This window comes from Sphingobium phenoxybenzoativorans, assembly GCF_018286635.1.
Classification (GTDB): Bacteria; Pseudomonadota; Alphaproteobacteria; order Sphingomonadales; family Sphingomonadaceae; genus Sphingobium; species Sphingobium phenoxybenzoativorans.
The window spans coordinates 4,209,121-4,266,791 of the sequence record NZ_CP073910.1 but is presented as its reverse complement, the minus strand read 5'-3'; the positions used below and the strand labels follow the sequence as shown (position 1 = coordinate 4,266,791).

51 protein-coding genes (2 of these 51 only partly in view) are annotated in these 57,671 nt (G+C 63.4%); 44 read left to right on the top strand and 7 right to left on the bottom strand.

The features are described from left to right. The 16 genes from KFK14_RS21185 to KFK14_RS21110 form a co-directional block, all read left to right on the top strand. Positions 1 to 408: the 3' portion of a type-F conjugative transfer system secretin TraK gene (locus KFK14_RS21185; RefSeq protein WP_212608997.1), read on the top strand. It extends 399 nt beyond the left edge of the window; the window shows 408 of its 807 coding nt (coding positions 400-807); its start codon lies off the left edge, out of view; the stop codon is at positions 406 to 408. Continuing rightward, on the top strand, positions 408 to 1,751 hold the full coding sequence (locus KFK14_RS21180; protein WP_212608996.1) for a TraB/VirB10 family protein: 1,344 nt from the start codon (positions 408 to 410) through the stop codon (positions 1,749 to 1,751). Before KFK14_RS21185 ends, KFK14_RS21180 begins: the two co-directional genes overlap by 1 nt. Further along, the gene (locus KFK14_RS21175) at positions 1,748 to 2,617 is read left to right on the top strand and encodes a DsbC family protein (RefSeq protein WP_212608995.1); all 870 of its coding nucleotides are present in this window, start codon (positions 1,748 to 1,750) and stop codon (positions 2,615 to 2,617) included. The genes KFK14_RS21180 and KFK14_RS21175 overlap by 4 nt, the downstream gene beginning before the upstream one ends. Then, entirely contained in the window at positions 2,617 to 3,240 is a 624-nt protein-coding gene (locus tag KFK14_RS21170) for a hypothetical protein (protein ID WP_212611252.1), read from the top strand. The genes KFK14_RS21175 and KFK14_RS21170 overlap by 1 nt, the downstream gene beginning before the upstream one ends. Next, positions 3,237 to 5,789, top strand: a complete 2,553-nt coding sequence (traC, locus tag KFK14_RS21165) for a type IV secretion system protein TraC (protein ID WP_212608994.1) — start codon at positions 3,237 to 3,239, stop codon at positions 5,787 to 5,789. Before KFK14_RS21170 ends, traC begins: the two co-directional genes overlap by 4 nt. Further along, positions 5,789 to 6,172 (top strand): hypothetical protein, encoded by a 384-nt coding sequence (locus tag KFK14_RS21160; RefSeq protein WP_212608993.1) that lies wholly within the window; start codon positions 5,789 to 5,791, stop codon positions 6,170 to 6,172. The genes traC and KFK14_RS21160 overlap by 1 nt, the downstream gene beginning before the upstream one ends. Beyond that, positions 6,165 to 6,551: a TrbI F-type domain-containing protein gene (locus KFK14_RS21155; RefSeq protein ID WP_212608992.1), complete on the top strand. Its 387-nt coding sequence runs from the start codon at positions 6,165 to 6,167 to the stop codon at positions 6,549 to 6,551. The genes KFK14_RS21160 and KFK14_RS21155 overlap by 8 nt, the downstream gene beginning before the upstream one ends. After that, a complete protein-coding gene (locus tag KFK14_RS21150) occupies positions 6,548 to 7,069 on the top strand; it encodes a S26 family signal peptidase (protein WP_212608991.1) in 522 nt (173 codons plus the stop codon). The genes KFK14_RS21155 and KFK14_RS21150 overlap by 4 nt, the downstream gene beginning before the upstream one ends. Then, positions 7,066 to 7,695: a type-F conjugative transfer system protein TraW gene (gene traW / locus KFK14_RS21145; protein ID WP_212608990.1), complete on the top strand. Its 630-nt coding sequence runs from the start codon at positions 7,066 to 7,068 to the stop codon at positions 7,693 to 7,695. Before KFK14_RS21150 ends, traW begins: the two co-directional genes overlap by 4 nt. Then, positions 7,692 to 8,705 (top strand): conjugal transfer pilus assembly protein TraU, encoded by a 1,014-nt coding sequence (gene traU, locus KFK14_RS21140; RefSeq protein WP_030538253.1) that lies wholly within the window; start codon positions 7,692 to 7,694, stop codon positions 8,703 to 8,705. The genes traW and traU overlap by 4 nt, the downstream gene beginning before the upstream one ends. Further along, positions 8,702 to 9,457, top strand: a complete 756-nt coding sequence (locus KFK14_RS21135) for a type-F conjugative transfer system pilin assembly protein TrbC (RefSeq protein WP_212608989.1) — start codon at positions 8,702 to 8,704, stop codon at positions 9,455 to 9,457. The genes traU and KFK14_RS21135 overlap by 4 nt, the downstream gene beginning before the upstream one ends. Next, entirely contained in the window at positions 9,454 to 10,137 is a 684-nt protein-coding gene (locus KFK14_RS21130) for a hypothetical protein (protein ID WP_212608988.1), read from the top strand. The genes KFK14_RS21135 and KFK14_RS21130 overlap by 4 nt, the downstream gene beginning before the upstream one ends. Before the next feature lie 54 nt (positions 10,138 to 10,191). Beyond that, a protein-coding gene (locus KFK14_RS21125) for an IS3 family transposase (RefSeq protein WP_115288562.1) occupies positions 10,192 to 11,318 on the top strand; the annotation gives its coding sequence in 2 pieces (ribosomal slippage) (positions 10,192 to 10,423 and positions 10,423 to 11,318; 1,128 coding nt in all). A 43-nt stretch (positions 11,319 to 11,361) separates the two neighbouring features. After that, positions 11,362 to 12,447: a hypothetical protein gene (locus KFK14_RS21120; protein ID WP_021244102.1), complete on the top strand. Its 1,086-nt coding sequence runs from the start codon at positions 11,362 to 11,364 to the stop codon at positions 12,445 to 12,447. A 136-nt stretch (positions 12,448 to 12,583) separates the two neighbouring features. Next, positions 12,584 to 12,784, top strand: a complete 201-nt coding sequence (locus KFK14_RS21115; protein ID WP_021244103.1) for a hypothetical protein — start codon at positions 12,584 to 12,586, stop codon at positions 12,782 to 12,784. Between the two features lie 91 nt (positions 12,785 to 12,875). After that, on the top strand, positions 12,876 to 13,880 hold the full coding sequence (locus tag KFK14_RS21110; RefSeq protein WP_013846873.1) for a deazapurine DNA modification protein DpdA family protein: 1,005 nt from the start codon (positions 12,876 to 12,878) through the stop codon (positions 13,878 to 13,880). A gap of 111 nt (positions 13,881 to 13,991) precedes the next feature. Here KFK14_RS21110 and KFK14_RS21105 read toward each other — a convergent pair whose 3' ends face one another. Then, positions 13,992 to 14,168, bottom strand: a complete 177-nt coding sequence (locus KFK14_RS21105; protein WP_013846872.1) for a hypothetical protein — start codon at positions 14,166 to 14,168, stop codon at positions 13,992 to 13,994. 24 nt (positions 14,169 to 14,192) lie between these two features. Here KFK14_RS21105 and KFK14_RS21100 point away from each other — a divergent pair, with 24 nt between their 5' ends. The 3 genes from KFK14_RS21100 to KFK14_RS21090 all read left to right on the top strand — a co-directional run bounded on the left by KFK14_RS21100 (position 14,193) and on the right by KFK14_RS21090 (position 15,856). Further along, the gene (locus KFK14_RS21100; protein ID WP_246524722.1) at positions 14,193 to 15,005 is read left to right on the top strand and encodes a hypothetical protein; all 813 of its coding nucleotides are present in this window, start codon (positions 14,193 to 14,195) and stop codon (positions 15,003 to 15,005) included. A gap of 87 nt (positions 15,006 to 15,092) precedes the next feature. Continuing rightward, complete coding sequence (locus KFK14_RS21095) at positions 15,093 to 15,407, top strand: type II toxin-antitoxin system Phd/YefM family antitoxin (RefSeq protein ID WP_021244107.1); 315 nt, start codon at positions 15,093 to 15,095, stop codon at positions 15,405 to 15,407. Then, entirely contained in the window at positions 15,404 to 15,856 is a 453-nt protein-coding gene (locus tag KFK14_RS21090; RefSeq protein WP_021244108.1) for a type II toxin-antitoxin system VapC family toxin, read from the top strand. The genes KFK14_RS21095 and KFK14_RS21090 overlap by 4 nt, the downstream gene beginning before the upstream one ends. A gap of 24 nt (positions 15,857 to 15,880) precedes the next feature. Here the strand turns inward: KFK14_RS21090 and KFK14_RS21085 are convergent, their stop codons facing one another. Continuing rightward, positions 15,881 to 16,030 (bottom strand): hypothetical protein, encoded by a 150-nt coding sequence (locus tag KFK14_RS21085; RefSeq protein ID WP_021244109.1) that lies wholly within the window; start codon positions 16,028 to 16,030, stop codon positions 15,881 to 15,883. Positions 16,031 to 16,321: 291 nt separating this feature from the next. Beyond that, positions 16,322 to 16,717: a hypothetical protein gene (locus tag KFK14_RS21080; RefSeq protein ID WP_021244110.1), complete on the bottom strand. Its 396-nt coding sequence runs from the start codon at positions 16,715 to 16,717 to the stop codon at positions 16,322 to 16,324. 98 nt (positions 16,718 to 16,815) lie between these two features. Between KFK14_RS21080 and KFK14_RS21075 the strand changes: the two genes are divergently transcribed. The 3 genes from KFK14_RS21075 to KFK14_RS21065 all read left to right on the top strand — a co-directional run bounded on the left by KFK14_RS21075 (position 16,816) and on the right by KFK14_RS21065 (position 19,209). Then, complete coding sequence (locus KFK14_RS21075; RefSeq protein ID WP_021244111.1) at positions 16,816 to 17,052, top strand: DUF5818 domain-containing protein; 237 nt, start codon at positions 16,816 to 16,818, stop codon at positions 17,050 to 17,052. 574 nt (positions 17,053 to 17,626) lie between these two features. Next, positions 17,627 to 18,100: a DUF736 domain-containing protein gene (locus tag KFK14_RS21070; protein ID WP_021243077.1), complete on the top strand. Its 474-nt coding sequence runs from the start codon at positions 17,627 to 17,629 to the stop codon at positions 18,098 to 18,100. Between the two features lie 83 nt (positions 18,101 to 18,183). Continuing rightward, positions 18,184 to 19,209, top strand: a complete 1,026-nt coding sequence (locus KFK14_RS21065; RefSeq protein WP_062066095.1) for an SLOG family protein — start codon at positions 18,184 to 18,186, stop codon at positions 19,207 to 19,209. Between the two features lie 164 nt (positions 19,210 to 19,373). On the opposite strand, the gene KFK14_RS21060 is transcribed toward KFK14_RS21065, so the two are convergent. Then, positions 19,374 to 19,697 carry a hypothetical protein gene (locus tag KFK14_RS21060; protein WP_013846863.1) on the bottom strand — a complete coding sequence of 108 codons (324 nt, stop codon included), beginning with the start codon at positions 19,695 to 19,697 and terminating at the stop codon, positions 19,374 to 19,376. A 464-nt stretch (positions 19,698 to 20,161) separates the two neighbouring features. Between KFK14_RS21060 and KFK14_RS21055 the strand changes: the two genes are divergently transcribed. The 10 genes from KFK14_RS21055 to KFK14_RS21010 all read left to right on the top strand — a co-directional run bounded on the left by KFK14_RS21055 (position 20,162) and on the right by KFK14_RS21010 (position 40,329). Continuing rightward, positions 20,162 to 20,461 (top strand): ribbon-helix-helix domain-containing protein, encoded by a 300-nt coding sequence (locus KFK14_RS21055; protein ID WP_013846862.1) that lies wholly within the window; start codon positions 20,162 to 20,164, stop codon positions 20,459 to 20,461. A 172-nt stretch (positions 20,462 to 20,633) separates the two neighbouring features. After that, positions 20,634 to 22,784 (top strand): type IV secretion system DNA-binding domain-containing protein, encoded by a 2,151-nt coding sequence (locus KFK14_RS21050; RefSeq protein WP_013846861.1) that lies wholly within the window; start codon positions 20,634 to 20,636, stop codon positions 22,782 to 22,784. Continuing rightward, positions 22,781 to 25,774: a MobF family relaxase gene (gene mobF, locus KFK14_RS21045; protein WP_013846860.1), complete on the top strand. Its 2,994-nt coding sequence runs from the start codon at positions 22,781 to 22,783 to the stop codon at positions 25,772 to 25,774. Before KFK14_RS21050 ends, mobF begins: the two co-directional genes overlap by 4 nt. A gap of 6 nt (positions 25,775 to 25,780) precedes the next feature. Continuing rightward, entirely contained in the window at positions 25,781 to 26,374 is a 594-nt protein-coding gene (locus KFK14_RS21040) for a restriction endonuclease (RefSeq protein ID WP_231746298.1), read from the top strand. 14 nt (positions 26,375 to 26,388) lie between these two features. Further along, positions 26,389 to 26,928, top strand: coding sequence for a lytic transglycosylase domain-containing protein (locus KFK14_RS21035; protein ID WP_013846858.1), 540 nt, complete (start codon positions 26,389 to 26,391; stop codon positions 26,926 to 26,928). Between the two features lie 565 nt (positions 26,929 to 27,493). Beyond that, entirely contained in the window at positions 27,494 to 29,875 is a 2,382-nt protein-coding gene (gene ppsA, locus KFK14_RS21030) for a phosphoenolpyruvate synthase (RefSeq protein WP_030090317.1), read from the top strand. A 296-nt stretch (positions 29,876 to 30,171) separates the two neighbouring features. Continuing rightward, positions 30,172 to 31,185 carry a universal stress protein gene (locus KFK14_RS21025; protein ID WP_013846856.1) on the top strand — a complete coding sequence of 338 codons (1,014 nt, stop codon included), beginning with the start codon at positions 30,172 to 30,174 and terminating at the stop codon, positions 31,183 to 31,185. Between the two features lie 3 nt (positions 31,186 to 31,188). Continuing rightward, on the top strand, positions 31,189 to 39,600 hold the full coding sequence (locus KFK14_RS21020) for a GH36-type glycosyl hydrolase domain-containing protein (protein ID WP_030090319.1): 8,412 nt from the start codon (positions 31,189 to 31,191) through the stop codon (positions 39,598 to 39,600). A gap of 111 nt (positions 39,601 to 39,711) precedes the next feature. Continuing rightward, positions 39,712 to 39,948 carry a hypothetical protein gene (locus KFK14_RS21015; protein ID WP_013846854.1) on the top strand — a complete coding sequence of 79 codons (237 nt, stop codon included), beginning with the start codon at positions 39,712 to 39,714 and terminating at the stop codon, positions 39,946 to 39,948. A 54-nt stretch (positions 39,949 to 40,002) separates the two neighbouring features. Further along, positions 40,003 to 40,329 (top strand): TraR/DksA family transcriptional regulator, encoded by a 327-nt coding sequence (locus tag KFK14_RS21010; protein WP_013846853.1) that lies wholly within the window; start codon positions 40,003 to 40,005, stop codon positions 40,327 to 40,329. A gap of 72 nt (positions 40,330 to 40,401) precedes the next feature. Here the strand turns inward: KFK14_RS21010 and KFK14_RS21005 are convergent, their stop codons facing one another. Next, positions 40,402 to 41,862, bottom strand: coding sequence for a bifunctional aminoglycoside phosphotransferase/ATP-binding protein (locus tag KFK14_RS21005; protein ID WP_119034650.1), 1,461 nt, complete (start codon positions 41,860 to 41,862; stop codon positions 40,402 to 40,404). Positions 41,863 to 41,962: 100 nt separating this feature from the next. Then, positions 41,963 to 42,457, bottom strand: coding sequence for an Hsp20/alpha crystallin family protein (locus KFK14_RS21000; protein ID WP_013846851.1), 495 nt, complete (start codon positions 42,455 to 42,457; stop codon positions 41,963 to 41,965). Between the two features lie 540 nt (positions 42,458 to 42,997). Here KFK14_RS21000 and KFK14_RS20995 point away from each other — a divergent pair. Continuing rightward, entirely contained in the window at positions 42,998 to 44,821 is a 1,824-nt protein-coding gene (locus KFK14_RS20995) for a PAS domain-containing sensor histidine kinase (protein ID WP_013846850.1), read from the top strand. Then, a complete protein-coding gene (locus KFK14_RS20990) occupies positions 44,811 to 45,470 on the top strand; it encodes a response regulator transcription factor (protein WP_212611251.1) in 660 nt (219 codons plus the stop codon). Before KFK14_RS20995 ends, KFK14_RS20990 begins: the two co-directional genes overlap by 11 nt. A 31-nt stretch (positions 45,471 to 45,501) precedes the next feature. Here the strand turns inward: KFK14_RS20990 and KFK14_RS20985 are convergent, their stop codons facing one another. Further along, positions 45,502 to 46,581: a transposase gene (locus tag KFK14_RS20985; RefSeq protein ID WP_099186151.1), complete on the bottom strand. Its 1,080-nt coding sequence runs from the start codon at positions 46,579 to 46,581 to the stop codon at positions 45,502 to 45,504. Between the two features lie 201 nt (positions 46,582 to 46,782). Here KFK14_RS20985 and KFK14_RS20980 point away from each other — a divergent pair, with 201 nt between their 5' ends. From KFK14_RS20980 to KFK14_RS20935, 10 genes are all read left to right on the top strand, one after another. Beyond that, the gene (locus KFK14_RS20980) at positions 46,783 to 47,214 is read left to right on the top strand and encodes a response regulator transcription factor (RefSeq protein ID WP_013846848.1); all 432 of its coding nucleotides are present in this window, start codon (positions 46,783 to 46,785) and stop codon (positions 47,212 to 47,214) included. Between the two features lie 47 nt (positions 47,215 to 47,261). After that, a complete protein-coding gene (locus KFK14_RS20975; protein ID WP_013846847.1) occupies positions 47,262 to 47,672 on the top strand; it encodes a group II truncated hemoglobin in 411 nt (136 codons plus the stop codon). 31 nt (positions 47,673 to 47,703) lie between these two features. Continuing rightward, positions 47,704 to 48,711, top strand: a complete 1,008-nt coding sequence (locus tag KFK14_RS20970; RefSeq protein ID WP_013846846.1) for a zinc-dependent alcohol dehydrogenase family protein — start codon at positions 47,704 to 47,706, stop codon at positions 48,709 to 48,711. Between the two features lie 115 nt (positions 48,712 to 48,826). Next, positions 48,827 to 49,660, top strand: coding sequence for a universal stress protein (locus KFK14_RS20965; RefSeq protein ID WP_013846845.1), 834 nt, complete (start codon positions 48,827 to 48,829; stop codon positions 49,658 to 49,660). Between the two features lie 36 nt (positions 49,661 to 49,696). Beyond that, positions 49,697 to 50,734: a zinc-dependent alcohol dehydrogenase family protein gene (locus KFK14_RS20960; protein ID WP_013846844.1), complete on the top strand. Its 1,038-nt coding sequence runs from the start codon at positions 49,697 to 49,699 to the stop codon at positions 50,732 to 50,734. Further along, complete coding sequence (locus KFK14_RS20955) at positions 50,731 to 52,302, top strand: thymidine phosphorylase family protein (RefSeq protein WP_425454911.1); 1,572 nt, start codon at positions 50,731 to 50,733, stop codon at positions 52,300 to 52,302. Before KFK14_RS20960 ends, KFK14_RS20955 begins: the two co-directional genes overlap by 4 nt. Beyond that, on the top strand, positions 52,299 to 53,216 hold the full coding sequence (locus tag KFK14_RS20950) for a ribose-phosphate diphosphokinase (RefSeq protein ID WP_030090325.1): 918 nt from the start codon (positions 52,299 to 52,301) through the stop codon (positions 53,214 to 53,216). The genes KFK14_RS20955 and KFK14_RS20950 overlap by 4 nt, the downstream gene beginning before the upstream one ends. Before the next feature lie 557 nt (positions 53,217 to 53,773). Further along, positions 53,774 to 54,088 (top strand): universal stress protein, encoded by a 315-nt coding sequence (locus KFK14_RS24400; RefSeq protein ID WP_374411714.1) that lies wholly within the window; start codon positions 53,774 to 53,776, stop codon positions 54,086 to 54,088. Between the two features lie 120 nt (positions 54,089 to 54,208). Then, a complete protein-coding gene (locus KFK14_RS20940; protein WP_030090327.1) occupies positions 54,209 to 56,914 on the top strand; it encodes an HAD-IC family P-type ATPase in 2,706 nt (901 codons plus the stop codon). Next, positions 56,911 to 57,671, top strand: the 5' portion of a protein-coding gene (locus KFK14_RS20935) for a universal stress protein (protein ID WP_021246219.1). It continues 151 nt past the right edge of the window; only the first 761 of its 912 coding nucleotides appear in the window; its start codon is at positions 56,911 to 56,913; its stop codon lies off the right edge, out of view. The genes KFK14_RS20940 and KFK14_RS20935 overlap by 4 nt, the downstream gene beginning before the upstream one ends.

The window sequence follows — 57,671 nt, the reverse complement described above, 5'->3', positions numbered from 1 at the left end:
TGCCGGACGGCCGCCCAAGAGGCGAGCCAGATCTTCGTCACCAACCCGGCGCTGAAGACCCATGACGCCGAAGACTGGGAGCAGGCGGCAGGTCCCGATGAGACCGCGATCCGCCTGATCGAAGCCATGGCGGGGGATGCGGTGCTCCCCGGCTTTACGGCCCGCGCCGAACTGGGGCTCCCCCGCAAGACTGGCGGGATCGAGGTCCAGCTGGTCGCGGAATATTCCGGCGCCGAGCTCGTCGGTCAGCGCCTTGTCCTGCGCAACCTTGGCAAGGAGCCGCTCGACCTCGCGGCCGACCGTGAGGGCCCGGCCGGAACAATCGCCTTTGCCTATGGCCGCGATGCGCTGCGTCCCGGCGAGACGACCAGCGCCTTCCTTGTCTTCCGCAAGGGAGGGCTCGAGTAATGGCACACGAAACCGAACGGTCAGGCGGTGAACCCGCAGCCGACAACGGCCAAGTGGCCGCCACCCCTGAGAGCCGGCGCGAAGTTGGACGCCGTAACCTCAATCGCCAGATTGCCCAGCGGCAGAAGGCTTTGCTCATTGGTGTCGGCGCCATCGCCCTCGTCTGCGGCGCGACGTTCCTGTTCAGCGGCGACAAGGACAAAGGCTCGGGAGCTTCCGGCGAAGCGGTGACGATCGACACCGGTGGCCTCGTCAACCGCAACCTTTCCGAACGCGAGTTTGTCGCGACCTACGGCAACCGGGCCGACGCCCAGGACCGCGAGATCAAGGCGCTCAAGGAAGGTCAGGTGTCGCGCCCCGAGCTCGAGCAGCAGCTCGCCGCGCTCAAGACCGAAAATGCGCAGATGCGCACCGACGGTCAGCACGCGATAGATGCGATCTCGGCAGAAAACGCGGCCTTGAAGGTGCAGCTCGACCAGGCCTCGCGCGCACCGGCTGCACCGGTCATGCCGCCACCTGCTTATGGCCCTGGCGTTACCCCCGGCGCTGGCACCACGGCGCCCGGTGCAAATCGGCAGGCCGCCGATGGCCCGCCAGCGGACGCCAAGGTCAGCCTGATGAGTTTCGAGACCGGCGGTGCCGGACCCAAGAAGCCGGCCGGCGACACCGCCGCCCCGCAGCTCCTGCTGCAGGACAGCCCCGATTACCTGCCACCCAATAGCTATGCGCCGGCGCGAGTCATTGTCGGGGTCGATGCCTCGACCGGTGTTGCCAGCCAGACCGATCCGCTCCCCGTGGTGCTGCGGATTACCGGCCCGGCACGCTCGGTCATGCGGCGCGGCAAGGTGCTGACGACCGACATTACCGGCTGCCTCGTCAACGGCGCGGCCCGCGGCGATCTCAGCAGTGAGAAAGTCTATGTGAAGCTCGCGCGCATGACCTGCGCACAGCCGGGCGGCCGCTACGCGGTGAGCGAGGTCAAAGGCTTCATCAGCTTTGCCGGCAAGTCGGGCGTGCGTGGCCGTGTCGTCAGCCGCGAAGGCAGCCTTGTTGGCCAAGCCCTCCTTGCCGGGATCGTCGGCGGCTTTGGCCGGGGCTTCTCGGCCAATGCCAATGGCATCTTCACCGGCCAGATCGGGGCCGATGGCAAGCGGCAGGCGCTCTCGCCGACCGACATTGTCACAGGCGGCATCGGCCAGGGCGCCGGCGAGGCCGCCGACACGGTGAGCAAGTACCTCATCGAACGCGCCGAACAATACCAACCCGTCGTCGAGATGCCGACCGGCATCGAGGTCGAGATCGTCTTTCTCGACGGCGTTCACGTCAGGAGCAACACGAAATGAATTACACGGATTTCCGGCCGGGCTTCAAAGCCCGCGCCGCTACGGCAGCGCTTGCCCTCACTACGGCCTTCGCCGTTGTCAGCCTCGGTCTCGCAGCAGTGACCTCTGCTCCGGCCCAGGCGAGTGACACCTTGAGCGCTGTGCGAGCCGCACTCAAGGCACGCCTTCCCAAGACCCCGATCGACGCGCTCACTTGCGAGGGTTTCGGCGGGCTGTGCGAAGTCGTGTCGGGGAGCACGTTGTTCTACGTCGATGGCTCTGCCCGTTACCTCCTGGTCGGGCGGCTCTACGACATGGAGACGCGCCGTGATGTGACGGCAGCGCGACTGCTCGAGCTCAACCCTGACCTCATCGCCGCCGGTGCAGCACGCGCGGGCGGCGAGAGCAAGGCGCAGGACGAAGAACCGGCGAACGCGGCCCCAGCCAAGGTCGATCTTGCCAAGCTGCCCGCCGATGGCGCCGTGCGTTGGGGCAATCCGACAGGTCCCAAGGTCGTGGTCTTTTCGGACTTCCACTGCGGCTATTGCCAGCGCCTGACCGGCGAACTCGCCAAAGCGGGCGTCCAGGTCGAAGAACGGCCGATCTCGATCTTCGGCGCCAAGAGCCGAGCGCTGTCTGAGGCCGTCCTCTGCGCGTCCGATCCGGCCGCCGCGCTCCACGCCGCCTACGCCGGTGAGGTGCCGAAGGCGCGACTGGGCTGCAAGCCCAAGGGCCTCGATGCAAACGAGGCTTTCGCAAAGGCGAATGGCTTCAACGGCACGCCGGTCCTGGTGCGGGCGAGCGATGGCGCGGTTCTGCAGGGCTATCGCCCGGCGAGCGAAATCCGCCGCTTCCTTGGCCTCACTCCGAACAAGGGAGGCAAGTGATGGGCAGGCCCAACAGATTTACCCTCGCACCGCTGCGCTTTGCGGCGCTCGCCGCCCTCGCTGTAGCCACTAGCGGCTGCGCGGTGCTGGGCGGCAACGTCAAGGGGAGCTTCTCGTGCCGGGCACCGGAGGGCAATTGCGCGCCGACCTCGGTCATCGATGACGCGGCCACTCAGGCTTCCGGCAAAGCGCCCGAAGCGACCAGGCTACCCTCGGCGCGCGTCCTGCCGCAGATATCCGAAGGACGGCTGCGCGTCGTGCTTGCGCCCTATCGCGACGCAGATGGGCGGACGCATGAAGCGCGGGTCGTGGAGGTGCCGCTGCCGACGAGCGCGGCCAGCCAGTTTCAGGATCCGGCGAGCCGCCGCGAAGTTGCTCGGGCACTCGCCCGTGCGGTGAGCGCCGCTCGTCATCCCGAGAGCGCAGTGGAGCCGCCGCATCCGATCGATCCCCCGGCGGATCTTCCTGCCGATCCTGCCTCCACCGCCTTGCCGGACGTGCTGACTGCCCCCTTGCAGCACGCGCCGGCCGGGGGACCCGGGACTGCCTCCCTCCCGGCTCGGGTCCCCCACCCAGATGCACACCATGAGGAGCCTGCTCCTCAGGAAGGTCAACAGCCATGACTCTCTCGCTTGCCAGCGCGCGCGATGCGCTGATGGGGTCGCTGTTTGCGGACACGGCCTCGGCGGAAAAGCCGCGCATGAGCTTCGGCCTCGACATGCTCTCGGACTGGCTCCCGTACCGGGTCTTCGACGAGAGCGCCGGGCTTTACCGCAATGCCCGCTCCAAGGGCTTCATCCTCGAGGTGACGCCGCTCATCGGTGCTGATGAGCGCACCGGCGAAATCCTGGGTCAGTTCTTCTCCGAAGGGCTGCCCCAGGGCGCCTGCCTGCAGGTGCTCAATTTCGCGAGCCCGCGCATCGGCCAAGTGGTCTCGCCGTGGTTCGCACCCCGCTACGAACAGGGCGGAATCTACGAGGCGATCGCGCGCGAACGGATTGCCCGGTTCTATGATCTCGTCTGGGAGAGCGGTTCCGCGCACGCGCCCTTCCACGTGCGCAGCAGCCGTCTGATCGTCTCCTTGGGCGTACCCGACAGCGCGCATGTCACTGATGCCGAACTCGCCGAATGTCGCGAGGGGCTCCTGGGACTCATCCATTCGCTGGGCCTCGAAGCCCAAGCGTTGCGGCCCTCGGCGCTGATCGGGCTGATCGACGAGCTGACGTCGCCGACCACGGCCCGCGAACCCGAGCGTGAAAGCTGGAATCCGCTCGAGCAGATCGACGTCCAGGCGATCCGCAGCGACATCGAGCTCGAGGTCGAAGACGACCGCATGGTGCTGCGAACGGAGCGGTTCCGCGAGATCGGCCGCGACCGCGCGGGCCATCCCGAAGTGGGTGAATGCCTGCCCGACAGCTTCGATTTGCGCCACTTTGCGGTGCGCGCGTTCCCTGAACGCTGGGCGCCATGGGAATGCGCGCGCCTCATCGGCGACATGTTCACCGACAAGCTGCGGTTTCCTTGCCCGACTGCGACAATGCTGTGCCTCGTCTATCCCGACCAGGAGGCAGCTTCTGCGCGCGCGGGCTACAAGTTCATGCGCACCACGAGCCTGAGCCAAACCAAGAGCGCGCGTTTCCTCCCCAAGCTTGCCGACCAGTCGGCCGAGTGGCGGCATGTCCAAAACGAGCTGCAGGCCGGCAAGAAGCTGGTGAAGCTATTCTACGGGCTCACCAGCTATTCGCCGCTCGGCCAAGGCGATGCGCATGAGCGGGTGATCAAGGCGATCTTCAAGGCTGCAGGCTGGGATCTCGCCGACGAGCGATTTCTCCAGCTCCAGGGCCTGGTCGCATCCTTCCCCTTGAGCCTCGCCGATGGGCTGGCGGACGACATGCTGCGCCTGAAGCGCATGCGCACGATGCTTTCGACGACGGCGGCCAATATCGCGCCGATGCAGGGCGAATATCTCGGCCGCGCCGTGCCGCACCTCCTGCTTGTCGGCCGCCGCGGTCAGCCCTTCTGGTGGTCGCCGTTCGAGAACGGGGCCGGCAACCACAACATCGCGATCTGTGGCAAGTCGGGGTCGGGCAAGTCGGTCCTGCTCCAGGAGCTTTGCGCGGCCCTACGCGGCGCGGGCGCTAAAGTCGTCGTGATCGACGATGGCCGCTCGTTTGAGCACTCGGTCAAACTCCAGGGCGGCCGTTTCGTCGAGTTCACGCTGGCAGCAGGCTTCTCGCTCAACCCCTTCTCGATGGTCGACGATGCCCGGGCTGCAAGCGATGAAGACTATCGTCTCGACTGCTTTGCCATGATCAAAGCCATCATCGGCCAGATGGCGCGGCACGATGACAAGCCAAGCGATACCGAGCGCGGCCTCATCGACCGGGCGGTAACGACGGTCTGGGACACGCTCGGTAGCGGCGGCAGCATCGACGATATCGCGGCGGCCCTTGAACAGGGCGGCGGTGAACTCGGCGTCAATCTCGCGACCGCGATCGCCCCCTATTGCCGGGGCGGAAGCTACGGCGGGTTCTTTTCCGGTCAGGCCAGCTTCGCGCTCGACGATGATTTCACCGTCTTCGAGATGAGCGACCTTGCGAGCCGCGAGGAGCTCAGAAGCGTCGTCCTCTCGGCGATCATGTTCATGACCGGCCAGGCCATGACGCGCACGTCGCGGGCAACGCGCAAGCTGCTGCTGATCGACGAGGCGTGGTCGATGCTGCGGGGCGGCTCGATGGGCGAGTTCGTCGAGACCTATGCCCGCACCGCGCGCAAATACGGTGGCGCGCTCGCGACCGCCACCCAGTCGCTCAACGACTACTACAAGTCGGACGGCGCCCGCGCCGCGCTCGAGAACAGCGACTGGATGCTGATCCTGCAGCAGAAGGCCGAGACGATTGCCGATTTCCGGCAAAGCGCCCGGCTCGACATGGACGATCGCACCGAGACCCTGATCCGGTCCTTGAAGCGCTCGGGCGCGGAGTATTCCGAGATCTTCATCAAGGGCCCGGAGACCGAGGCGATTGGCCGTCTGGTTCTGGATTCGCTCTCGGCGACGATCTTTTCGTCCGACCCCGACACTTACGCCGCGATCCAGGCGCTCGAGGCCCGCGGCATGCCGCTCGCCGATGCGATCCGAAAGGTTGCGGGCCTGCCGTTGGGAGAGCGCTGATGGCCTTCCACCAGACACCCTTCGACCACATCGGCGTGTGGTCGCCGCCTCAGCGCCTACTGCCGTTTCTGCAGGGGACATGCTTTCTCCTCATCGAGGCCTCGCGTTTTGCGGTCTCGAGCCTGCTGATTGTGCTCGGACTGCCGCTCTTTGCGTTCCTATTCCTCGCGGGCTGGGACCTGGGACTTCTCTTCTCGCAGCTTGCCAATCTTGCCGACCATTACCGCGAGGCGGACGCAATCCGGCGGATTGCCTTCTCGCAGGACCTTCAGGGCGTGTTCCTCGCGACCTCGCTTGGCGTGCTCGTGGCACGCGCACCGCGGTTCCTGAAGCGCCTCGAAATAGCGCTCGCTCCGGCATCCAAGGAGACCACCAATGGCTGATGCTCGACCATTTCAGTCCTTCAATCGTTCCCTTGTGCTCCGGCTTGGCGGCGTACTCCTCGCGGTCTGCCTCCTTCTCTGGGGCGCCTGGGTCAGCCGCGAAGTGGCGCGTCCCCGTGAGCAAATCGTCACCGTGCGCCTGTCTGAAACGATCGCGCGCTTCGTCGATGCCGAAGCGCGCAGCGGCAAGGCGCCCGAGGATGGGCAGGCTCGGACGCTGGCTTACCTTCAGGCCGCCGAGGCCGCTGTGCGCGAAATGGGCAGCAATGGTCGGGTTGTGCTGGTCGCCGAAGCGGTGCTCAGCGGTGACGTCCCCGATGCCACGGGCGAACTCGAGCAGCGGGTTGCCGCCAAGCTTGGCCGGGAGAAGCGGCCATGACGGATCTTGTCGCCCGCACGCTGCGCCGGGTCCGGCGTCCGTTGCTCCTCACCGGGATTGTCGCCCTGCCGTTTGCCTGGGCGCCGATCGCCGCTTTCGGTGAGGACCATGCATTTCTCATAAATGCGAGCCCGAGCCTGCCCAACTGGGCCTTCTGGCTCGACAAGTCGGCGCCGATTTCGCGCGGCAGCCTGATCTTCTTCGAGCCGCCAGCCTCGCCGATGCTCGAGAGGCATTTCGGGAAAGGTCCGCACCTTTTCGGCAAGCGCGTGCTCGGCCTGCCGGGCGACGTGGTGAGCCACGAGGGCGCCGAGGTCTTGGTCAACGGGCGCAAGGTCGGCGCGCGTCTGACGAAAACCCGGCTCGGGCTCAAGCTCAGCCCCGGACCCGAAGGCGTCATCCCGCGGAACTGCTTCTATGTCGGGAGCGACCATCCGCGCGGCTTCGACAGCCGCTACGCCGAAGTGGGCTTTGCCTGCCGTGGCCACATTCTTGGCAGTGGGAGGTCGATCCTGTGAGGCGCGCGCTTTTCCTTCCGCTCTGCCTCGCCTGCGTCCCTGCGGCCGAGGCTCGTGACTATGGTCAGCAAGGCGCGGTCTTCCCGGTGATCGAGCGCGATCTCCTTGAGCAGATCCATACGCGGCTGACCGCCATGGAAAAGTCGGGCGAGACCAAGCGGCTCAATCAGGAACTGCAGCAGCGCACGGCGACCCGGGTCAACCGGCCCGAACCGGTCGACGGGCTCGTCCGCGCGAGCGCCGCCCGCCGCTGGAGCTTTGATCCGACGATCACGCTCGAGACCGATATTCGAGGCGCCAAGGGCGAGCTCATTCATGCCCGCGGCACGCGCGTGAACCCGCTCGACAGCGTGCCACTGCGCGCCGAGCTCCTGTTCTTCGACGGCGACGATCCCGAGCAGCTCGCCTGGGCGCTGAGCCAGTCTAGGGCTGCGAAGCTCATCCTCACCAAAGGCGCTCCGCTCGAGCTGATGAAGGCACGGCAGCGGCGCTTCTACTTCGATCAGGGCGGCAAACTCATCCGCCACTTTGGGATCGGCGCGGTACCCGCGCGGGTGCGCCAGCAAGGCCGCGCACTCGAAGTCAGCGAGATCGTCCTTCCACCCCGTCAAGGAGTCCGCCCATGACACATCTTCGTCGTCTGGTAGCGGCTGCGCTCGGAGCGCTGGGCCTGATGCTGGCCAGTCCAGCCAGTGCAGATGCGGGCCCCGGCCGCTGCACCGGCAGCTTCGTCAACCCGATCACTGACATCTGCTGGTCCTGCCTGTTTCCGATCTCGGTCGGGGGCCTCAAGATCTGGCCGTCGAGCCGTCCAGATCCTTCCAACCCGACCCTGCCGCTGTGCCTTTGCGGTTTGCGGCCGGGCATCGCCATGGGCTTCTGGGAGCCGGTCCGACTTGCCGACGTCAGCATGAAGCCATGGTGCTTCGTCAACCTGGGCGGGATGAAGCTCGATCCTGGGTTCGATATCGGTTTTCGCTCGATCAAGGGGCCATCGGCGATCGGTGGGGCAAGCCAGAATTACTCGAGCTGGCACGTCCACTGGTATGCCTATCCACTGATCTACTGGATGGAGATCGTCACCGATTTCCTGTGCCTGGAATCGGGCTCGATCGACATTCTCTACATCTCCGAGATCGATCCGCTCTGGCAGGACAGCGAACTCACCGCGATCATCAATCCCGAGGCGGTCCTGTTCGCCAACCCGCTCGCGCTCGCCGCCTGCGCTGCCGATTGCGTGTCCTCGACAGTCCACCTGCCGGTTGACGAGATGTTCTGGTGCGCTGGCTGCCAGGGCTCGATGTACCCGATGAACGGCAACGTCTCGGCCTCGATCGGGCATGTCCAGGCTTCGCGGCTCGTGCTCTCGCGCTTTGCCTACAAGCTCCACCGCGAGCTCGTCGCCTGGGGCACGATGGGCAGCAAGGGACTCTGCGGCAAATACCTGATGCCGGTGATGCGCAAGCAGCAATACCGCTTCCAGGCCACCAATCCGAACCCGGCGACCAAGGGGCGCTATGCCTGCCCCCCGATCGGTGCCGCCACCACCTTTCAATCGGCCGGACAGGTCATCCCCGCGATCGGCGAGGACATGGGCTACCTCGTCTGGCGCAAGCGGAACTGCTGCGCACTATGAACCGGAAACTCCTTCTCATCCCGCTGGGACTGGCCGTACCCCTCGCGGGCCTCGCGCTCGCTCAGAGTGCCCCCGACGGCATCGACCTCGACGCCATTCGTGCCCGCTCGGCAGAGCATGCCGAGGACGCAGCCGCCCTGGCGGCGACAGTCCGCGGGCGGGCCGAAGCGCTGCACCATGACGCGCTCCAAACCCAGGACCGGGCCCAATCCGCTGGCGCACGCTATGCCGACAGCCTGCCACCTATGTCGAAAAGCACGGACGTCCTCGATTTCGATGCGATGGTTCGCGAGCGGGCTGAGGCGGAAAAGGCGCCGCTTGGCGAGAGCCCGCGCTTCATCGCCTTTGCCAGCCTGTCGATGCCGCCCGAGGCCTTGAAGGCCGTGGTGCGCGACATGGGCCGCGCCGGCGGCGTGACGGTGCTGCGGGGCTTTCCATCCGGCGATTCCGCCCGGTTCAAGGCGCTCCTGACCGAGATCTGGCAAGGCGAGGATGCCCCGCAGGCGCTCGGCATCGACCCGCGTCTGTTCCGCGCCTTTCACATCGAGGCCGCACCGAGCTTTGTCATGGTGGGGAGCGACTTCGCTCCTTGCGATGGCTTTGATTGCCAGGACGTTCCGCCGCCTCACGACCGGCTGACCGGCAATGTGACGGTCGGGCAGGTCCTCGAAACCTTCAAGGACGGTGCCGGCCCCGGGGCCGCGCTGGCGCGCCTCCATCTTGCCCGCCTCGAAAAGGGAGAGGATCGATGAGACAGATCCTGATGCTGCTTTGCACCGGGCTGCTATCGGCTGGCGCGGTTCAGTCGGCCACGGCCCAATCGAATTCAGGGCAGACGACCGCGGACGCGAAGGCCGATGGCAAGGCATTCGGCAACGCGGTGATCGACCAGGTGAAGAATGCAGCGACGACTGCACCCGATGCCTCGCGCGTTCCCGGTTTCAACCCCGCCGGGACGCAGAGTCTGGAAGATCTGGCCGCCCATCCGGACCGGATCGAGGGCGCGGCGCGCAGTACAGCCACCGGCAACACGGCCATCCGCACGATCGAGGACTCGATGAACAATCGGGCGCGCTTCTCACCCCAGGAAATCAAGAGCATCCTCGCGCGATCGGGCAAGATCAGCGAGACCCCGCTCGACTACACCAGCGGCATGTCGGTTTCCGGCTCGAAGGGCAATTGCGTGCCGCTGCCGCCGGGTACCGGCTCTGTCGGGACTTACATGGCGACCTGCAACACCGGTTATACGGCCGAGCAGAAGTCCGCATCCTGTCCGATCACGCTGGAGGCCAGCGCGGCCCCACGACAAATCTATGGCTATTACTGCGTCGGCGGCAGCGGGGTCGATCCCGCCAGCATCTACGCTTGCAGCCATTATCCGGCACCGCAGTGCACGGTCACTCAGTCCTGGCCGATCAACCTGGACTTGTAACGGTTTTGCGCCGGTCACCTGAGCGATTAGAGCTCGCAACAGGAGACCGACGAGATGATCAAGCATACAGAAGAGTTCAAGCAAGAGGCGGTACGGATCGCGCTGACCAGCGGGTTGCCGCGCGATCGGGTTGCATCGGATTTGGGGATAGGGAAGTCGACGCTGGGCAAGTGGGTATCGCAGTATCGGCCCAGTGATCTGGTTTCAGCGCCGCAGGCAGATCTGGCGCGTGAGAATGAACGCCTTCGCCTTGAGAACCGTGTGCTGCGGGAGGAGAGGGAAGTGCTAAAAAAGGCCACGCAGTTCTTCGCGAGCCAAAGGCCGTGAAGTTCGCATTTGTGCATAGCTGGCGGCACCGGTGGCCCGTTGAACTGCTCTGCCGTGTCATGGATGTCAGTGAACGCGGCTATCGTTCCTGGCGCTCGCGCCCGATCAGCAGGCGGGAGCGGACAGATATGAAAGTGCTGGCCCATATCCGGGAACAGTACAGGCTGAGCCTTGGCAGCTACGGCCGTCCTCGCATGACGATGGAGTTGAAGGAGGTAGGGCTCGATGTTGGCGAGCGCCGGGTCGGGCGGCTGATGAAGATCAACGGGATCAAGCCAGTCCGCACGCGCAAGCACAAGGTTACGACTGACAGCCACCATCGCCTGGGTGTCGCAGCGAACTGGCTGGACGGCGATTTTGCCGCAGATGCGCCCAACCGTAAATGGGCCGGCGACATCACCTATATCTGGACGTCCGAAGGCTGGCTCTACCTTGCCGTCATTCTCGATCTGCATAGCCGTCGCGTCGTAGGCTGGGCAGTCAGCGACAGGATGAAGAAAGACCTGGCGATCAGGGCGCTGGATATGGCGGTGCGCCTGCGCCAGCCTCCCGAGGGCTGCCTTTTCCATTCGGATCGCGGTAGCCAATATTGCTCCTACGACTATCAGAAAAAGCTGCAGGCCTATGGCCTGCGTCCATCAATGAGCGGCAAGGGAAATTGCTACGACAATGCGTCCGTCGAGACCTTCTTCAAATCCCTGAAGGCGGAACTCATCTGGCGGCAGAGCTGGCCGACGCGGCGTCAGGCAGAAGCCGCCATCTTTCAGTACATCAATGGCTTCTACAACACCCGTCGCCGCCATTCATATCTAGGCGGCATCAGCCCGCTCGCGTTCGAAGCCAAGGTGGCATAATGAGATAGGTGACCGGCACAAAACCGTTACAAGTCCACAGCCCATGCCCACCCATCAGCTATCCGGTTTCACGACGGAAGCAACCGCCGACATCATCTCTCGGCCGTCCGCCGATCTTGTCGCGCTGTCCAGCAACGAACTGATGGTTGCGCGCAAGCTTGCCTATAATCCCGAAAACGACGCGCTTGGCGAAGGTGATTTCTGGGCCGAATATATGGAAAGCGAGGACGACTGCATGGCCGCGCGCCAGGTCGTTCCGTTCGACACATTCACGCTTTCCGTCTGGCATACCCTTGCCGCCGACATGTTCGAGGAACGATCCGATGAACGCGATGCATCCCAGATCGACCGGCTGATCGAAAGGCGCGGCCTGTTTCCTCATGATCCCGCCAATCGTCCTTGGCGTATCGCGCTTCCCGCAATCGAACTCCAAATCGCGCTTGAAAAGGATATCAAAGCAGGTTCGTGTCGGACTGCCGATGCCCGGATACGGGTCGATGCCCTCGATCAATTGTCCGGCATGGAGCCCGACTTCTATACGGATAGGGAAGCCATATCGACCGCAGGCTGGGACGCTCTTTCGGTCACCATCTTCGAACAGACCTGCACTGCGCCGACGGGCGTGCGCTTCGGGAACATCTTCGATCGACCCGACCTGACGACCGGAACGCCGCTCGCGCACGCCCGCGCCCAACTCTTCGAACTCCAGACGGCGCTCGCTTCCGCCACACGGAGCCGACGGCAGGATCCTGCGTTCAAAATCTATGTGCGGGGCATGATGGACGAGCTGCTCGCGATGCCTCCGCTGCTGGAGGCGATCCATAATGACCACAGCGGCGCATTCCGCGTCGTGGCCGCCTTTCTCGACGATCATCATCCCGAATGGTCCGAGGGGCTCTCGAAGAACCAGGCATTCAGTCCCTTGCTGCCCCTGCCTGTCGACTGGAATGGCCACGTCGATATCGTTGGCCTGGTGCAGGACTCGCGCGCCCGCATGTCCGCCGAAACGGTGGGTGTCGCGCCGCAGTTCTTCGGACTCTATGCCGGACGCCGCGATGGCAGTTCCGTCTGGCTCGGGGCGGCGGCCTGCGAAGCCGATGCTCATGCGCTGGTGACCCGGTTGGGCTAACCCGGCCCCATATCGATCCGCTCATTGGCGCGGCAGACTGGTGCAACAACAGGGCGGCAACATGGCGCCCTTCGCGTTCTCCACAGGGGGAAAGGGGGTGGTTGGTGGATGAGTTTCATCTGGGAGTTCACCAACCATGTCCAGCAGCCAGCGAACCACGAACACCCCCGAAATCATCGTAACCGACAGCATCACCTGTCCCAACTGCGGCGCAGCCGAGTGCTATGATGATCCCACGAGCCCTACAGGCAAGCGGTTCAACATCAACGCCTATAAGGTCGGCGACAAGCACGGTTACTGGTGGAGCCGTTGCAACCTTTGCAATAGCTGGTTCTAGAAGGGCAGGAGGATTTCCGGCTCCCGCAAGCGTAACCGTCTTTCGTCTCACCGACCCTTCGCTTGAGAAGCGTGACGTCGCGGAGGCCAGCATGAACATAGAGATCATCGTCGGCCTCCCGCATCTCAATCGTGGCCCGCTTCTCCAGCGCGCGATCGAGATGCGCTATCCGGTCCTCATTTCAGCGAACGCGCTGTCGCGATGGGATCGCCGCGAGGGCTATGCGCGCTGGGCGGGCTGGAACCTGCGTTCGCTGGCCAATGCCTCGCGCCTGGTGTCGATCGACCTCGACTCCGCCGGCTTTGTCGTCGCTCATCGCTACCGCGGGCTGCCCTGGACGGCCGATGACTATATCGAACTGGCCGCAAGCTACCCATTTCGGCGCTTCGCGAGCCTCGACCTGTGCACCGAAGAGGAAATTGCCCGCGACCGCGACGAAGTCCTCGACCGTATCTCGCGCACCATCGCGCTCAATCATGCCTGTCATGCAAGAGCCGCCGATCGCGGAATCGATGCCCGGTTCATGCCCGTCATCCAGGGACGGCATCCCGACGACTATCTGCGATGCCTCGACGGCATTGCCGGTATCCTTCGGCCAGGCATGGTTGTCGGTATCGGCTCCATGTGCCGCCGCACGGTGTCCGGTCCTGATGGGCTTCTCGCGGTGCTAAGCCGGCTCGACCGGGACGCAGACCCTGCGCTCCGCTTCCACCTTTTCGGTGTGAAGGGAACAGCCCTCCATTATTTGCGGCCGCTTGCGCATCGCATCGCCAGCCTCGATTCCTGCGCCTATTCTCTGGCCGCGCGGATCGAGGCGTGGCGCGAAGGCTTTTCGAAGACCGACGAGTTCGTTGCCGGTCATATGGAGCGATGGCAACGCCGGCAGCAGGCCCGGCTCGACGGGGGCGACGCCGCATTCCAGCATCATCTGCCGCTCACGAAACCTGCGCTTTCGGCCGGAAACGCATGGGACAGAGCACTCGATCTCGCCCGGGCGGAAATCCGCACTTTGATCGAACAAGGGGAGATCGCGCACGAGCAAATCACCGAAGGGTGGGTCGCGCAGTGGGCGGCTGAAACCTATAGCGCCACGTAGTAACGCAGGTCCTGGTGAATTTAGCCTCGGTCGCTGACCTATGCGGTGTGCGAAGAACTCACCGGCCTATAAGGTCGAGGACGCCACGCAGGGTCTTGCCCATCGATCGAATCATCTCCTCGCCCGCCTCACCTCGTCATCCCGACAGAAGTTCCAATACTCGTCCATATCTGCGAGCGTTAGCTTCTTCGGCTGCATCTTGGCCCAGGCATCCGCCATAAAGAGCATGAAGCTCATTGCGCCGTCATCAGAAACGGCATGCGGCTGATACACGATAGGCAGGTTCATCACGAGCATCCCTGTCGGAGCACTTTGTTTCTTTTTCAAAGCGGCGATAGGCGACCGCCCGTTTTTCACAGGTCCGAGACGCTCCGATTACGCCTGTCGCTGCGAATTCACAAGATTGACCGCCAGATTGGCGTGAACGACGCGCGGTTGCAACCACCGATCACCGTCGCCGCACGGCCTGGCTGTGCCGATGGGGGCAATTGCGGCCTTCAAGCCCGCAAAAAGGAGGTATCCGTGACCCAGTGTCCCGAATCCAATTCGGCCGAGCGTCATTGCTATGGCGTGATTCTCCATCATCGCGCCGAATGGTGGCTTGTCGAATTTCCCGAGCGCGATCCGGACCCTATCAAGGCATGGGCCCTGACCGGCCAGCTTACGCCGGCGATGGCGGATTGGTTTCGTGCCGATACGGGCAATAACGCCGCCAAGGCAGAGGTCCCCGCGTTGAACCCGGACAGTCGCTGCTGGTCTGGTGAATTCTCGATCCGTCCGTCGCCGGATAGCGCCGATCGCTTCGACATCGATGCGCATCCCTGGGGCTCCGAAGCGGGCGAATTGGAGACGCGGCTTGCCCGCGCCATGATCGAAAGCACACTCTTCCCTATCCCGCCCGGCTTCCTTTCAGTCTTCACAGGCCTTCCGGACGACGATCGACCCGTTCTTGCCATCCGCCTCAGCGGCTATATCTGCTCGACGTTCGAAGTGCTCACCGCCCGTTACATGCCGGTCTATCGGCCTCGATCGCCCTGGCGGGACATATCGGGCGAGGCCGTCAGCGACAGCGGCAGTGACATTCTCGGATGGGCACCCGCCCGCGACTGGATCAGGCCGGCATGACACACATGGCCTACCGATGCCGGATCGAGCTTGCGCCGATACCGCTGGATCATTATATCTGACTAACTAGTCAGATGGAGAATTTTCATGACTACCTCCAAACGCGCCGGTGACGGCCCCGCACGCAAAGGTGGTTCCAGGCTTCCACCAGCGGCGCGCGGATGGAAGCTCGAAGACGCCAAGGCGCGGTTCAGCGAGGTGGTTCGCCTGGCCCGCAGCGAAGGGCCGCAACGCGTCACGGTGCGCGGCAAGGATGCCGTCGTTATCATCAGCGCCGACGAACTCGAAAGATTGCTGCCGCCTGAACGCAAGAAGCCGCTTGTCGCCTTTCTCGAAGGACTGCACCTCGAAGGCGTCGATCTGACGCGCGAACGCGATAGCGGACGGGACATCGTCTTGTGATCGGCTGGCTTCTCGACACCAATGTGATTGCCGCCCTCATAAATCCCAACGGCGCGCCGAGCGTGAAGACATGGGCGTCGGAGCAGCCCGAAGAAGCGCTGTTCCTCAGCATCCTGACGCTCGGCGAATATGACAAGGGAATCCACGCCATACCCGCGAACCATCCCGAGCGGCCCCGCTATATCGGGGCTCGCGATGCGCTCGAAGCGCGTTTCAAAGGTCGCATTCTGTCCGTTGATGACGCGATTATCCGGCGATGGGGAGCAATCTCCGGCGACGTCAAGCTAGGGACGGGCCATGCGCCGGGCGTTGTCGACACAATGCTGGCGGCCACCGCGATTGAGCACCAGCTTTATCTCGTGACTCGCAACGTCAAGGATGTGCGTCACAGCGGCGCAGCCATATTCAATCCGTGGGAGGATGATCCCACAACTCTGGCGCTATCCTGACCAGTTCGGGAATGAGATCCTTCCTCAGGCCCCTTCGAGCAATCGCTCCCGCGCCAGATCCAGCGCGTGCGAAAGCCGTATCGCCACCACCTGGTCCTTAGGGTCGACGAGGCATTCGAGTGCCGCCTCCATGTGCTTGATGGCGTTTTCCAGCCCTGGCTCTTCGTCTGTCATCTGTGCTTCTCCGTCCCGTCGCGCTCAGTCGGCGGGCACCCCCCCGGAGGAGGATGCCGGCCCCTGAGCCGGACGGTAGAAAGACGCGAACAATAGAACGCGTGCCTGATCTTTAGCCGGAGCCTGGACATAATCAGGCAATCCGGCCGCAAGGCATGCGCCGACTCTATTGTTCGGAGTTTCTACTCTCCGGCCCACCACCGGCGGACCCGCCCCTCTAACCCAATCGGGCAGCAACTGCCAATCGGTTCCGTGCGAAATTACCGGATGCCGCAGGTGGGGACGGGATATTCAGCGTGTCGATAGACGCGCCGCTTCGACCGGCCGATACATATCCGCGCGATCACGCATTACGCTGGTAAGCCAGGCGAGATGGCTGGCCGCGTCCGCCAACGGCAACGTGGCTACCGCGTCGAACAGGCTGCGTTGATAGGGTGGACCGCTATCGAGGATATCCACCAGCTTTTCCCGCGCCGGGCTATGGGGATCGGTGATCTCGGCATTGGCTTCGCGAGCCGCCTCCAGAAAGGCCTCAGCCAGTTCTTGCGTGGCATAGTAGCCGCTGTCGAGACCTTCCCCGAGCGCGAGGGCGGCGATCTGGCTGCGCACATCCGCGATATCGGGGTCGTTGACTGCATCGATCAGCGACAGGTTGAAATCGAAGGTGGCGAGATAGTCCGCGATCATGGGAAAGTCCTTTCATCCATGAATAGAACATAGGTCGAACATGTTTACAATCGGAATGATGCCCGCAATAGGATCGCGATCATGAGTTTCGCTTCCGCATGGGCCGCCCCGATCGGCCGGCACCCCGCGCCGTGACCATGGCGGCCGCGCCTCTGCGCCTCCGTGGACAGCTGCGCCGATCCGAGCGCGGTTTCCTCCTCGAGATGGAGGATGGCCACGTCTGGCGTCTCAATGGCGCGCAGGATTTCCCGCCGCTGGTGGACGCCACTGTCATCGTCGAGGCACGCAAGGCCAGCAGCAGCCTCCTCGACGTTCTCTGGCTCGGGCCAGCGTAGCAACCCCAAAGGCACGCTCCGATCTCTCCTCGGGCATCGCGTTTGGGGAACCGTCGCCGCGGGCCTCGGCGAGGACGCCTCGGCCCGCAATCAGCGTCGCACGCAGTCTGTCATCACATTCTGCGCCGCCTCGCAGGGTCTCGGCGTGCCAGGGCTGGTCGGGGCAAGCAAGGGCTGCCTCCGGCCAAGAAAACCTAGGAGTAGAAGGGGCCTGCCGACGTTGTCGCTTGGGGTAAGCGGTCGGCAGGCCCCTTCTACTCCAAGCTTTTCTAAAGGCCGCAGCGCGACGTCCCTTGCTTGCCCCGACCAGCCCTGACCCTTGAGCCCCGGCGACGGCGGCTCCGAATGCGATGACAGACGGCCACCGTCGCGTCCTCCGCTGATCAGGAAGGAATGGCTTCGCCATACTTTTCTTTGTTCGGGACGCTGCCGCGTCCGTTTTATTGGCTCTGGCTCACCAAATGCGATGAAATACTGTCAAGAAAACAATGACATATACTCAAAAAGGGGGAGGGGGTATAAGTATAGGTGCTGATGGGGATTGGCCCCGGATGCATCGTTTGGAGTAAAGGCTATGAATATCGGTGAGTTTAACCTGAACAAGGGCCGCATCATCGGGTGGATTGCCACCCGCGCAATCGACCTGCCCAAGCTGGCCTTGCGCCCGGTGGAAAGCGAAAACGAACTGGCCCCGGCTTATGAAATCATCGCGCCCAATGTCGGGGGCCGTGTCGTTCAGGTCGGCGCGCTTTGGGAAGCCGTCGCCAAGAAAACCGGCGAGGTTTTCCTGCAAGGCCATGTTGATGACCCGTCGATGCCCGAAGCCCTGCCCATCGCGCTTTTCGGCTCGGTGGAGGAAGGCTATCGGGTGGCATGGCGCAGGCCGGAGCGCGACGATTTCGGTCCCGCCATTCGCGCCACCCGCGACAATGCGCCTTCCGGCAACCGTGGCGACGACTACGGTTTCGGTGACAGCACCGCCGATGAAAGCGGCGGACTGTCCAGCCAAGGAGCCGCCGCCGATCTGGACGATGAAGTTGCGTTCTAGGGGCTAGGCCGAGACGGGCCGGGGGAGCGTTGCACCGCTTCCCCGGACCCTAACCGATCATCCTGCCATCAGGAGTCAGACCCATGACGAAGAAGTCAGCTAAGAAAACCGTTAGCACATTTGCGGACCTGCCGGAACTTATCGCGGAGGAAACCGCAAACCCTGCCTTTGAAGCATCCTTTGGCGATCCGCTGCCGCTGTCCATCATCGAACCCGGCGACGAACCGGGCGAACACACCATGCCCGAACCGTTCACCGCGCAGAAGGTATGCGGCGAACTTATCACGTCGCTTTACTGCCTCTTGACCGACACGCGGCTTGACCCGCTCGCCCCGCAAATCGCTTGGGGTATCGTCAACAGCTTCCATTTCGTTGCCGGAACGGTGGAGCGCCAAGAGGATAGGCTTGCCGACAAAATCCGCGACATGACGCGGCGCATGGAACCGGGCGAGGTATTCAACAAAGACCTTGAGGATACCCAGTTGCAATGCCGCTCGCTGGCCGAACAGCGCGCAGCCATCGAGACATTGCGCGACTATGCCGCCGCCATGTATCGCGCTTGTTGGCGTCGCGCATGGGCACCGACCAAGGGCAGCAAGGCGTCATCTGTCACCACCGCAAGCTATATCAATGCGCTGGATTTCTTGCAGGAGCGCGCCCTTGCCAAGCGCGAGAAGCACCAGCCGCAAGGCCCCGTCGTCATCTTTTCCGGCCCAGCCGTATGGGAGGAATGGCAACCGCTTTGGGCGAAGCTAAGCGAGATCAAGGCCCGTGTTCCGCATATGACGCTTGTTACCACCGGGCAACGGAAAGGGGCGGACGCCATCGCGGCGGCATGGGCAGCGCGGGAAGGCGTCCCCGTTGTCGCCTATGGCCTCTATGGTGGCGGGCGCAAGGCTCCCTATCAGCGCAACCGCAAGATGGGCGAGCTTGAGCCGGTGGAAGCCGTCCTTTGCGAAGGGTCCGGCATCCAAGCCAATCTCTATCAGACCATGCGGAAACAAGGCGTTCCCATCCATGCTTTCCGCAAGCCCAAGGATGCCCCCGCATCCCGCAAGCCGCAGAACGGCGAGGGGGACACGTTCAGGCAAGCACGGCGCAGCGCCTGAAACCAAACGGCGCGGCGCTTCCCCCAGCGCCGCGCTACCCATCACACGAGACCCGCCAAGGCTGGCGCGCATCCCCGCGCGCTGGCCTTTTGTCGTGCCCCCGGCCGCCGCCGCGCCTGACGGCGCGGCGGCGGGAAGAACCAAAAGGGGAAGGGCCGACAGGTTCACGCCCCCACCGAAGGGCCGAGCGCCCCACCGTCATCCCCCTTTGCGGGCCTTGGCGCGGCTGGCGCTTTCCCCGAATGGGAAGCATCGGAGGCACCCGACGCCCCCTTGAGCGCAGCCAGCGCGGCAGCGCCGCCCAACCGCAACACATGGCCCAGCACGTCCCGGAACTCGCGTTCCGTCAATTGCTCGACCGGCAGCGCCGTCACCATTGCCGCATAGCGATCGCGTAGCCGCTTGCGTAGCGCAGCCTTCTCGACCGCAATCCTCTTCTCGCGATCTTCCAGATCAGCGAGCCTATCGCGTTCAGACATTTTAGGCATGACCAGTTTCCTTCTCAGGCTGGCCCGCTCGTCACGCGATCCTTGTCGCACAGGCGCACCCGCGCCACAAGCGACCCCACCGCATAGCGCGACCTATCTCCCCACATCGACCACCACCGCAATGGGTGCGCCCGGCAGCGGTAGGGATGACGCAGCAACTCCGTTGCTGCGGGCAAGCGACGCACGCGCTTCGCGGTTTGTAATGCACCGTACGCACGGGTGCTGTGGCCTGAAACTGCCCTATAATCAATGGTTTCCGTTGGCAGACGCGTCAGCCAGATTTCACGTTATTTGGCTGACGCGTCTGCCGCCTCAGTACTATTGCCCGAAAAAGCCCCGCAATTCCGCCGTTTCCGGCTGGCAGACACGTCCGCCACGCTGATTTTATTGTGATCGTCGCTTGTCTGCGCTATAGTTGCTGTGCGTCGTGACCTCCTTGTCGAAGCTCCAGTCGGAGCATCACCTTGGCAAGGGTCACAATCCGGATCGACGATGCCCTTTACGAGCGGCTGCAGCGCCGTGCCCGTAAAGTCGGCGTCAGCGTCGCCGAACTCCTCCGCCCCGCGATCGACCAGACCGCCGATCCCCGCGGCGGCTACGTCTACACGACGCAGGACGAAATCCTCTCCTGCGTCCTGCAGACGCTCTCTATCCTCGCGGCATCGGTGCGACGCCGGTCGCCCGAGACGCTCGAACAGGGCATGGCCGACGCCAGGGCGCTGCTCCTCGAAAAGGGGCTGCTCTCACCGGACGAACAGCCATGACCCGGCGCGCGGATCCCCACCTCGCGGACACATGCCCGGCCTCGCGTTCCCCCTCGGCGGGCTTCCCGTCCGGCCGCGCGATTGCCTGCGATTATTCCCTGCCGGTCAGGGCCATCCCAAATCCGGGGGCATGCCGTAGCGCACCGCCAGCCGTTCGGGGGAGGGGCCGGCCATGAGCATCTTCCGCAACGACACGTTGGGGAGCTGGACGCGGGGCGGGCAGGCGATCGTCCACAATGTCCGCATGACCACCCAGGTCTTTTTCCAGACCGTGCTGGCCGGGCTGATCCTCTGGTTGATGGGGACCTGCTGGTATGCGTTCGAAAAGTCGACCGACTATCAGCGCTTCGTCCTCGCCAAGCTGGTGGAGGCGACCATCAAGGCGGATGCGGCGCCGGGGACCAATGACCCGGTGCTGTTCCGCACCCCCGACGGGCGCCAATACTGGACCTCGGCCGACACCCTCGCCGACTCCGGTGTCGCGAAGCAGGCGCTCCACAAACTCGAAAAGGACCTCATCCACGGGGCGGCCATTGCCGGTGTGGTCGCCCTCTTCGGACTGGTCAGTGCCTGGTTCTATTTTACCAGAACTGGGAAGGGGCTCGGCTCCAACGAATATCTGCGCGGCGCCCGCTTCGGGACGGCCTCGGAAGTGCGGCGCGCGCTCCGGGGGCAGAAGAAGGGGGCGCTCACAATCGGCGGCGTCGCCGTGCCGGAAGCCTTCGAGCCCGAACATATCCTGCTGGTCGGCGCTCCAGGAACGGGCAAGACCAACCTCATCACCACCATGCTCGAAGGCATCCGCAAGCAGGGTAAGCGGGCGATCGTCTATGACACGGCCGGGAGCTTCGTTGAGAAATTCTATCGCCCCGGCAGGGACATCCTGCTCAACCCGCTCGACAAGCGCACCGACATCTGGAGTCCCTGGGTCGATGTTCCGCGGGAGTATCATTACGACCAGATCGCGGAATCTACGATCCCCGACAAACATGGCGATCCGTTCTGGAGCAAGGCCGCGCGCGGCACGCTGGTCGCCGTCCTGCGCAAGCTCGCGCGGCAGAAGCACACGCTCATCTCGGTCCTGCTTGATCGGGTGCTGCGTTCCCCGCTCGCCGATCTTGCCGCCTATGTGAAGGGCACCGATGCCGCCGCTTTCATCTCCGCCGAGGGAGAGCGCACCTCGGCCGGCGTCCAGGCCGAGCTTGCCTCGGTCATGCGCAGCTTCGCCTATCTCGACGATACCGAGGACGGCTTCTCGATCCGGCGTTGGGTCGAGGACGAGAAGGACGACAGCTGGCTGTTCGTCACCGTCAAGGCCGACCAGCTTCCTTCGCTGCGCCCCCTGATCACGGTCTGGCTCGACATCGCGATCAGCGCGATCATGAGCCTCACGCCCGACCGCGACCGGCGGCTCTATTGCGTCATTGACGAATTGCCGACGCTCCAGAAGCTCCCCAGCCTATCCGACTTCCTCGCCCGTGCGCGCAAATATGGCGGCTGCGGCATATTGGGGTTCCAGTCCTATCCCCAGCTGACCGCGACCTACGGCAAGGAGGATGCGGCGGCCATCACCGGCTACTGCTCGACCTGGGTCGCGCTCCGGGCGAACGATAGCGACACCTCGGAACTTATCTCCAAAAACCTTGGCCGGGTCGAGCAGGTCGAAGCCAACGAGGGGATGAGCTACGGCGTCAATGACATGCGCGACGGGGTGAACCTCAGTCGCATGCAGGTGACCCGCCCGCTGGTTCTGGACACCGAGGTCACCCATCTGCCGAACCTTTCGGGTTTCCTCCGTTTCGGGCGCAATCTCCCCGTCGTCCGTTTCACCGATCGCTTCAATCCGCTGCCTTCGATCGCGGCCGCGTTCGTTGAACGCACCGAGCCCCCCAAAAGGCTGCCGCTCGGCAAGGCCATCATCTCCCAGGCGTGGGCAGAGCGCCGCGCGCGCCAGGCGCGGGAGGAGGCCGCGAGGCGAGGGCAGGGTCCGGGACATCCGGACACGCCGCCGTCTCCCGGAACGGGGCAAGGCGATCTTTTTACCGGCGAGGCCAATCCCCCGCCGGCGCGGGAGCCGACCCAGGAGCCGCCCAGCCTGCCGGATCCCCAGGACGCCGTGCCGCAGGATGAGGTGTTCGGACCCACCGACCACAGCGATTCCGGCATGACGGACGAGGGAGCGCCGATCGACGATCATCCCGACGAGGAGAACAGGGTTGCCACCCCCATCCCCTTGTTGGGGGCGACGCGCGGCACGATCCGTGTGCGGCTCGACAGCCATGGCCGTTCCGAAGGCCCGCGTGAGAAGGCGAAGCCGGCATGATCCATCCTCGCCGCCTCAAGGGGACACCCGCCAATATCGGCCGCTACTATACAATCGGCGACTATTATACCAAGGGCGGCAACGAACCCTCCGAATGGGGCGGCAAGCTCGCCGCCAGCCTCGGCCTGTCCGGGCCTGTCGACCCCAAGCAGTTCGAGGAACTGCTCGCCGGCAAGGTCGGCGACCAGCAGCTCGGTCGCCGGCGCAAGGAAGGCATCCAGCATCATCCCGGCTGGGATTTCACGATCAGCGCGCCCAAGTCGATCTCGATCCTGGCGCTGGTCACGGGCGACGAGCGCATCCTTGCCGCGCACGAGCGGGCGGTCGGGGTTGCGCTTGCCTATGCCGAGGAACATGCCGAGCTGCGCCGCCGGGTGGACGGCGAGATCGTCCACGAGACGACGGGCCGGCTGCTGTTCGCGCGTTTCACCGAATATGCCAGCCGCGAGCACGACCCGCAGCTCCATACCCATGTCGTCATTCTCAACATGACCAACCATCTCAATGGCGACCGCATGTCGAGTCTCGAGACGCGCTCGATGTATGCCGAGCAGCTCGTCATGGGTCAGATCTATCGCAACGAGATTGCCCGCGACGTGCGCGCGCTGGGGCATGAGATCGTGTTCGATCCGCGTAAGGGGCTGTTCGAGGTCGAAGGCATGCCCGGCCAGCTTATCCGTGACTATTCGCAGCGCGCCGAGCAGATCAACGAGCATGCCGCGGAGCACGGGCTTGAGGGACAGGCCCAGCGCCGGATCTCCTTCTTCGCGACCCGAAAGGCCAAGGAGACGATCGGCCTCGATGACCTGCGCGAGCAATGGCGCGTGCGTGCTGAACCCTATCGTGAAGATCTCGACAGGCTCCAGGCCGCGGCGCAGGAGCGGGGTGAACGAACCATCGAGACCGATCCGCGCGTTGCCCGCCGCGCCGCTCTGTTCGGCATCCGCCAGAATGAAACGCGCGAGGCGGTCAACAATATAGGCCGTCTCTATCGCACCGCGCTCGCATCGCATGTCGGTGAGGTCCGCCTGGGCGACGTGCGGCCGCTCTACGATGCGCAGGAGAACAAGGGCAAGCTGCTGGTCACGGTGCGCCAGACCGGCGACCAGCCGCTTCCGCGCGGCCGGACATCGCGCCGGACCGCCAAACTCGAACTCGCCCTGTCCGAGCATCTGTCGCTGGCCATGGGCGATGCGAAGCCGGTTGCCACCCGTGAACGGCTGGAAGAGGCTGCGACGGCCGCCAGGCTGAAGCCCGAACAGACCGCGGCGCTGATCGCCATCGGCAGCGGCACAAACCGGGCGGTCGGCGTGCATGGTGTCGGCGGCGCAGGCAAATCCACCCTGGTCGCCGCGTTGGTCGATGCGACCCGCGACGACTATACCACCGTGGCGCTCGCACCGACCTCTTCGGCGGCGGCGGAACTCGGGCACAAGGCGGGCATCGAATCCCGCACGCTCGCCTCGCTGCTCGCGAGCGGCGGTTATGGCATTACCGACAGGCATATTCTCGCGCTCGACGAGGCGGGCCAGCTCGGCAACCGCCAGGCGCTGCGCGTGCTGGAGATCAGCCGCGCGACCGGCGCGCGTCTCATATTCCTCGGCGACAATAAGCAGACGGGCGCGATCGAGCAGGGCAAGGCCTATTGGCTGCTCCAGCAACTCGGGCTGCCGACTAGCCAGCTCAAGGAGTCGCGGCGCCACCTGACCGACGCGACGCAGGAGGCCGCGGACATGGCGCGCAAGGGCGACTATGCCGCGTCGCTCGCCGCGCTGGATCGCGTGACCACCGGCGACACCGCGGAGAACCTCGCCAAGGCGATGGTCGCCGATTGGACCCGGCTCAAACCGGAGATACGGGGCGAAACCAATATCCTCGTCCTCGACAACGCGACCCGTCTGATCGTCAACAGCCATATCCGCGAAGTCCTGAAACGCGAGGGCACCGTCGCGGCCGAAGACCATCGGCTCGAAGTGCTGACCCCGTCCGGCCTGACCGACCAGGAAAAGCAGATGGCGCGCTTCTACAGCGCGGGCCAGGTGCTCAAGTTCACGCGCGACAATCCCAGGCTGGGGATCGCACGCGACGCCGACTATCGCGTCGTCGGGGTCGGCCGGAACAATCATGGCCGCCAGGTCGTGCGCCTGGTCGACGAGCATGGCCGCCAGATCGAATGGCGTCCGGGCCTCGGCAAGGCGGCGCATGTCAATGTGTTCCTGCCTGAGAAGCGCGACCTTGCCCAGGGCGACCGCATCCAGTGGCGGCTGGTCAACAAGGAACTCGAGGTCAAGAATGCCGAACGCGGCACCGTTCTGGCGCTCGAGGGCAATATCGCGACGATCAGATGGGACCGCGGCGAGCGCGTCCAGCAGGTCGATCTCTCGGTCCACCGGACCTGGGATCATGGGTATTCGGAAACCGTCTATTCGTCGCAGTCCAAGACCTATGACCGCGTCTATGCGCTGGCGCCTGTGGAATCCGGCCTCGTCAACGGTCAGAACTATTACACCGCCATCACTCGCGCCGCCTATGGCGTGAAGCTCTGGACCGAGAGCCAGCAACGTCTCGCGGAAAAGCTCGCCTCGCGATCGGGCGAGAAGACCTCGTCGCTCGAAGGGCTCGGCCGGATCAGGGCCGACAGCCACAAGATGCGGGGACTTCGCCACAAGGACCGGCACGACCGCTCCCGCGAGGAGAATGCCCGCGAGCGCGCCGCCCGTAATGCCGAGCGGGAGCAGCGCGAGCGGAAACGGCAGGGCCGCTCCGAACCCCGCCCGAACAGTCTTGCCGAGATCCTCGCCGGCCGCGCGCAGGAGGCTGCCTCGCTGGTCGACCGCTTCCTGCGCGGCACGATCGAACGGGACCGTCAGCACGCGCCGGCGGAGCCCGATCGCGCGGGTACGCGCGAGCCTGTCCACCAACCAGAACCCCAATCCCAACCTCAGCCGCAGCACGATCATGGCGATCGTGGCGGCGGGCATGACCGATAGGAGAAGATGATGGAACTTTTGCTGATGGCGATCGCCTGCGCCGCCCTCGTTGCCCTGCTATACCGCCATTATCGCGTTCCGATCCGTCATCGCTGGCGACGCCGACAGGCTCGAACGATGTGCGAGCAGCTGCGCGGACCGGATCGCGATCAGCCCGCCGTCTTGCACTATGCCCGGCTGCGCGCGATGGATCCGCTGGCGTTCGAGGAATTACTGCTCGAAGCCTTCGAGCAGCGCGGGCACCGCGTCATCCGTAATCGCCGCTATACCGGGGACGGCGGCGTCGACGGGGAGGTCATCATCGATGGCCGGCGCTGGCTGATCCAGGCGAAGCGGTATCGCGATGCGATCAAGCCTGAACATGTGCGTGAGTTCGCCATGCTTTGCGCTGCGCGGCGGCGGCGCGGCATGTTCATCCACACCGGTCGCACCGGCGGGATGAGCCGCACGATCTGTTCGAGCGCCGATGGCATCGAAATCGTCTCCGGGCAGCGATTGCTTGCGCTGCTGACCGGCGCTCCGTTCGAGCCGGATGGTCTGCCGTCTCGCGATCTTCTTCGACGTGGCCCCTCCGATTTTCGTGATCGGATAGTGCAATGAGGGCGTGTCGATCAATGATTTTCCAGGCCTCGGTAGCGGGAAGGGCGCTCACCAGTATAGCGATCCTGTCCGTCATACTGACGCCGGCTCCTGTGCTGGCGAAGCAAGCTGCACCTGGTGAGGTCGCCGAAATCGCCCGTTGCATCCGCGTCGCCGCGCGGGGGCGTGCCTGGCTTGAAAAGACGCTTTGGGGCTTGCGGACACAGGAGGCTGGCTGGCTGGGCGCGGAGATCGCGAATACCAACGGCACCCACGATCTCGGGCCGCTTCAGATCAACAGTAGCTGGGTGCCGAAAATGTCCCGACTGCTCGAACGACCCCAGGAGCAGATCCGTCATTGGCTGCGCTACGATCCCTGTTTTAATGTCGAGGCGGCACGCTGGATATTCCTGTCCGGGCTGGAAGCGACCGGAGACTATTGGAAAGCGGTTGGCGTCTATCATAGCCCAACCGAGGCGAGGCAGGTCGCCTATGCGAAGAAGGTCGCAAGCCACATGCGTCGGCGGTTTGGCCCGGACGTGTTTGCGGCAAGCCGCGGGAACCTGGTGAGGTAGTTTTGGGCGATGAATACAAGCGGTTGAATAGCTTTCAACGCTGGACTCCAAGGCTGGGCAGGCAGCCCGTTCGCTGCATCTGCCCTCCGAGGTCATCCCTTTTCAGCGAACACTGGGATCGTACCTAAGATCGTGCGCTGGCCACCTGCGCTTTGCAGCTTCCGCCCCAATTCAGCGATGCGTCGTTCGCCGTCCTCTTACGTCAGTGTACTCCTTCGATGGGGCTGGCGGACTTGCACAGCTTGGCAGGCTTGGTGGACGGCCTGCGATCTGCTGATCGGTGAAACTGACGACAGGCAGGCAATGGCGCGATAGGGTGAGTATTACGCCCGCGCCCGCAGTTCGTCGATCATGCATTTGTGTTGCCCATAACCTGCTCTCGATCTTGGGCCATCCGGCCGGAGCTGATCCGGTCAATCTGATGATCGAGCCGAAGTCCATCGATACACTCAGGAGCCTTACGTAGTGACGTTGCCAGTCGGCGCGGTGATGGTGACCACAAAAGAGGTGGCTGGGTGAAACCTTGAGGCGGCCTCTGGCACCTTACGCAAGCTGGAGATGAGCTATGTCCAAGCCGATGATTTTGTGGTTCGAAGACATCGGTATCGCTGATGTGCAGGCCGTAGGCGGCAAGAACGCGTCTTTAGGCGAGATGACCGCGGCCCTCGCTCAGAAGGGCGTGAAGGTGCCCTCTGGCTTTGCCACCACTGCGGACGCTTACAGGGCGTTCATTCACGACAATGAGCTTGCACCCCGCATTACGGAACATCTCTCCGCCTTCCACTCCGGCGGATGCACCCTTCAGGAAGCGGGGCAGGCTATAAGGAGTCTGTTTCTGGAAGCGGAAATGCCCTCCCATATCGCCGAGGAGATTGTGTCCGCTTATGCGGAACTTGGCCGGCGTACCGGCACAGAGCGTCCCGCCGTTGCCGTGCGCAGCAGCGCGACCGCCGAAGATCTGCCGGATGCGAGCTTCGCGGGCCAGCAGGAAACCTTCCTCAATGTCCGGGGCCGGGCCGCACTTCTGGCGGCCTGTCGTCGATGCTTCGCCTCGCTGTTCACCGATCGCGCGATCAGTTACCGCGATGCGAAAGGCTTCGATCATCTCGAGGTTGCGCTGTCGATCGGCATTCAGCAGATGGTCCGCTCGGACCTGTGCGGATCGGGCGTCATGTTCTCGATCGATACCGAAACTGGCTTTCCAAATGCTATCGTCATCAGCGCCGCCTGGGGGCTGGGCGAGACCGTCGTCCAGGGGAGCGTAAACCCGGACAGATATGTCGTATTCAAACCGCTTCTCGCGCAGCCGGGGACCGAACCGATCATCGACAAGGAGTTGGGCGGTAAGGCGTTCCGCATGGTCTATGGGGAAGGCGGAAGCCACCGTACGAGGATCGTCGAGACAACCGAGCAGGAGCGTCAGAGCTTCGTTCTCGATAACAGCGATATCGTCCAGCTCGCGCGGTGGGCCGTGGCAATCGAGGACCATTACCAGCGTCCCATGGACATGGAATGGGCGAAGGACGGCGAGACTGGTGAACTCTACATCGTCCAGGCGCGTCCCGAAACGGTTCAGGCCCAGGCCAGCACTTCGACATTCCGGCATTACCGCCTCAAGGAGAAAGGCGACCCGCTATTGACGGGCGCGGCGGTGGGAACAGCCATCGCTGCTGGCAAGGCTTGTGTCATCCGGACCGCCGCCGACATCGCCCAGTTCCGGGACGGGTCTATTCTCATCACTGAGACGACTGACCCCGATTGGGTTCCGGTCATGAAACGCGCGGCGGGGATCGTGACCAATCATGGCGGCACCACCAGCCACGCTGCCATCGTCAGCCGCGAACTCGGTGTTCCCGCAATCGTCGGCACCGGAAACGCGACCGAGATCATTGCCGAGAACAGCGAGATCACGATCAGCTGCGCTGACGGTGACGTCGGAACAATCTACGCCAGCATACTCGATTTTTCCGTGACGGACGTGGATATCGGCTCCCTGCCGGCCACCCGGACGGACATCATGGTCAATATCGCGAACCCGGCGGCGGCATTCCAGTGGTGGCGGCTTCCTGCCCGAGGGGTCGGCCTTGCGCGCATGGAGTTCATCATCAACGCGCATATCAAGGTGCATCCGATGGCACTGGTTCACCCGGATCGCGTGAGCGCTGAAGCTCAACGGCAAATACGCGATCTGACCAAGGGGTATTCCGACCCATCGGAGTTTTTTGTCGATGTCCTCGCGCGCGGCATCGCGAAGCTTGCAAGTCCCTATTACCCGCACCCCGCCATCGTGCGCCTGAGCGATTTCAAAACGAACGAATATGCGCACCTTGTGGGCGGCGACGCCTTCGAGCCGGATGAGGAGAATCCGATGCTCGGCTTCCGCGGCGCCTCGCGCTATTACGATGAACGGTATCGCGAAGGCTTCGCTCTCGAATGCCGCGCGCTCAAGCGGGTCCGGGAGGAACTGGGCTTCTCGAACGTCATCGTCATGGTCCCCTTCTGCCGCACGCCGGCCGAGGCGGATCGCGTGCTCGAAGCGATGGCCGAGAACGGTTTGCGCCGCGGGGAGAATGGGCTGCAAATCTACATGATGTGCGAGATACCCTCGAACGTCATTCTCGCCGAGCAGTTCGCTACGCGCTTCGACGGATTTTCCATCGGCTCCAACGACCTCACCCAGCTTGTGTTGGGTGTCGACCGCGATTCCGGGATTCTGGCCAATCTCTTCGATGAAAGAGACGAAGCCGTCACCCGCATGATCTCGGAAGCCATTCGCAAGGCGCACGCGGCGGGCATCAAGATCGGCATATGCGGCCAGGGGCCGAGCAACCATCCGGACTTTGCGGCGTTCCTGATTTCGGAGGGTATCGATTCCATGTCGCTCAATCCCGACAGCTTCGTGCGAACGATCAAGGCCGTCGCGGAGGCGGAGGGACAATCGGGCTGAGCGCCGGGTGAAATGACACTGATGCGAGGTACAGGAAATTGCGTCTACCGGTGCTGATCCGCCTGGGTTCACCCGCATATTGTCGCGCAATCGCGAGCTCGGGAAGGTTACCCGAGAACGTCGTCTGAGTCCGGCGGCATTCGTAAAAGCCCTAATGGCCCCATCCTGGAACCGCCGATAGCCTTTGAGTGCTGGCTGGAATCGGGGAACAGGGTCCGGCCAGATGACGTTGATAGCAACAGTCGGAATGAGCGCCGCCGGTAGCGGGGAGACGGACGGCAACAGGAGGTTTTCCTATGTCTGCCGTATCTGCCTTTCCATCCTTCTCCCAGCCCCGAATGTCCGCGAAGACATCCGGCGTCGTCGCGTGCATCGATTGCACCGATCGCAACGCGTGGATCTATCCACACGCTCTTGCTCTGGCTTCAACGCTCGACGTTCCGGTAACGCTGCTTCAGGTCTTGGACAGAGACGCGTCGCCCGACGCACGGCCTGACCCCATCGAGTGCAATCTTCGTCGCCGCGAGGCCATGCGGGTGCTCGATCGTTGTGCTGCGACGATCGAACCGTCCTCATCTCAAACGACCATTGAGCTCGCAGAAGGACCGGCGGCGGAGGAAATCTGCCGGTACGTGCGGGAGTGTGACGAAGGGATGGTCGTGCTGGGCAGGCGCGGACGAAAGGAAGCCGGCCGCGACGGCGTCGGGGGCACAGTCCACAAGGTGCTGTCCCAGGCACCAGGCCCTGTCCTGCTTGTTCCGGTGGAAGCGCCCGTCCCGGGTTCGGCCTATCGACGGATCGTGGTGCCGCTCGATGGCTCGCGCTGGGCCGAAAGCGTGCTGCCCCTTGCGGTGCGCCTCGCGAAGGCAGCCGACGCTGAGCTGCTGCTCGTTCATGTCGTCCCCACGCCCGAAATGATCCAGGCGCGACCCCTGGAAACCGAAGACGAGACGCTGCGCGAAAACCTGATCGAACGCAACGAGCAGGCCGCGCGCAGCTATCTGGATCGGACCAGGTCCAATCTTTCGGCGATGGGCCTTCGCGCTCGCGCGATTGTCATCCGTGGCGGCGACGTTCGCGACACGCTTTGCGCGTTGATCGATCGCGAAGCGGCTGATCTCGCGGTGATGTCCGCACGCGGGCACGGGCATCAGCATGTCAGGGACGTCCCGTACGGAACGGTTGCCTCCTATCTGATGGCCCATTGCAGTGTCCCGATGCTCGTCCTGCCTTCGGCGAGTCGCAAGGCGCAAATGACTTCGCCTGCCGCCAGCCAGAGCGTGAGATTGCCAACGGCCATTCAGGTCTGATTGATGGCCGATTATGAGGAGCGCGATCCGCTCGCCGGGGCGGCGGAGGAGGTCGCCGACCGTCATCGCCTGACAGGACTGCTCGGCAAGTCGGTGCCGCTGCCCGCATGGGCGCATCTCGAGGAGATGAAGACCTGGCTGAGGCAGGCCCGACAGGCGGCCGCCAAGGCCGACAAGCGCGCAGGCGCCGCGGCTGAATGGCTGCTCGACAACGATTATCAGATACAACGCGCCATCCTGCAGATCCGCGAGGATCTTCCCGGAGAGTTCTACGCGAAACTTCCGGCGATCTCCGGGGACGGGCTCGGTCGCCCTCGCGTGCATCAGCTTGCCCATGCCTTGCTGCAGGCTTCTCACCTGCAGGTCTCGCTGAATGGCGCGGTGCTGTTCGTAGAGCAATATCAAAAGAAGATGCCGCTCAGCATCGCCGAGACCTGGGCCTTCCCGACCATGCTGCGCATAGTCTGCCTGGAATTGCTCATCGGAGGTTTCAGCCACCTCTTCCCGGAGGTCGAGCCGCCCTTTGAGATCGTCGAGACGCCCGACACGGCGATGGTTGGTTTTGACGATACGGAATGCGTCGCGCGCGCAATCGCGAACCTTGGCGTGATCGCGACGATTCAATGGAACGACTTCTTCGATCGAACGAGCCAGGTCGAAGCCATCCTCCGGCGCGACCCGGCAGGCGTCTATCCACATATGGACTTCGATACGCGCGATCGATATCGCCATGCGGTCGAGCAGCTTGCCGACCAGTCGGGACTCCCGGAATGGGATGTCGCCGAGCGTGCCTTGCGCCAGTGCTATAGCAGCGACGAAGCGCCATCGGGCCATGTAGGCTTCTGGCTCATCGATATCGGACGGCCTGCCTTTGCCGACGCGATCGATCCTCGTCCATGGACGCCGGGCTCGATATTGCGACGCGCGCTGCGTTATCCAGGCCTGCTTTATGCAGCCGCCTTGCTGCTCGCGGGCCTTGCGGGCTTTGCTCTACCCGCAGCCTATCTGGTTTCCACCGGCGCCACCGCCGGATCCTGGCTTCTAGGGATCGCGCTCACCCTGCTACCCGCATCGATCCTGAGCATCACCTTCGTCAATTGGCTCGTGACCCACATCGTTCGGCCGAACGTACTCCCCAAGCTCGATTTCAAGGACGGCATCCCCGAAAGTTCGGCGACGGCAGTCGTGATGCCTGTCTTGGTCGCGCGATTGTCGGATATCGCGCCGCTGCTTCGGCGCCTGGAGGCACACCGCCTTTCCAATCCCGATGCCGCGCTCGAATTCGTGCTGCTCAGCGATTTCGCCGATGCGTCACAGGAAAGTGTCTCGGTCGATGCCGATATCGTTCGCGCGCTGACCAGCGGGATCGAGGAACTCAACGCGCGCTTTGCCAATGCCAAGGGACATGGGCCGTTCCATTTGCTGCATCGGCCACGACGGTTCAACGCGGCCCAGGGCTGCTGGATGGGCTGGGAGCGAAAGCGCGGAAAGCTTGAGCAGTTCAACGCCTTCATCCTGAACGGAGATGCGTCCCCCTTCAATGTGACCGTCGGTAGCATCGAACGGTTGCGGCGATGCCGTTTCGTGATGACGGCCGATGCCGATACCAGGTTGTCGGCCGGCATCGTCCGGCGACTGGTGGGGACGCTATCTCATCCCCTTAACCGCGCCCACTTCAACGCTGCGACCGGCGCGGTCGAACGAGGATATACGGTTCTTCAGCCGCGCGTTGAGCTGGCGCCGGAAGCGACCGGCCAATCCTTGTTTTCGCGCCTCTATGGCGGTGACACGACCATCGATATCTATTCGCGCGCCGTATCCGACGTCTATCAGGATCTGCTCGGCACAGGCGTCTACGTGGGCAAGGGCCTCTATGATGTGGCGGCCTTTCATCGGAGCCTCGAAGGGCGCGTTCCCGAGAATACACTTCTCAGCCATGACCTGTTCGAAGGACTGCACGGGCGAGCGGCGCTGGTCAGCGATGCGATCGTTTATGAGAGCTTCCCGACCAGCTATCTCGACTTCACCTGGCGCTGGCACAGATGGGTCCGTGGGGACTGGCAGATCCTGCCATGGCTCTTTCCCTTCGTGCCCGGCGGCGATGGCCGATGGCTGCGCAACCGGCTCGGCTGGTTCGATCGGCTGAAGATATTCGACAATTTGCGGCGCAGCATAATTCCAGCGAGTATTGTGGCGCTGCTGGTGGGTGGATGGTTTCTTCTCCATGGGCAGCCCTGGGTCTGGACCTTGCTTGCCGTCATCGCGCCCGGTGCATATCTCTTTACGGACCTCGTGACCGGCCTCGCGCAGGGCCGCCGCCGCGGCGTCATGCAGAACCTGCTGCGACGTCTGGCGGATCACGCGGGTCGCTGGTTTCTCGCTATCGTCTTTCTCGTCAGTGACGCGATGATAGCGCTGCATGCCATTGCCATCACCCTATGGCGTCTCCATTCGGGCCAAAGAAAGCTCGAATGGACGTCGGCCGCCCACATGGCGACGCGCAACGCGGCGCGACATCCGCGACTGGCGGCATGGCGTGACATGGCCGCCTCTCCGGTGTTCGCGCTGATCATCGGCGCGGGTCTGTTCCTTGCGGCGCCCGCTTCCCTGCCTGTCGCGGCTCCCCTGCTGCTGCTCTGGTTCATTGCGCCTGAGATCGCGATCCGGATCAGCCGTCCGATTGAGCCGGCAAAGGACACGCTGTCCGAAAACGATCGAAAGTTCCTGAGACTGATGGCGCGGCGCACCTGGCTCTTTTTCGAGACCTTTGTGCGCCCCGAGGACAACTGGCTGCCACCCGATAACTATCAGGAGCCGCCCGACGAGGAAATCGCGCACCGAACCTCGCCGACCAACATCGGAATGATGATGGTATCGGTCCTCACTGCCTGGCGCCTCGGACATATCGGCCTCAACGAGGTTGCGACACGGCTTCACAACACGCTCGATACGTTGGATCGCCTGGACCGCTACCGCGGCCATATTCTCAACTGGTACGAGACGAGAACGCTCGCGGCCCTGGAGCCCCGATATGTTTCGACCGTCGACAGCGGAAATCTCGCGGTCAGTCTGATCACCGTCGCGCGAGCCCTTCAGGAAGCCAGAAGCTTGCCACCGGTCGCCACGGATTTGTGGCGAGGGTTTGACGACAATATCGAGTTGCTCGCCGAAGCGATTGCGACGATCGACCTCGAAGCGGCCTCCGCCGCCGGCTCGATCCTTGAGGCTATGCGGGAAACCGCCCGCAGGATTGAGGAAGGGAGGCAAGACTGGGCCGAGAGGATCGACGATCTCCTGTCGATCGATCTTCCTCGCCTGCGCGAGCAGATTACCCTGATGGCCGAAAGCGTCGGCGAGGATGAAATCGCCTCCCTGCGGAATGTCCAAGCCTGGCTGGAGCGGCTCGAACATCATCTGTCCGGCATGCGGCGAGACCTTCGGCTGTTCTCGCCCTGGTGGGAGACGCTCGCGGCGCATCCGGCAGAGTGTTCGAACGTCGCGGCAAAAGTCGCCGACCTGTTGGCGAACGACCGGCTGCCGTCCACGCACGCGGGCGCCGCGGCAGCAATTGGCGTCCTCAATGCGGCGAGAGACCAGCTACCGGCGGAAAGCCGGCAATGGGCGCACGATCTCCAGGCGGCGATCGAGGAAGGCCAGGCGGCCCGGCAAGCGCTTCATGACCGCCTCGATGACCTCTCCAGTCGCGCTAACGCCGCCGCGCACGCCATGGACTTCTCGTTCCTGTTCGATGCCGGCAGCCGGCTCTTTCATATCGGCTACAATGTGAGCGCCGATCGAATAGATCCGCACCACTACGATCTGCTCGCCAGCGAAGCACGCCTCGCCAGCTTTTTCGCCATCGCGAAGGGCGACATAGAGCCTCTGCACTGGTTCCATCTCGGGCGGCCCATCACCAAGCAGCACGCAGGCCTGGCGTTGATATCGTGGAACGGCTCGATGTTCGAATATCTGATGCCGAACATCTTCCTGCAGAGCGATCCCCAAACCCTGCTCGGAATGAGTGACCGGACCGCGATTGCTATCCAGATCGCATTCGGGCGGTCACATGATATGCCTTGGGGTATTTCGGAGTCGTCCTTCGCATCGATGGGCGAGGACCGCGTCTACCGATATCACGCATTCGGCGTCCCTGCGCTCGGCCTCCAGCGAGGTCTGGGGCGCGATCTGGTTATCAGCCCCTATGCGACGGCGCTGGCGCTGACGATCCGGCCCGCGCTGGCGACGCGCAACCTTCAAACTCTGGCGGATCTTGGCCTCATCGGCCGATACGGATTTTTCGAAGCGGTCGACTTCACGCCCGAGCGGGCGCCTGACGGTGAACGCTTTGCCGTCGTGCGCTCCTACATGGCTCATCATCATGGCATGAGCCTTGCCGCGCTCGGAAACGCGTTGTGCGATGACATGCTCGTGCGCTGGTTCCACACCGATCCTCATATCCGCACCGTCGACCTGCTCCTTAACGAAAGGATTCCATGGGAGCTGCCGCCCGAGATCGCGCGGCTTGAGGTTCGTGAGCCACAGCCGGAACCCGACGAACTGATTCCGGGCCTTTACGGCTGGGCACCCACTCGGCGCCGTGGGGAGCACGCGTGGCAGATTCTCGGCAATGGCCGGCTTTCGAGCCGCATTCGGACAGACGGTGCAGGTGGGCTGAGCTGGAACCAGCATGCCCTGACCCGTGGGGACGCAGGTTTCTGGATCTATCTGCACGACCGGGATGCAGATGTTACCTGGTCGGCAACGGGCGGCCCCTTTTCTCGACCCGAAGACGCGCCGGAGGTGATCTTCCAAGCGCATCAGGTGGAGTTCCACCAGCGCGCCCACGGCTTGTCGGTCACGACAACGATCAATGTCGCCAATGCCGACGACCTGGAGATCCGGCGTGTCGCTCTTGTCAATGATAGCGATAAGCCCCGGACCATCGAAGTCACGGGCTACGCGCAGATCGTTCTGGCTCCGGCCCAGGACGCGGCGCGCCACCCTGCCTTCAGCAAGCTGTTCGTGGGGGCGGAAGCCTTGCCTGGCAATGACGGCCTGCTTTTCACGCGGCGGCCGCGCAGTTCGGCGGAACGTCCGCCCGTCCTGCTGACCCGTGTGATCGGGGATGAAGATGGCGTTACCCTGCTCGGTCTCGAAGCCGATCGCAGCGCTTTCATCGGACGATATGGGTGCCCCAGGCGGCCCGCATTGTTGACCGGGGAACTGCCTGGTGGCCCGCTCGGCTGGACGCTTGATCCGATCTGCGCGATCAGGATGACGGTGGAACTGCCTCCGCGCGCGCGACGTGAATTCGCCTTCGTCACCATTGCGGCTGGATCCCGGCAATCGGCCCTCGAACTTGCCGAGCGCTTTACCACCCTGCCGTCACTCGACTGGGCTGTGAGCGATACGGCAAGTGCGGCGGCGCGCGAGATGCACAAGCTGGGCCTGCAGCCGCACATCGTGCCGCAGGCGCAGGCGTTGCTGTCCACTCTTCTCACCAGAGCGGCAGAGCCGGGATCGGCCGGCGCGCGCACATTTCGGCGCGGGGACCTTTGGGCGCTCGGGATATCGGGCGACCATCCTATTTTGATGCTGCGTTCCGGAACCGCGGAGCAGCAGGACCTGCTTCGACAGCTTCTCTCCTTCCACAAGCTCATGCGGCAGCGTGGTATGCCGATCGACCTGGTGGTGACGCATGAAGGAACGTCGGGCTATATCGAGCCCGTCCGCGAGCGTCTTCTGGAAGTGCTGAAGGATGCCGGGCTACAGGATCGCCTTGGCACCCATGCCGGGATACACCTCGTCGGCATCGGTCCATCCGATGGCGAGCGGGCGGCGCTTCTCGATCAGGTTGCCCGCCTCATCCTTGACGAAGCCGGCGGCAGCCTAGTCGACCAGCTTGCGCGATACGACCAGCCGCCGCATCCGGGCCCGCTGTTCGCGCCGGTCGGGGCGAACTCCGGTACAATCATGACGGCGCCCGTACCGCGCCCGGCTGATCTGCAATTCGATAATGGGTGGGGAGGCTTCGATCCGGATACGGGCGACTATACTATCTATCTGGAACCCGGTGCGCCGACCCCTGCGCCCTGGGCCAACGTCCTCGCCAACGACGGCTTCGGGACGATCGTGACCGAGGGCGGTCTGGGCTTCACCTGGGCGATAAACAGTGGTGAAAACCGTCTCACGCCGTGGTTCAACGACCCTGTCGAAGATCCTCAAGGCGAACGCCTTTATCTGCGCGATGAGGAAAACGCACGGCTCTGGACGCCGACGCCGCTTCCGGCCGGTGGAGACACGGCATGCCGCATCGATCACGGCCCCGACCGTACGTCCTGGCACCGGCATAGCGAAGGCCTTGAACAGGAGCTCTCCGTCATCGTGCCGACGCACGACACCGTGAAGCTTGTCCGGCTTCGCTTGCGTAATCAGTTGCCGCGTCCGCGCCGGATCACGGCTACCTACTATGCCGAATGGCTGATGGGCGCTGTGCAAGGAGAACAGGCGCCCCTGCGCCGCTCATTCTATGATCCGATCTCGCACGCGATTCTCGGCCAAAATCCCTGGACCGACGAATTTGCCGACCGCATCTCCTTTCTTGCTTCGACACTTCCGGTCCACACGCTCACCACCTCACGCTACGATTTTCACGGCGATGACGCCGACCCCACCAGTCCCCTCGGACTTCTGAACTGGGATCTTGGTCACCGGCAGCATGCTGCCGGTGACGACTGCTGCGCCGCCCTGCAGGTCCATCTTGATATCCCGGCTGAAGGAACCGCAGAAGTTTGCTTTGTGCTGGGGCAGGGCGACGACCTGGATCACGCGCGTGACCTTGTCCGTCGCTGGCAGGACCCATCGGCCTTCGAGACCGCGGCGCGGGAGTGTGCCGGTTTCTGGAAGGACAGGCTGGACGCGGTGCAGGTCAAGACGCCCGATCCCGCCTTTGACCTGATGGTCAACCGGTGGCTGCCGCACCAGTCGCTCAGCGCCCGCATCCGCGCTCGCGCGGGCTTTTATCAGGCGAGCGGCGCTTTCGGTTTTCGCGACCAGCTGCAGGATGTTCTGGCACAGATCCATGCCGATCCGAATGCAACACGGCAGCATATCCTTGCCGCGGCTGCCCATCAGTTCGAGGAAGGCGACGTGCTGCATTGGTGGCATCCGCCATTGGATCGCGGCGTCCGCACGCGCTGCTCGGACGATCTGGTCTGGCTACCGTACGCCGTTGCTCATTATGTTGAGGCGACCGGAGACAAAACCATCCTGAGCGAGCTGGTTCCTTTTCTGCGGGCGCCCCCGCTCACGGCCGAAGAAACCGATCGCTATGCGCGTTTCGAGGTGAGTGACTACACGCAATCCCTGTTCGTTCATTGCGAGCGCGCGCTTTCCCACGCCTACCGCCTCGGGTCTCATGGCCTCCCGCTGATTGGTGCAGGGGACTGGAATGACGGCATGGATCGCGTGGGCAACCGGGGGCATGGCGAAAGCATATGGCTCGCCTGGTTTCTCATCGCGACCATCCGAAATTTCACGCGTCATTGTGTGGATGCGGACCGGAACGAGTTCCGCGACCATTGGAACGGCCGCGCAGAGACGCTTGCGGCCGCGGTGGAACGGTCGGGGTGGGATGGCGAATGGTATTTGCGCGCATTCGACGACGACGGCCGTCCATGGGGCGCGTCGGAAGAACAGGAATGCCGCATCGATTCCATCGCGCAGTCGTGGTCCGTATTGTCGGGTGCCGGCAAGGTCGAGCGTACCCGATCGGCGCTCGCTTCGGCCAGACGATATCTGGTTCGGGATGACGACAGTCTCGTGCGTCTGCTGGATCCGCCCTTTGACCGCACGCCGCGTGAGCCGGGTTATATCAAGGCCTATCCGCCGGGAATTCGCGAGAATGGAGGCCAGTATACCCACGCGGCAAGCTGGCTCGCGCTCGCGTTCGCGCGCACGGGGGATGGTGATGGGGCCAAGGCGCTCTTCGACCGAATCAATCCTATTCAGCATGCCGCGACGGCTCGCAGCGCCGCCCATTATCGAACCGAGCCTTATGTCGTGGCGGCTGACATTGCCGGCATGGAGCCCCACCTCGGCCGAGGTGGCTGGACCTGGTACACGGGTGCCGCAGCCTGGACATGGCGGTTGGCGGTAGAGGAGATTCTTGGCGTTCGGCTCGTGGGCGGCGAACTTCAGGTGCGCCCCGTCTTGCCCAGGGACTGGGAGAGCGTCGAATTGACCCTGCGGCGAGGCCGTGGGTCTATTCATGTGACGATCGAGACGGATGATACTCTGGAGAGCGAAGAACCGGTAATCGAGGTTGAAGGGACGCTCTGGGACGCACGCGGAATCCCGTTCCCCGAGAACGATCATACGCGGATAGTCGTCGTGCGGGTTGCGCAGCGAGCCTGAAGAGCAATCCAGGACCGGGGCCAACGTGTATCCGGTGCTTTACGTAGCGCCCAGTGCTTCAGGCTCGGCTACAGGAACACTTCTCAACACCTTGTTGCCGGGGAGCGACCGATGAGCACCATTGAAGAACTTAAGGCTGATCTTGCCAAGCTCCGGGACGAAGCCAAGGTCCAGGTGCATCTGGGCGCGATGGAAGCTCGCGAGGAGTGGGACGAGCTCGAAACCAAATGGCACCATTTCGTTGCAGAAGCTCGCCTTCAGGAGAGCGGCGGTAACATCAAGGCCGCGCTCCAGGTGCTCGCTGATGAACTTCGTTCGGCTTACCTGCGTCTGAAGAAGGCGCTATAAATCTGCACCGAACCCCAAGCCGATTTCGGTACCTACTGTTCTGAAGGAATCTCCGTGACTGACACAGCCGCCATAGAAGAGCGCCTGACAGAGCGACTGTCGGAACTTCGCGCTCGGCTGACGCGAGTGAATGCGGATCTGGCTGAGCCCCTTAATGCGGACTCATCGGAACAGGCCGTCGAAGTCGAAGATGATGCGGGTCTGGAAGCCGAGGCAAGCTTGATCGTGCGGGAGGCCGCTTCGATCGATCGTGCCCTGGAGCGAATTGCGAAGGGCACCTATGGCGAATGCGTTCGTTGTGGGTCGCAGATTGCACCGGCTCGGCTGGATGCACGGCCGGAGGCAGCATTGTGCATCGATTGCGCGCGCGCCGAACAATGATCGGCATCGCGACCTCACCGGATGGAGAATCCCTTCGGCTGGGGCGACATGCGCGGCCTGCATCATTCCCCGTCACAAATGGCGAACATCCAGGACGTCCATGACTTGCGTTGCGACCGTCTTGCGGTCATCCGCCGCGTTGACGCGGTGCCAGTCGATCTCACCCAGATCATAGCGAGTCTGCAATTCGACAACGGCGCCGTTGGCGTCGGAAGCGTCATGTGTCCGGGCGGATACCCTCGCCGTCAGCATATCGGGTGATGCGTCGAGCCATATCCCATCGAACCGCACATCTCGTCGCAGTGCGACCTGATGGATCTCCGTGCGCTCTTCAGGCTTCGCATGGACAGCGTCGGCCACCACCGAATGCCCGGCGTAAAGCATGTGTCCCGCCAGCCGTCTCAGCTCTGTGTAAATCGCTGCGTTCGCGGACAGGGTATATGCGTCTTTGGGAAGCGGCGATTCTGGCGGCACGCCGGCAAGTCGCTTCCGCAGCACATCGGATCTCAGAATACGCGCGCCTGGAACCTCGCCGAGGGAATGGCCGATCAGTTTCGCTATTGTGGACTTGCCGGATCCGGAAAGCCCGCCAATGGCGACGAGCCGCGCGGGCACCGGTTCGAGCACTGCGCGCGCCAGCGTCAGATAGGCGCTGGCCTTTTGGGTCAGAGCTTCGTCTGAACCATCGCTCGCCTGTGCGGCCGATGTATGGGCGCGAATCCCGGCTCGGATCGAAAGAAACAACGGCACAAGGGCCACGCCGGCATCGTCCTGAGGGGAAATGTCCAGATAGCGATTGAACAGGGCATTCGCTTCGCAATGAAGGCCGCGGCCCCATAAATCCATGAGTAGGAACGCAAGGTCGTAAAGGACATCGCCGGTCGCAAGTTCGGGACTGAATTCCAGGCAGTCGAACAGGACGGGGCTCCCGTCGATCACGGCAATGTTACCCAGATGCAGATCGCCATGGCCATGTCTCACGCGCCCGCTTCGCGCACGTGAATCGAGCAGATCGGAGTGCTGGGCCAGCAGGGCGACTTGCCTGTCGATCAGGTCTCTCACGAGCCGAGCGGGAAGAATGTCGGGGAATCGAGCCATGCTTCGATCATTCCCGGCAATGACGGCTTCCAAACGGCTGCGCCCCGATCCGGACAGGCACGTCTCGGCGCCATCATGAAATGCCTTGATCCGGTCTGCGAGCTGCGTGATCAGCACATCGGTCAGGCCACCTTGGGTTGCCACATGATCGAGCAAGGCGTCATCGGGAAAGCGGCGCATCTCCAGAAGCCAATCGACAGGTTCTCCGTCGCCATCGAGGTTCAGGCAGCCCGCCGAATTCTTGGATACCGGGCGAACCGCCAGGTAGAGTTCCGGCGCGGTCCTGCGATTAAGCCGTAGCTCCGCTTCCAGGGCGGCGCGGCGTCTATCGGCGGTTGAAAAATCCAGATAGTCGAACTGGACGGCACGCTTGAGCTTCCATGCGCGATCGCCGACGAGGAATAGACGCGCCGCATGCGTGTCGATCCGACGCATGGGCTCTCCAGAGCCGAAGGCTCGTCCCTCGAGAAGGGTTATGACGTCGGCTTGCGGGTCTGCGTGGTGCCGAGGTCCCGTCGAAGCCTCCGGCAAACTGCTATGCCTGCCCGATTTCGATCTTCCGACTCCGCGCTGGCGCATTTTCATCCTTGGTCAGTGTGACGGTGAGGACACCATCCTTGAATGCAGCGGTGATCGCGTTCGGGTCAACGTCGCTGGGCAAGGATACCTGGCGCCGGAAGGAGCCATATCGCCGTTCGCTGAATACATAGCCCTTGTCCTTGCGTTCGGTCTCCTCCTTCTTTTCGCCGGCTATCGTCAGGAGACCGTCAGCGACGCTGATATCGATATCATCATCGGACAGGCCAGGGAGCTCGGCGGTGAGGCGATAGGCCTTGTCCTCATCGACAAGTTCAACAGCCGGAACTGGCGCGATTGAAGATCGATTGCCGACACCGAACAGACTGGCGGCGGGGCGGCCAAAATCTTCGAAGAGGCGGTCAATCTCCGTGCGAAGCCAATCAACCGGATGATCGAGAATTGGGCTGATCGGATTGGCCTTGGACGTGGTCGCTGGAACCTGATCATTCATGGCGGACCTCCTGCGAAATGAATGCTCGAGGTCCGGATTGGGCGGGGGGGGATGGCCGATGAATCAGGCCAACAGCGATCCGGCCCTCGAGCGAGGAGGAGGCTATGCGGTTGCCTGGGTGGGCTCTATCCGGAAAGTTACTGAGGGGCGTTTGGGGCGCTCACCATCTCACAATGGACCCGCGGGTCCATTGGTTCAGGTAGCAGCGCGCAAGTCGCACGGATGATGACAATCCGAAGAGCCCGGCCTAAAGAACGCCGACGGTTTGAAGCTCGTGGATGCGACGGTCTGGACATGTTTCCAGCGCTGAACTCCAAAGCAAGTAACATCATCGTTGAGATGGTTGCCAATTTTAATGGATCGCACGAGGCGCTGTTGATAGGCTTGAGACAGAAAGGGGTATCAGCGCTTGCTGCTTCCTTCTGACGACGAAGAGGCAGAGTCATCATTAAAACCGCTCCGCGATCCGGGAAATTCCTCCATTCATGGCAAGCGGGTGCCATTGCGCCACTGGTTGACCGTTCGATCCATGCCCGGCTTTTGACCGCGTCCCTTGCGGGACTGGCTATCGCCGTCATCGCGGTGGTCACACGATGGCAGCTTGGCCGGCAGATCGACGAGAGCGTTCATTATTTCGTCTCTCTCGGCGTGGCCGGTATGGTGCTCGTGGCGCTCAGGCCGGATATCGTGGTGTTGGCGGGCGTCACGCTCGTTACCCTTACGACGCTCGCAATCGTTGACGGTTGGCCGACCGTGGCAGAACAGTGGGTTGCCCTGTTCCTGTTTCTCGCCGCCATGGCTCTGCTTTGGCGGAATCACCATCGTACTCTCTCACGCGCTCGCGATCTCGCGGACGGGACGAGGATGCTGGCCGCAGAACTGAACCTGCTCATCGATGGGGCGGAAGATTATGCGATCTATATGCTCGATGCTGAAGGACGGGTCACGATCTGGAACGGGGGCGCCGAGCGTCTGAAAGGCTGGACAGAGGCCGAGATGGCCGGCCAGCTTACAGATCGGTTTTATCCGGCCGATGTCGTCGCCAGCGGCAAGCCGACGTCCTTGCTTGCCGAAGCACAACACCGTGGCAAGATCGAGATCGACGAGTGGCAGATTCGTAAGGATGGCAGTGAGTTTCTGGCTCACATTTCCATCACCGCGTTGAAAAAACCCGACGGATCGTTGGGCGGTTTCGCGACAATTGTCCACGACATCACCGACCAGCGAGCAACGCTGAGCTCTCTTCGCAACAGTGAAGCGCATCTTCGTTCGATTTTGTCGACGGTCCCCGATGCAATGATCGTCATCGATGAAGGCGGCACGATGGTGTCGTTCAGCACGGCGGCCGAGCGTTTGTTCGGTTACACTCAGGAGGAAGTCCTGGGTTCCAATGTCAGCATGTTGATGCCCTCGCCTTATCGCGAACGCCATGACGGTTTTCTCGAGCGCTATCTGCGTACAGGAGAGAGGCGCATCATCGGGATCGGACGCGTGGTTTTTGCACTGCGAAAGGATGGGACGACCTTCCCGATGGAGTTGTCGGTTGGAGAAGCGGCCGGCGAGAGCCAGCGGCTGTTCACCGGCTTCATTCGCGATCTGACGGATCGCCAAAGGACACAGGAGCGGCTAGAGCAGCTTCAATCCGAACTGATCCACGTCGCGCGCGTCAGCGCGATGGGGACGATGGCGTCGACGCTCGCCCATGAGCTGAATCAGCCGATCACCGCCGTAGCCAACTATCTCGAAGCGGTCCGGGACCTGCTCGACCAGCCAGATCCCGATGATCTGCCCGACATCCGGGAGGCGCTGACAGACGCCGCGGGGGAAGCGATGCGCGCGGGTCATATCGTGCGCCGTTTGCGTGATTTCGTTGCCAGGGGGGAGGTCGAGAAGACTGTCGAGAACTTGCCCAACCTCATTAACGAAGCGGCTGCCTTCGGCCTGATGGGCGCGGGCGAGAAATCGATCGAAACCCGCATGGACATCGATCACGAAGCTGCGACGGTCCTCGTCGATAAGGTCCAGATCCAGCAGGTCCTCGTGAACTTGATCCGCAATGCGGTCGAGGCCATGAATGCGCGCGCCAGGCCTGTGCTCACCATCCGCACCGGTCCCGACCAGGCGGGTTTTGTGCGTGTCACGGTGTCCGATACCGGCACGGGAATGGCCCCCGAGGTCGCTGCCCAGCTCTTCAAGGCCTTTGTCAGCACCAAGTCGGACGGCATGGGGTTGGGTCTCTCGATTTGTCGAACGATTGTCGAAGCCAATGGCGGGCGCATCTGGATGGAGCCTGCGGAAGGGGGCGGCACGCAATTCCATTTCACACTGGTCAGGGCAGATAGGGAGCAATCTTATGGAGGATAAGCGGATCGTCCACATCGTCGACGATGAAGATGCAATCCGTCGATCTGCCGGTTTCATGCTCAAGAAATCAGGTTTCTCGGTCGAAACCTGGTCCTCCGGTGTTGAATTTCTGAAAGACGTGAGGAACGCGGCCGAGGGCTGCATTCTCCTCGATGTGCGTATGCCTCAGATGGATGGGCTCGAAGTCCAAAAGGAATTGAACGAACGCGGTATCGCGATGCCCGTCATCATCCTGACCGGGCATGGCGATGTGTCGATCGCTGTAAGCGCGATGAAGGCCGGCGCAGTCGACTTCATCGAGAAACCGTTCGAGAAGGCGGTGTTGCTCGCGGCTATTGAAAGTGCCTTCGAACGGCTTGCCGACGTTGAAGGCAGGGCAACCCGCGCCGCCGACGCAACGATCCGCATCGCCGCTCTGTCCGGGCGCGAACAGGATGTGCTCAAGGGGCTTGCGCGAGGACTGCCAAACAAGACGATCGCTTATGATCTTGGGATTTCGCCGCGCACCGTAGAGGTGCATCGCGCCAACCTCATGACCAAGCTGGAGACCCGCAAAAACCGGGTAATTTCGGGCTGGCGTGATGACGTCGAGGCTGCGCGGCGCACCAAGGGCATCGTTCGGACCGATTTCCAAGATACCTGGCGTTGATTTCGCCGTTTTTGCCGGCTTGCAGACAGAGTCAGCCTGCGGTTTCTCGGCGCTCGTGGAAGATCAGGCGATTGAAGTTGTAGGCCAGGTTGCAAAGGGTCAGTTTCGCCTCAGCGCGGGCCAGGCCGATGGTGCGGATAAACAGGTTGAACCGGTTCTTCTGATGCGCAAAGACATGCTCAACATGCGCACGGATGGAGGATTTGACGGCATTGGCCCGTGCGGTTGCCTTCGACATCGGCTTGCCCATGGGTTTGCGCCGATGAATTCGGGACGTGAGCATCTGATCCGACAACCACTTCTCGTTGCGCTTGGATCGATAGGCACTGTCAGCCCAGACCTCGGAACTGGTATTGTCCGTGCTGACGACCTGCCGGAGAAGACGCCCGTCCGCTGCTGACGCCGAAGTCACCGCCATGCCTCGGATGAAGCCGAAGCGTCGGTCGATGCTGATGTGGGATTTGTAGCCGAAGACCGGCAGGGCGATCATGGGGAGCGGCGTCCCATCCGCCCGATACCGGACCTTCCCGCCGACTTTGAGAGTCCAGCGGGCGTCGGTATCTTTCTGCGCTGCCTTGTTCGGTTCGTCCGGCCAGATATCCCTGGCGCTCTTGCCCGACTTGATCGCTTCGCGTTCGCCCTCGGTGTTCCGCTGTCTTGGCGCAGGCACCAGCGAGGCATCCACGATCTGCCCGGACATCGGGATGTAGCCCTTCTTCTGGAGTTGCCAGTCAAAGGCCTTCATCACACGCTTGAGCGTTCCCGTCTCGGTCAGGCGATTGCGAAAATGCCGGATCGTGTTCTCGTCCGGCGTTCGATCCCCGAGCGACAGCCCCAGAAACCGCAGCCAACTAAGCCGATCCCGGATCATGAATTCCATCCGAGCGTCTGACAGATTATGCTGCGCCTGCAGGATCAGCGCCTTGAACATCATCACCGGATCGAATGGTGGGCGGCCGCCTTTGCTACCATCGCCATAGCCAAGCCCTTCAACCAGCCACGCCCGGAAATACTCGAAATCCACTGTCTCCTGCAAAACCTCGAGCGGATCGCCTTCCTTGCTCAATGCATCAAGGTGTTCGCTCAAACTGAACAGAGACTTGGGATCCATAGCTCACTCCGTGATCGCGCGCCTTCAATGAATCACCATAGCCGTCCAAACGCTACCGGTTTTTGCGGGTCTCCAGCTGGGCGTTCGCAGCCTGTCGGAGGCGCTCCGTATCGCGTTTTCCGCGGGGATCACGGGCTGAGGATCGGGACACTTACGTAGCGACCCGGGGATCGTTTCCTGACATCGTCCGAGGGACCAGCAATGCCGCTGGGCCGATGGTGTGAGATGTCAGGCGAGAATATTGCGGCCCCGTTGCGGGAACGCCCGCGTCTTCTTCTGGTCGAGGATGACGCCGGTGTTCGCCGTTCACTGCAGCTTCTCTTTCGTGCGCAGGGTTTTGACGTCCGGGCCTATGCGGCTGGTGCGGCGCTTCTGGACGATCCGTTATCGGGGGATGCCTGCTGCTTCGTTGCTGATTTTCGATTGGAGCAGAGCGATGGCATCGAGGTGCTTTGCCGCCTGCGCGAACGTGGCTGGCCGGGTCCAGCCATACTCATCACCGCGTTCCCATCGGCCGAACTGACCGAGCGTGCCTTGGCGCAGGGGTTCGCCCAGGTTCTGGAAAAGCCCCTGCGGGAACATGCGCTGACTGGCGCGCTTGCCAGGCTGACGGGCGTGGGAAAGCGCATTTGAAACGACGCTCGACCAAAAGGGAGTGCGCAGCATAACAGGAGAAACGTGTGACAGCAGCGGAACAGAAACAGCAGGCGCCCTATGATCTGGTTGGAGGGGCCGTCGTCGTCCGGAATATCGTAGACCGCTTCTATGATCTGATGGATCAGGAGGACGCCTATCGGGAGTTGCGTGCGCTACACGCCCCGGAGTTGGGGCCGATGCGCGTTTCGCTTGCCGGTTTTCTCAACGCATGGCTGGGCGGACCGCGAGATTGGTTTGATGATCACCCTGGCGTTTGCATGATGTCGGCCCATGCGCGCCTGCCGATCACTGGTGAGACAGCGGATCAGTGGTGTGACGCGATGCGCCGCGCCATCGCTGATTCGACGGTAGATCCTGCCCTGGGCGTCAAGATGGCCGAAGCCTTGTCGAACATGGCGCAGGGCATGGCGGCGCGTGCCGCGTCGGCAGCGTGACCCCGCGGCGCGAACAGGCGAAGAAATCACTATGACCGAGATGTTCGCGATGCAGCTCGAAGCGGTCGGCACGCCGCTGCGGCTCGTTGCGCGACAGGTTCCAACGCCTGGTCGAGGCGAGCTTCTCATCGAGGTCGCTGCTTGCGGCGTCTGCCGAACCGATCTGCATATCGTCGATGGGGAGATCGAATCCCGCCTCCCCATCGTTCCCGGGCACGAAATTGTCGGCATCGTTGTTGCGGCGGGGGAAGGGGTCGCCGATGTCGCGATCGGTGATCGCGTCGGCGTTCCCTGGCTCGGACATAGCTGCGGCCATTGCGACTATTGCCGAACAGGTCATGAAAATCTGTGCGATAGTCCCGCATTCACGGGATGCACCCGGGATGGCGGTTATGCGACCCATACGGTTGCGGACGCTCGCTTCTGCTTCAGGATACCCGACGCCTTTTCCAATGAAGAAGCCGCGCCCTTGCTGTGCGCCGGGCTGATCGGCTGGCGGTCCCTGCGCGCTGCGGGGGAGGGAACGCGGATCGGTCTCTACGGATTTGGCGCCGCCGCGCATATCATCGCCCAGATTGCGCTGTGGCAGGGCCGGGCGGTTTATGCCTTTACCAGGGCGGGAGACGACGAGGGACAGGCTTTTGCGCGATCACTCGGCTGCGCCTGGGCCGGATCATCGGAGGATGACCCGCCCGTGGAACTCGATGCGGCGATCCTCTTTGCCCCCGTCGGTGATCTTGTTCCGCGCGCGCTGCGTGCAGTCCACAAGGGAGGCAGGGTGATCTGCGCAGGGATCCACATGAGCGACATTCCGTCGTTCCCCTATGCTGACCTCTGGGGTGAGCGAACCATTGCATCGGTGGCTAATCTGACCCGCGAAGACGGCACAAGCTTTTTCGAGATCGCGCAGAAAGCCAACGTCAAATCCGTGACGACGGTCTTTCCGCTGGCTCAAGCCAATGTCGCGCTTGAGCGGTTGCGCAGTGGCGCCGTTGTTGGAGCGGCCGTCCTGGTGCCATCGAACTACGCGAAGGCTTGAGTATGCACTCGCCGCGAAGCGCCCTCTTCACGGCCCCAGGGGCGAGTGCGCGTCACGCGGTGCCTCTGTAAAGTTACGGAGTGCGGTCATCAATGGCCGGGGCCATGATGCGATCATGAGCAGCATTTCACAGATCAAACATGTGCTCGTCGTCGTGGACGGTGCAGAGCATTCCCTGACCGCCGTTGATCAGGCGCTTGCCTATGCCGGTATGCATGAAGCGGCGCTTACGATCGTCGTCGTGACCGAAAATCTCGCATTCGCCGCGGCGGCTGATGCGATGGCTTTCGCGCAGGCCATCACGGTATCCGAGGACCAGCGCGACGAACATCTGGCGGCCGTTCGCGAACGAACCAGGAATACCGCGATCGAAGTAGAGGTTCACTCGGTGTTCGAGGCCAGCGGGCTGATACCCGGTCTCGTGAAGGCTGAAGGCCAGTACGCGGATATCGCGCTGATTCCGGGTGTCGGGCGCTGGCAAAGGGATGGCTTGAGGCGCCGTATCTCCGAGGCGCTTCTGTTTACGGGCGTGCCGACGGTCATTTTGCCGGCCTCCTGGAATCCTGGTCCCATCGATCACGCCGTATTGGGCTGGAACGCATCACTTGAATCGTTCCGCGCCGCGAGGGCGCTTCTCAATCTGGCCGAACCCGATGCCCGTATCGACGTTGCGATTGTCGATGATCCGGGTGTCGAATCCGGGGAGCACCGGGGCGGTGTCCAGATCGCCCGCCTTTTCGCGCGACATGGCCATAGCGGCGGCGTTTGTCCGATCAGCTCATCCGGTAAGGATACGTCGGCTGTCCTTCAGAATTACGCAGTGGAGCAGAAAGCCGATGTGCTCGTGATCGGTGGCTATGGGCGTTCGCGCGCACTCGAGTTCGTGCTTGGCGGCGTGACGCGGGAACTGATCGATCATCAGCGCCTGCCGATCGTTTTCGTACACTGACTGGCGAACCCGTCTAACGGTTGAACGGAGGAGATCATGAAAGCTCTCGTTTATCATGGCCCCGGCGAGAAGAGTCTCGAGGATCGCCCGAGGCCGGCCTTGCAGGCACCCGGCGATGCGATCGTGCGGATCACGAAGACCACCATTTGCGGCACCGACCTGCACATCCTGAAGGGGGATGTGCCGACGTGCGAGCCGGGCAGGATCCTCGGACATGAGGGTGTCGGGATCGTGGAGGAGGTCGGAACCGCGGTTGGAGCCTTCAAGCCCGGAGATCATGTCCTGATCTCCTGCATCACCTCTTGTGCCCGGTGTGAATATTGCCGGCGCGGCATGTATTCGCATTGCGTCGAGGGCGGCTGGATATTGGGCAACAGGATCGATGGCACGCAAGCCGAATTCGTGCGCATCCCCCATGCCGACAACAGCCTTCACGCGATCCCGCCGGGGGCCGATGAGGATGCCCTCGTCATGCTGAGCGACATTCTTCCGACGGGCTATGAGTGCGGCGTCCTGAACGGGAAGGTTGCACCGGGCAGCAGCGTCGCGATCGTCGGCGCTGGACCGATCGGCCTGGCGACCCTGCTGACTGCGCAATTTTATGCACCGGCCCGGATCATCATGATCGATCTCGACGACAATCGCCTCGCCGTCGCGCGCAAGTTCGGCGCGACGGACACGTTCAACAGCGGACGTGATCCGGTCGTGAGCCTGGTTCGAGAGCTCACCGACGGCAAGGGGGTCGATACGGCTATCGAAGCAGTCGGGATCCCTGCGACATTCGCGTTATGCGAAGAACTGGTCGCGCCCGGCGGGGTAATTGCCAATGTCGGTGTCCACGGCGCCAAGGTCGACCTCCATCTGGAGGAACTCTGGTCGCGCAACATCACCATCACCACCCGGCTCGTCGACACCGTCAGCACGCCGATGCTCCTGAAGACGGTCGAGGCCAAGCGCCTGCGGCCCGAACAGCTCGTCACCCATCGTTTCGTGTTGTCGGACATATTGGAGGCGTATGAGACGTTCGCGCGCGCAGCCGATACTCATGCCTTGAAGGTGGTGATCGACACGTGATCGGGGTTTCCAGCGATATTCCGGGCGATGCGCAGCAATTCCATCCGAATATAGGGAGTTCCGAACCGGCGGAACCATCGTTCGCGCGCGCGCGCCGGCTGCGCCTTCACACGCATCATGAGCTGGTCGCGATCATGCGGACCGACAGCCCGGTGTGCCATGCCGAGGGCCTTGCCGCGCACACCCAGGTCTATATCCGCAACGGCAGCCAGCCGATCGCGGCCACGCTCTATCAGGTGGAGGGCGACTTCCTGGCCGGCGACGAGATCGGTCTGTCCGAAGCGGCCTGGGTCGCGCTTGGCGTGGAGGAGGGAACCGTTGTCCAGGTCGGTCATGCGCCGCCCCTCGAATCGATCGCCTGCGTCCGCCAGCGCATCTACGGACACAGGCTGAACGGGGCCGCGCTGACCAGCATCGTCGGTGACGTGGTGGCGGGCCGCTATGCCGATGTGCACCTCGCCGCCTTCCTCACGGCTACCGCCACGCTTCCCTTCGACGAGGACGAGACCTACCATCTCACCAGGGCGATGGTCGAGGCCGGCGACCGTTTGCGCTGGCCGAGCGAGATCGTCGTCGACAAGCATTGCGTTGGCGGTCTGCCGGGCAACCGCACGAGCCCGATCGTCGTCGCCATCGCTGCCGCCTGCGGTCTGACCATGCCCAAGACGTCGTCGCGGGCGATCACGTCCCCGGCGGGAACGGCCGATACCATGGAGACGCTCACCCGGGTCGATCTCGACCTTGGCGCCATGCAGCGCGTGGTGGCGGTCGAGGGCGGCTGCCTCGCCTGGGGCGGCGCGGTCTGCCTCAGTCCCGCCGATGACATCTTCATCGGCGTGGAACGCGCGCTCGACATCGATACGGAGGGGCAGCTCATCGCCTCCGTTCTGTCGAAGAAGATAGCGGCGGGCGCGACCCATGTGGTGCTCGACATTCCGATCGGGCCGACCGCCAAGGTGCGCAGCGTCGCGGCGGCCGAACGGCTGGAAGCCACGCTTGGCGCCGTCGCCGCCCGTTTTGGCCTTGTTATCCGCTGTGTCCAGACCGATGGCACCCAGCCCGTCGGCCGGGCGATCGGGCCCGCCCTGGAGGCGCGCGACGTGCTGGCGGTGCTGACAGGCGATGCCGATGCTCCGCCGGGCCTTCGGGACCGCGCCTGCACGCTCGCCGGCGTGGTGCTCGAACTCGGGAAGGTCGCGGAAGAAGGCCAGGGACGCGCGCGCGCCGAACGCACATTGGCCGACGGCAGCGCCTGGGACAGGTTCCAAAGGATATGCCAGGCCCAGGGCGGCATGCGCACCCCGCCCACGGCCAGGCTCACCCATCCGATCCTGGCGGCGCATAGCGGCCGCGTCACCCATATCGACAATCGCCGGATAGCGCGCCTTGCGAAGCTGGCGGGCGCGCCCGACTCGCCGGCCGCGGGCATGCTTCTTCATGTTCGCCTGGGCGACGACGTTATCGCTGGCCAGCCTTTGCTGACCCTCCACGCCCAGTCGCAGGGTGAAATGGCTTATGCGCTGACCTACGCCGCCGCCAATGCCGACATGCTTGCGATCGTGCCATGACGGCGATGCTGTTTTCCATGCCCGGGAACGAACGGCTGGCCGCATCCATCGCGGAACATACCGGGTGGGCGACAGGCACGCTCGAGGTTCGCCGGTTTCCCGATCAGGAGAGCTATGTCCGGCTCCGCTCCGGGGTGTCGGGATCAGCCGTGGCCGTCATATGCACGCTCGCGCGGCCCGACGACCAGATCATGCGGCTGCTCTTTGCTGCAAGGCTGCTGCGCGAGAGCGGGGCGCGGTCGGTCCATCTCGTGGCGCCTTATCTTGCCTATATGCGACAGGATCGGCGGTTCAAGGATGGCGAAGCGCTGACGTCCCGCCAGTTCGCCCAGCTCCTTTCATCCGAGTTCGATGGGCTCGTGACCGTCGATCCGCATCTCCACCGCTACGCGGATCTGGGGGAGATCTATTCGATGGAGACGGCTTCGCTCGCGGCATCTCCGCTTCTGGCGGACTGGGTCCGGGCCAATGTCGATGCACCGCTCATCATAGGACCCGACAGCGAGAGCGAGCAGTGGGCGGGCGCAATCGCCAGGCTTATCGGAGCGCCCCATGCGGTCTTCGCGAAATCGCGGCGCGGTGATCGGGACGTCCTTATCGCGGCCTCGGACCTGGGGGCATGGAAAGGCCGCACGCCGATCCTCGTCGATGACGTGATTTCGTCGGGACACACCCTTGCCAACGCCGCGCGCGAGATCATCGACCAGGGCTTCCCTCCGCCGATCTGCCTGGCTGTTCACGGCCTCTTCGCGGCTGGTGCCGAGGCTTTGCTCAGGGAAGTCGGCTGCCGCATGGTTACGACCGAAAGTATCTCGCATGCCAGTAACGCGATCACTCTTGGCGCACTGCTTGGCGATGCGCTGGCCCGGCAGATGGAAGGGGGCGCCGGTCGGCTACGTATAACACCCGAATGAATCCCATCACGGCGCTGGGTAGCAGGAATAGCTCAAAGCTGGAGGGACATATGGCTATCAAGGACATTCTCGCCGTCGTCGATACCGGAGACAAGGACGAGCGGTTTTTGCGCGATGCGCTTGCCTTTGCCGAGTTCCACGACGCCAGCCTTGCCATCGTCGTGCTGTCGGCTCTCCCCGCGAGCGACTATGCCCTGACGGTTGCACTGCCTTATGTACTTCTTCCCGATTATACTGAAGCGGTGGAGGCGAAGCAGCAGCGGATCGCGATGCTCGCCCGCTCCACGAACGTAGAGGTGAGGACGATTTCGGACCAGCCGGCGGTGATCTTCGCCAAGACCGCGGTCTATGCCCGTTATGCCGACCTCGTCCTGTTCGGTCCTTCGGACAATTACGACCATCCGCCAATTCGACGTGATACGCTTGAGCGTTGCCTGTTCGCATCTGGGCGTCCCGTTCTGATCCTGCCCACCGGCTATAAACCGGCCGCCATCGATCACTTGGCGATCGGCTGGAATGCGACCCGCGAGGCGACGCACGCGCTGCGCGACGCGACCATGTTCGCGGCGCCTGGGGCAAGGATCGATATACTCATCCTCGATGCGAAGCCGACGGCCCAGGGCCACGGTTCCGAACCGGGAGCCGATGTCGCCCACCATCTCGCCCGGCATGGCTTTACGTCGACCGTAGTTCCCATCCAGGGCGGTGACGTGTCGGATGCGGAGGCGCTGGTCGAAGCGGCTCACCGGCGTGGCGCCGGGATGCTCGCGCTTGGCGCTTATGGCCACTCTCGCCTGCGCGAGATGATCCTGGGCGGCGTCACGCGCGACCTGCTCACTGGCGCGCCGCTGCCGCTGCTGTTTGCGCATTGAAGCCCATTCAATCGGCGGCACGCAAGCGCGGAACCGCGGGCCGGGAATGAAACCGGTCCGCACGGTCTTCGCTCCGCATGCTCAACACGAGATGGTTTGATGTAATACGAAAGAGATTTGATGTCAGGACCCATGGAAACTTCCGAAGTGCGCTGGCATATGCTGTCAACCAGCGAAGTTGCCACGGCACTCGACGTCGGTTGTGCGGGTCTCTCTTCTCCGGAGGTGGATCGGCAATCGGCCCGCTTTGGGCCGAACGCGCTACCCCGGTCGGCGCGTCGCAATGTGTTCCTTAGGTTCCTCGCGCAATTCCATAACACGTTGATCTATGTGCTTCTTGCCGGGGCATTGGCCGCAGCGCTGCTCGATCACATGATCGACGCGGTGGTCATCGTCGCCGTCGTGATCGTGAATGCGGTGATCGGGCATATCCAGGAAGGAAAGGCTGAACAGGCGCTTGAGGCCATCCAGCAGATGATCGCGCCCAAGGCCAGCGTGGTGCGTGACGGCGTGAGGCAAACGATTCCCGTCCGCGAGATCGTGCCCGGCGATCTCGTGATGATCGAGGCCGGTGATCGCGTTCCCGCCGATCTCAGGCTTCTCCATGCGCGGCGAATGCTTATCGACGAGGCGCTGCTGACGGGCGAATCGGTGGCTGCCGAAAAGCAGGAAGCGGTGCTGCCCGAGCAGACCGATTTGGCGGATCGGCGTAATATGGCCTTTTCGGGCACGATGGTTGCGGCTGGGCACGCAAGCGGGCTCGCTGTTGCCACCGGATCTCGCACGCAGATCGGACGGATCAGTTCGCTTATCCAGTCGGTCGAACAACTGGCAACCCCGCTGCTGAAGCAGATCGACGGTTTTGCCCGGCGCTTCACCTGGTTCGTACTCGCGGGGGGGCTTGCGCTGTTCGCCTTTGCCGTTCTGGCGCGGAATTACGATTGGATCGACGCGCTGATCGCCGTGGTCGCGCTCGCCGTGGGGATCGTGCCGGAAGGGCTGCCGGCGGTCATCACGATTACTCTCGCGATCGGCGTGCGGCGGATGGCGGGGCGCAACGCCGTCATCCGAAAGCTCCCGGCCGTCGAAACGCTCGGCGCGACCTCGGTGATATGCACCGACAAGACCGGCACGCTCACACGCAACGAAATGACGGCCCGCCGCGTCATCACCGAGCGGCATACGATGATCGCGAGCGGATCCGGCTATGTTCCCGATGGTCAAATCCGGATCGTCGGGTCCGGGGACCAGGCAGAGGCTATGGCCGATGCGATGCCACTGATCCGCTGCGGGCTGCTGTGCAACGATGCCGCGCTGCGCAAGGTCGGTGCGGAATGGCGTGTCGAGGGCGATCCGATGGAGGGGGCCCTCTTCGCCCTGGCAATGAAGGCGGCCATCGATCCGGAGCAGGAGCGGGCGGAATGGGAGCGGCTCGACGAGATTCCCTTCGACGCCGCGCATCGGTTCATGGCGACGCTCTGCCGGGGTTCCAACGGCACGCGCTTGCTGTTCGTGAAGGGCGCGCCCGAAGCGCTCTTGGCGATGACCGCGCCCGACAATTGTTCCTATTGGGAGAGTTCCATCGCTACCGCCGGAAGCGATGGCGAGCGCGTTCTCGCCTTCGGCGCGAAGGAAATGCCTGCCGGCAGCGAACGGATCTCGTTCGAAGATCTCTCGACTGGCGTGTGCCTCCTGGGCCTTGTCGGCTTCATCGATCCGCCTCGTGCGGAGGTCAAGGACGCCATCGCCGAATGCCGGTCCGCCGGAATCGGCGTCAAGATGATCACTGGCGATCATGCGGCGACGGCGCTGGCGATCGCCCGGCAACTCGACCTTGCCGACGACCCGCGCGTGCTGACCGGGCTGGAACTGGAAAAGCTTCCGGACACCGAACTGGAGCAAGCGGTCGCGGATGTCTCGGTCTTTGCCCGGACCAGCCCGGAACATAAATTGCGGATCGTCCGTGCGCTGCAGGCTCAGGGAAAGATCGTCGCGATGACGGGGGACGGCGTGAACGACGCGCCGTCCCTCAAGCAGGCCGACGTCGGGGTCGCCATGGGCATCAAGGGCACCGAAGCGTCGAAAGAAGCGGCTTCCATGGTGCTGCTCGACGATAATTTTGCCTCGATCGTCAGCGCCGTTCGCGAAGGCCGAACGGTCTACGACAACATTCGCAAGGTCATTTCCTGGGAAATCCCTACGAACGGCGGTGAAACACTGGCGGTCGTATTGGCGATCCTGCTGGGCTTCGCGCTGCCGATGACGGCGACGCAGATCCTCTGGGTGAACCTCGTCCTCGCCGCCACGCTCGGCCTCGTGCTGGCGTTCGAGCCCACGGAACCCGGTGCGATGTTGCGCCGGCCACGGGAGCGCGGCGCGCCGTTGCTTTCGCCGTTCCTGCTTTGGCGTGTCCTTCTCGTCTCTGTGCTGTTCGCGGCCGTCACTCTCGGAATCTTTTTCCATGTTCTGGCGCAAGGCCGGAGCCTGGAGATGGCGCGCACCATGGTCGTCAACATGTTCATCATCGCGGAGATCTTCTACCTCTTCAACGTCCGCTATCTCCACATGACGTCCCTGACATGGCGCGGCGCGATCGGTACTCCCGCCGTGTTGATCGCGATCGGCGTTCTCGTCATCGGCCAGGCGCTCTTCACCTATGCGCCGTTCATGAACGCGATTTTCCACTCGCAGCCGCTGGGCTTCGCGGACTGGGTGTTGCTGGTGGCGTGCGGCATGCTTCTCATGCTGTCGCTGGAGGTGGAGAAGCATGTGATGCGGCGACTGGGCTGGTTTAGCGAACTTAATAATCAGGAGGACATGCCATGACGCGTGACGGTTTCCCTAAATGCATCGCGCTCGCGACCGACCTCAGCCATCGTTGCGACCGCGCCTTCGATCGCGCCCTGCTGGTAGCCCAGGCATGGCGGGCGGAGCTTATGGTCATCCACGCGCTGAACCCGCCGGAAGACGGGATGCTGTCCGTCCGACTCGGCGATCTGCCGTCCTGGCGTCGGCCTCTCGAAGACCCGGTGCGGGCGGCGCGCCATCGCATCTACCACGACCTTGTTCGCGAGGCGCCGCCAATCGACATTTCGGTCCACGTCGAAACCGGCTCGCCGGCACCGGTCGTCCTCGATATCGCCGGAAAGGGCGAGGCGGGCCTGATCGTCACCGGCGTGGCTCGCGATGGGCCGCTGGCCCGGATGCTGCTCGGCGATACCGTGGACCGGCTGATCCGCAAGGCGCCCGTTCCGATCCTGATCGTACGCGACCGCGCTTTCGAGCCTTACCGCGCCATGGTGGTCGCGACAGATTTCTCCGCGCCCGCCCGGATCGCTCTGGAGACCGCCGTCCGCTTTTTTCCCGATGCGGCTATCTCCCTTTTCCACGCCTACGATGTGCCCTTCGCGGGCTATCTCGGCCGATCGGAAATCGAACGGCAATTCGAGGGTTATGGCGAGGCTGCGGCCGACAAGTTCCTTGCCGAAGCGGGACTGTCTGATGTGGCGGCCCGGAACGTCACGCGCATGATCGAGCACGGGGTTCCCGAAGCGCTGCTTCGCGACCGTGCGGAAAATGCCGC

What these genes read in the sequence shown, in the direction of transcription:
- KFK14_RS21170 (WP_212611252.1), top strand. Translation starts at nt 2,617, where the DNA reads ATGGGCAGGCCCAACAGATTTACCCTCGCACCGCTGCGCTTTGCGGCG.
- KFK14_RS21095 (WP_021244107.1), top strand. Translation starts at nt 15,093, where the DNA reads ATGACTACCTCCAAACGCGCCGGTGACGGCCCCGCACGCAAAGGTGGT.
- KFK14_RS21000 (WP_013846851.1), bottom strand. Translation starts at nt 42,457, where the DNA reads ATGAATGATCAGGTTCCAGCGACCACGTCCAAGGCCAATCCGATCAGC.
- KFK14_RS21180 (WP_212608996.1), top strand. Translation starts at nt 408, where the DNA reads ATGGCACACGAAACCGAACGGTCAGGCGGTGAACCCGCAGCCGACAAC.
- ppsA (WP_030090317.1), top strand. Translation starts at nt 27,494, where the DNA reads ATGTCCAAGCCGATGATTTTGTGGTTCGAAGACATCGGTATCGCTGAT.
- KFK14_RS21085 (WP_021244109.1), bottom strand. Translation starts at nt 16,030, where the DNA reads ATGACAGACGAAGAGCCAGGGCTGGAAAACGCCATCAAGCACATGGAG.
- KFK14_RS21160 (WP_212608993.1), top strand. Translation starts at nt 5,789, where the DNA reads ATGGCCTTCCACCAGACACCCTTCGACCACATCGGCGTGTGGTCGCCG.
- KFK14_RS21060 (WP_013846863.1), bottom strand. Translation starts at nt 19,697, where the DNA reads ATGCCTAAAATGTCTGAACGCGATAGGCTCGCTGATCTGGAAGATCGC.
- traU (WP_030538253.1), top strand. Translation starts at nt 7,692, where the DNA reads ATGACACATCTTCGTCGTCTGGTAGCGGCTGCGCTCGGAGCGCTGGGC.
- KFK14_RS21150 (WP_212608991.1), top strand. Translation starts at nt 6,548, where the DNA reads ATGACGGATCTTGTCGCCCGCACGCTGCGCCGGGTCCGGCGTCCGTTG.
- KFK14_RS21110 (WP_013846873.1), top strand. Translation starts at nt 12,876, where the DNA reads ATGAACATAGAGATCATCGTCGGCCTCCCGCATCTCAATCGTGGCCCG.
- KFK14_RS21115 (WP_021244103.1), top strand. Translation starts at nt 12,584, where the DNA reads ATGTCCAGCAGCCAGCGAACCACGAACACCCCCGAAATCATCGTAACC.
- mobF (WP_013846860.1), top strand. Translation starts at nt 22,781, where the DNA reads ATGATCCATCCTCGCCGCCTCAAGGGGACACCCGCCAATATCGGCCGC.
- KFK14_RS21035 (WP_013846858.1), top strand. Translation starts at nt 26,389, where the DNA reads ATGATTTTCCAGGCCTCGGTAGCGGGAAGGGCGCTCACCAGTATAGCG.
- KFK14_RS21155 (WP_212608992.1), top strand. Translation starts at nt 6,165, where the DNA reads ATGGCTGATGCTCGACCATTTCAGTCCTTCAATCGTTCCCTTGTGCTC.
- KFK14_RS21135 (WP_212608989.1), top strand. Translation starts at nt 8,702, where the DNA reads ATGAACCGGAAACTCCTTCTCATCCCGCTGGGACTGGCCGTACCCCTC.
- KFK14_RS21075 (WP_021244111.1), top strand. Translation starts at nt 16,816, where the DNA reads ATGGGCCGCCCCGATCGGCCGGCACCCCGCGCCGTGACCATGGCGGCC.
- KFK14_RS21015 (WP_013846854.1), top strand. Translation starts at nt 39,712, where the DNA reads ATGAGCACCATTGAAGAACTTAAGGCTGATCTTGCCAAGCTCCGGGAC.
- traC (WP_212608994.1), top strand. Translation starts at nt 3,237, where the DNA reads ATGACTCTCTCGCTTGCCAGCGCGCGCGATGCGCTGATGGGGTCGCTG.
- KFK14_RS20965 (WP_013846845.1), top strand. Translation starts at nt 48,827, where the DNA reads ATGAGCAGCATTTCACAGATCAAACATGTGCTCGTCGTCGTGGACGGT.
- KFK14_RS21040 (WP_231746298.1), top strand. Translation starts at nt 25,781, where the DNA reads ATGATGGAACTTTTGCTGATGGCGATCGCCTGCGCCGCCCTCGTTGCC.
- KFK14_RS20940 (WP_030090327.1), top strand. Translation starts at nt 54,209, where the DNA reads ATGTCAGGACCCATGGAAACTTCCGAAGTGCGCTGGCATATGCTGTCA.
- KFK14_RS21070 (WP_021243077.1), top strand. Translation starts at nt 17,627, where the DNA reads ATGAATATCGGTGAGTTTAACCTGAACAAGGGCCGCATCATCGGGTGG.
- KFK14_RS21130 (WP_212608988.1), top strand. Translation starts at nt 9,454, where the DNA reads ATGAGACAGATCCTGATGCTGCTTTGCACCGGGCTGCTATCGGCTGGC.
- KFK14_RS21065 (WP_062066095.1), top strand. Translation starts at nt 18,184, where the DNA reads ATGACGAAGAAGTCAGCTAAGAAAACCGTTAGCACATTTGCGGACCTG.
- KFK14_RS21175 (WP_212608995.1), top strand. Translation starts at nt 1,748, where the DNA reads ATGAATTACACGGATTTCCGGCCGGGCTTCAAAGCCCGCGCCGCTACG.
- KFK14_RS24400 (WP_374411714.1), top strand. Translation starts at nt 53,774, where the DNA reads ATGTTCGCGGCGCCTGGGGCAAGGATCGATATACTCATCCTCGATGCG.
- KFK14_RS21025 (WP_013846856.1), top strand. Translation starts at nt 30,172, where the DNA reads ATGTCTGCCGTATCTGCCTTTCCATCCTTCTCCCAGCCCCGAATGTCC.
- KFK14_RS21050 (WP_013846861.1), top strand. Translation starts at nt 20,634, where the DNA reads ATGAGCATCTTCCGCAACGACACGTTGGGGAGCTGGACGCGGGGCGGG.
- KFK14_RS21080 (WP_021244110.1), bottom strand. Translation starts at nt 16,717, where the DNA reads ATGATCGCGGACTATCTCGCCACCTTCGATTTCAACCTGTCGCTGATC.
- KFK14_RS20990 (WP_212611251.1), top strand. Translation starts at nt 44,811, where the DNA reads ATGGAGGATAAGCGGATCGTCCACATCGTCGACGATGAAGATGCAATC.
- KFK14_RS21120 (WP_021244102.1), top strand. Translation starts at nt 11,362, where the DNA reads ATGCCCACCCATCAGCTATCCGGTTTCACGACGGAAGCAACCGCCGAC.
- KFK14_RS20980 (WP_013846848.1), top strand. Translation starts at nt 46,783, where the DNA reads ATGCCGCTGGGCCGATGGTGTGAGATGTCAGGCGAGAATATTGCGGCC.
- KFK14_RS21105 (WP_013846872.1), bottom strand. Translation starts at nt 14,168, where the DNA reads ATGAACCTGCCTATCGTGTATCAGCCGCATGCCGTTTCTGATGACGGC.
- KFK14_RS21005 (WP_119034650.1), bottom strand. Translation starts at nt 41,862, where the DNA reads ATGCGTCGGATCGACACGCATGCGGCGCGTCTATTCCTCGTCGGCGAT.
- KFK14_RS20970 (WP_013846846.1), top strand. Translation starts at nt 47,704, where the DNA reads ATGACCGAGATGTTCGCGATGCAGCTCGAAGCGGTCGGCACGCCGCTG.
- KFK14_RS20985 (WP_099186151.1), bottom strand. Translation starts at nt 46,581, where the DNA reads ATGGATCCCAAGTCTCTGTTCAGTTTGAGCGAACACCTTGATGCATTG.
- KFK14_RS20960 (WP_013846844.1), top strand. Translation starts at nt 49,697, where the DNA reads ATGAAAGCTCTCGTTTATCATGGCCCCGGCGAGAAGAGTCTCGAGGAT.
- KFK14_RS21020 (WP_030090319.1), top strand. Translation starts at nt 31,189, where the DNA reads ATGGCCGATTATGAGGAGCGCGATCCGCTCGCCGGGGCGGCGGAGGAG.
- KFK14_RS20950 (WP_030090325.1), top strand. Translation starts at nt 52,299, where the DNA reads ATGACGGCGATGCTGTTTTCCATGCCCGGGAACGAACGGCTGGCCGCA.